General features: G+C 69.6%; 48 protein-coding genes and 1 pseudogene (2 of these 49 only partly in view). 21 read left to right on the top strand and 28 right to left on the bottom strand.

The window, feature by feature from the left end; translation table 11 throughout:
• The 9 genes from J2Y70_RS02780 to prmB form a co-directional block, all read right to left on the bottom strand.
• Window positions 1–1,207, bottom strand: partial view of a hypothetical protein gene (locus J2Y70_RS02780; RefSeq protein WP_309912959.1) — the 5' portion only. The gene continues 794 nt to the left of window position 1, outside the view; 1,207 of the gene's 2,001 nt are visible here — the first part of the coding sequence; its start codon is at window positions 1,205–1,207; its stop codon lies off the left edge, out of view.
• Complete coding sequence (locus J2Y70_RS02775) at window positions 1,204–1,893, bottom strand: hypothetical protein (RefSeq protein WP_309912957.1); 690 nt, start codon at window positions 1,891–1,893, stop codon at window positions 1,204–1,206. Before J2Y70_RS02775 ends, J2Y70_RS02780 begins: the two co-directional genes overlap by 4 nt.
• 280 nt (window positions 1,894–2,173) lie before the next feature.
• On the bottom strand, window positions 2,174–2,836 hold the full coding sequence (locus J2Y70_RS02770) for a phosphoribosylanthranilate isomerase (protein ID WP_263397857.1): 663 nt from the start codon (window positions 2,834–2,836) through the stop codon (window positions 2,174–2,176).
• On the bottom strand, window positions 2,833–3,606 hold the full coding sequence (gene truA, locus J2Y70_RS02765; protein WP_263397856.1) for a tRNA pseudouridine(38-40) synthase TruA: 774 nt from the start codon (window positions 3,604–3,606) through the stop codon (window positions 2,833–2,835). Before truA ends, J2Y70_RS02770 begins: the two co-directional genes overlap by 4 nt.
• Window positions 3,607–3,935: 329 nt before the next feature.
• Window positions 3,936–5,954 (bottom strand): FimV/HubP family polar landmark protein, encoded by a 2,019-nt coding sequence (locus J2Y70_RS02760; RefSeq protein ID WP_309912952.1) that lies wholly within the window; start codon window positions 5,952–5,954, stop codon window positions 3,936–3,938.
• Between the two features lie 436 nt (window positions 5,955–6,390).
• Window positions 6,391–7,416 (bottom strand): aspartate-semialdehyde dehydrogenase, encoded by a 1,026-nt coding sequence (locus J2Y70_RS02755; RefSeq protein WP_309912949.1) that lies wholly within the window; start codon window positions 7,414–7,416, stop codon window positions 6,391–6,393.
• Window positions 7,417–7,516: 100 nt separating this feature from the next.
• On the bottom strand, window positions 7,517–8,554 hold the full coding sequence (locus tag J2Y70_RS02750) for a D-glycerate dehydrogenase (protein ID WP_309912946.1): 1,038 nt from the start codon (window positions 8,552–8,554) through the stop codon (window positions 7,517–7,519).
• Entirely contained in the window at window positions 8,547–9,650 is a 1,104-nt protein-coding gene (gene aroC / locus J2Y70_RS02745; RefSeq protein WP_309912944.1) for a chorismate synthase, read from the bottom strand. Before aroC ends, J2Y70_RS02750 begins: the two co-directional genes overlap by 8 nt.
• A 10-nt stretch (window positions 9,651–9,660) precedes the next feature.
• Entirely contained in the window at window positions 9,661–10,587 is a 927-nt protein-coding gene (prmB, locus tag J2Y70_RS02740; RefSeq protein WP_309912941.1) for a 50S ribosomal protein L3 N(5)-glutamine methyltransferase, read from the bottom strand.
• Between the two features lie 79 nt (window positions 10,588–10,666).
• Between prmB and J2Y70_RS02735 the strand changes: the two genes are divergently transcribed.
• From J2Y70_RS02735 to J2Y70_RS02725, 3 genes and pseudogenes are all read left to right on the top strand, one after another.
• Window positions 10,667–11,320: an SCO family protein gene (locus tag J2Y70_RS02735; RefSeq protein WP_309912938.1), complete on the top strand. Its 654-nt coding sequence runs from the start codon at window positions 10,667–10,669 to the stop codon at window positions 11,318–11,320.
• Window positions 11,317–12,165 (top strand): archaetidylserine decarboxylase, encoded by an 849-nt coding sequence (gene asd / locus J2Y70_RS02730; RefSeq protein ID WP_309912935.1) that lies wholly within the window; start codon window positions 11,317–11,319, stop codon window positions 12,163–12,165. The genes J2Y70_RS02735 and asd overlap by 4 nt, the downstream gene beginning before the upstream one ends.
• 43 nt (window positions 12,166–12,208) lie before the next feature.
• Window positions 12,209–12,316 (top strand): annotated as a pseudogene (locus J2Y70_RS02725) (phosphatidylserine decarboxylase); the annotation flags it as partial.
• 366 nt (window positions 12,317–12,682) lie between these two features.
• On the opposite strand, the gene J2Y70_RS02720 reads toward J2Y70_RS02725, so the two are convergent.
• Window positions 12,683–14,281, bottom strand: coding sequence for a transglycosylase SLT domain-containing protein (locus tag J2Y70_RS02720; protein WP_309912932.1), 1,599 nt, complete (start codon window positions 14,279–14,281; stop codon window positions 12,683–12,685).
• Window positions 14,282–14,346: 65 nt separating this feature from the next.
• On the opposite strand from J2Y70_RS02720, the gene J2Y70_RS02715 reads away from it, so the two are divergent.
• Both J2Y70_RS02715 and J2Y70_RS02710 read left to right on the top strand, forming a co-directional pair.
• Window positions 14,347–15,984, top strand: coding sequence for a helicase HerA-like domain-containing protein (locus J2Y70_RS02715; RefSeq protein ID WP_309912929.1), 1,638 nt, complete (start codon window positions 14,347–14,349; stop codon window positions 15,982–15,984).
• 30 nt (window positions 15,985–16,014) lie between these two features.
• The gene (locus tag J2Y70_RS02710; protein WP_263397846.1) at window positions 16,015–16,533 is read left to right on the top strand and encodes a hypothetical protein; all 519 of its coding nucleotides are present in this window, start codon (window positions 16,015–16,017) and stop codon (window positions 16,531–16,533) included.
• A gap of 150 nt (window positions 16,534–16,683) precedes the next feature.
• Here J2Y70_RS02710 and nudK read toward each other — a convergent pair whose 3' ends face one another.
• Complete coding sequence (gene nudK, locus J2Y70_RS02705; RefSeq protein ID WP_263397845.1) at window positions 16,684–17,283, bottom strand: GDP-mannose pyrophosphatase NudK; 600 nt, start codon at window positions 17,281–17,283, stop codon at window positions 16,684–16,686.
• A gap of 352 nt (window positions 17,284–17,635) precedes the next feature.
• Between nudK and J2Y70_RS02700 the strand changes: the two genes are divergently transcribed.
• A complete protein-coding gene (locus J2Y70_RS02700; RefSeq protein WP_263397844.1) occupies window positions 17,636–18,913 on the top strand; it encodes a hypothetical protein in 1,278 nt (425 codons plus the stop codon).
• A 45-nt stretch (window positions 18,914–18,958) separates the two neighbouring features.
• Here J2Y70_RS02700 and J2Y70_RS02695 read toward each other — a convergent pair whose 3' ends face one another.
• On the bottom strand, window positions 18,959–20,413 hold the full coding sequence (locus tag J2Y70_RS02695) for a rhomboid family intramembrane serine protease (RefSeq protein ID WP_309912923.1): 1,455 nt from the start codon (window positions 20,411–20,413) through the stop codon (window positions 18,959–18,961).
• Window positions 20,414–20,539: 126 nt separating this feature from the next.
• On the opposite strand from J2Y70_RS02695, the gene greB reads away from it, so the two are divergent.
• The 4 genes from greB to J2Y70_RS02675 all read left to right on the top strand — a co-directional run bounded on the left by greB (window position 20,540) and on the right by J2Y70_RS02675 (window position 22,680).
• Entirely contained in the window at window positions 20,540–21,046 is a 507-nt protein-coding gene (greB, locus tag J2Y70_RS02690) for a transcription elongation factor GreB (protein WP_263397842.1), read from the top strand.
• Between the two features lie 358 nt (window positions 21,047–21,404).
• On the top strand, window positions 21,405–22,067 hold the full coding sequence (locus tag J2Y70_RS02685; RefSeq protein ID WP_309912920.1) for a dienelactone hydrolase family protein: 663 nt from the start codon (window positions 21,405–21,407) through the stop codon (window positions 22,065–22,067).
• A gap of 9 nt (window positions 22,068–22,076) precedes the next feature.
• Window positions 22,077–22,484 carry an HIT domain-containing protein gene (locus tag J2Y70_RS02680; RefSeq protein WP_263397840.1) on the top strand — a complete coding sequence of 136 codons (408 nt, stop codon included), beginning with the start codon at window positions 22,077–22,079 and terminating at the stop codon, window positions 22,482–22,484.
• A 28-nt stretch (window positions 22,485–22,512) separates the two neighbouring features.
• The gene (locus J2Y70_RS02675) at window positions 22,513–22,680 is read left to right on the top strand and encodes a DUF5668 domain-containing protein (protein ID WP_003467495.1); all 168 of its coding nucleotides are present in this window, start codon (window positions 22,513–22,515) and stop codon (window positions 22,678–22,680) included.
• Between the two features lie 99 nt (window positions 22,681–22,779).
• On the opposite strand, the gene J2Y70_RS02670 is transcribed toward J2Y70_RS02675, so the two are convergent.
• The 3 genes from J2Y70_RS02670 to apbC form a co-directional block, all read right to left on the bottom strand.
• Window positions 22,780–23,307, bottom strand: a complete 528-nt coding sequence (locus J2Y70_RS02670; protein ID WP_309912916.1) for an RDD family protein — start codon at window positions 23,305–23,307, stop codon at window positions 22,780–22,782.
• A 28-nt stretch (window positions 23,308–23,335) separates the two neighbouring features.
• Window positions 23,336–23,908, bottom strand: coding sequence for a dCTP deaminase (gene dcd / locus J2Y70_RS02665; protein WP_053834874.1), 573 nt, complete (start codon window positions 23,906–23,908; stop codon window positions 23,336–23,338).
• Window positions 23,909–24,038: 130 nt separating this feature from the next.
• Window positions 24,039–24,890 (bottom strand): iron-sulfur cluster carrier protein ApbC, encoded by an 852-nt coding sequence (apbC, locus tag J2Y70_RS02660; protein WP_263397838.1) that lies wholly within the window; start codon window positions 24,888–24,890, stop codon window positions 24,039–24,041.
• Between the two features lie 782 nt (window positions 24,891–25,672).
• Here apbC and J2Y70_RS02655 point away from each other — a divergent pair.
• Complete coding sequence (locus J2Y70_RS02655; protein ID WP_309913264.1) at window positions 25,673–28,420, top strand: TonB-dependent receptor; 2,748 nt, start codon at window positions 25,673–25,675, stop codon at window positions 28,418–28,420.
• A 187-nt stretch (window positions 28,421–28,607) separates the two neighbouring features.
• Here J2Y70_RS02655 and J2Y70_RS02650 read toward each other — a convergent pair whose 3' ends face one another.
• Both J2Y70_RS02650 and J2Y70_RS02645 read right to left on the bottom strand, forming a co-directional pair.
• Window positions 28,608–30,197 carry a sulfotransferase gene (locus J2Y70_RS02650; RefSeq protein WP_309912911.1) on the bottom strand — a complete coding sequence of 530 codons (1,590 nt, stop codon included), beginning with the start codon at window positions 30,195–30,197 and terminating at the stop codon, window positions 28,608–28,610.
• 228 nt (window positions 30,198–30,425) lie between these two features.
• Entirely contained in the window at window positions 30,426–32,018 is a 1,593-nt protein-coding gene (locus tag J2Y70_RS02645; protein ID WP_309912908.1) for an NAD(P)/FAD-dependent oxidoreductase, read from the bottom strand.
• A gap of 211 nt (window positions 32,019–32,229) precedes the next feature.
• On the opposite strand from J2Y70_RS02645, the gene J2Y70_RS02640 reads away from it, so the two are divergent.
• Both J2Y70_RS02640 and J2Y70_RS02635 read left to right on the top strand, forming a co-directional pair.
• Window positions 32,230–34,371 (top strand): M13-type metalloendopeptidase, encoded by a 2,142-nt coding sequence (locus J2Y70_RS02640; RefSeq protein ID WP_309913262.1) that lies wholly within the window; start codon window positions 32,230–32,232, stop codon window positions 34,369–34,371.
• A gap of 305 nt (window positions 34,372–34,676) precedes the next feature.
• A complete protein-coding gene (locus J2Y70_RS02635) occupies window positions 34,677–36,686 on the top strand; it encodes a M13 family metallopeptidase (protein WP_309912905.1) in 2,010 nt (669 codons plus the stop codon).
• 378 nt (window positions 36,687–37,064) lie between these two features.
• Here J2Y70_RS02635 and J2Y70_RS02630 read toward each other — a convergent pair whose 3' ends face one another.
• The 6 genes from J2Y70_RS02630 to J2Y70_RS02605 form a co-directional block, all read right to left on the bottom strand.
• Entirely contained in the window at window positions 37,065–37,721 is a 657-nt protein-coding gene (locus tag J2Y70_RS02630; RefSeq protein WP_263397834.1) for a rhomboid family intramembrane serine protease, read from the bottom strand.
• A gap of 40 nt (window positions 37,722–37,761) precedes the next feature.
• Window positions 37,762–38,127: an MGMT family protein gene (locus J2Y70_RS02625; RefSeq protein ID WP_309912900.1), complete on the bottom strand. Its 366-nt coding sequence runs from the start codon at window positions 38,125–38,127 to the stop codon at window positions 37,762–37,764.
• Window positions 38,124–39,059: a DMT family transporter gene (locus J2Y70_RS02620; RefSeq protein WP_309912898.1), complete on the bottom strand. Its 936-nt coding sequence runs from the start codon at window positions 39,057–39,059 to the stop codon at window positions 38,124–38,126. Before J2Y70_RS02620 ends, J2Y70_RS02625 begins: the two co-directional genes overlap by 4 nt.
• 341 nt (window positions 39,060–39,400) lie before the next feature.
• Window positions 39,401–40,759, bottom strand: a complete 1,359-nt coding sequence (gorA, locus tag J2Y70_RS02615) for a glutathione-disulfide reductase (RefSeq protein WP_309912895.1) — start codon at window positions 40,757–40,759, stop codon at window positions 39,401–39,403.
• A gap of 261 nt (window positions 40,760–41,020) precedes the next feature.
• Complete coding sequence (locus tag J2Y70_RS02610; RefSeq protein WP_309913260.1) at window positions 41,021–42,244, bottom strand: DUF418 domain-containing protein; 1,224 nt, start codon at window positions 42,242–42,244, stop codon at window positions 41,021–41,023.
• 220 nt (window positions 42,245–42,464) lie between these two features.
• On the bottom strand, window positions 42,465–42,944 hold the full coding sequence (locus J2Y70_RS02605; protein ID WP_263397829.1) for a peptidylprolyl isomerase: 480 nt from the start codon (window positions 42,942–42,944) through the stop codon (window positions 42,465–42,467).
• 110 nt (window positions 42,945–43,054) lie between these two features.
• Here J2Y70_RS02605 and J2Y70_RS02600 point away from each other — a divergent pair, with 110 nt between their 5' ends.
• Window positions 43,055–43,597 (top strand): C40 family peptidase, encoded by a 543-nt coding sequence (locus tag J2Y70_RS02600; protein WP_309912890.1) that lies wholly within the window; start codon window positions 43,055–43,057, stop codon window positions 43,595–43,597.
• A gap of 107 nt (window positions 43,598–43,704) precedes the next feature.
• Window positions 43,705–44,529: a C40 family peptidase gene (locus tag J2Y70_RS02595; protein ID WP_263397827.1), complete on the top strand. Its 825-nt coding sequence runs from the start codon at window positions 43,705–43,707 to the stop codon at window positions 44,527–44,529.
• 120 nt (window positions 44,530–44,649) lie between these two features.
• Here J2Y70_RS02595 and J2Y70_RS02590 read toward each other — a convergent pair whose 3' ends face one another.
• The 3 genes from J2Y70_RS02590 to J2Y70_RS02580 form a co-directional block, all read right to left on the bottom strand.
• Window positions 44,650–45,129, bottom strand: a complete 480-nt coding sequence (locus J2Y70_RS02590; protein ID WP_309912887.1) for an acyl-CoA thioesterase — start codon at window positions 45,127–45,129, stop codon at window positions 44,650–44,652.
• Between the two features lie 173 nt (window positions 45,130–45,302).
• The gene (locus J2Y70_RS02585) at window positions 45,303–46,139 is read right to left on the bottom strand and encodes a class I SAM-dependent methyltransferase (protein WP_309912884.1); all 837 of its coding nucleotides are present in this window, start codon (window positions 46,137–46,139) and stop codon (window positions 45,303–45,305) included.
• A 7-nt stretch (window positions 46,140–46,146) separates the two neighbouring features.
• Window positions 46,147–47,487, bottom strand: coding sequence for a dicarboxylate/amino acid:cation symporter (locus J2Y70_RS02580; protein WP_263397825.1), 1,341 nt, complete (start codon window positions 47,485–47,487; stop codon window positions 46,147–46,149).
• Between the two features lie 151 nt (window positions 47,488–47,638).
• Between J2Y70_RS02580 and J2Y70_RS02575 the strand changes: the two genes are divergently transcribed.
• The 5 genes from J2Y70_RS02575 to J2Y70_RS02555 all read left to right on the top strand — a co-directional run bounded on the left by J2Y70_RS02575 (window position 47,639) and on the right by J2Y70_RS02555 (window position 52,995).
• Window positions 47,639–49,342: an alkaline phosphatase gene (locus J2Y70_RS02575; RefSeq protein ID WP_263397824.1), complete on the top strand. Its 1,704-nt coding sequence runs from the start codon at window positions 47,639–47,641 to the stop codon at window positions 49,340–49,342.
• Complete coding sequence (locus J2Y70_RS02570) at window positions 49,339–49,902, top strand: WG repeat-containing protein (protein ID WP_309912880.1); 564 nt, start codon at window positions 49,339–49,341, stop codon at window positions 49,900–49,902. Before J2Y70_RS02575 ends, J2Y70_RS02570 begins: the two co-directional genes overlap by 4 nt.
• 616 nt (window positions 49,903–50,518) lie before the next feature.
• A complete protein-coding gene (gene tilS, locus J2Y70_RS02565; protein WP_309912875.1) occupies window positions 50,519–51,829 on the top strand; it encodes a tRNA lysidine(34) synthetase TilS in 1,311 nt (436 codons plus the stop codon).
• Between the two features lie 31 nt (window positions 51,830–51,860).
• Window positions 51,861–52,124 (top strand): exodeoxyribonuclease VII small subunit, encoded by a 264-nt coding sequence (locus J2Y70_RS02560; RefSeq protein WP_263397821.1) that lies wholly within the window; start codon window positions 51,861–51,863, stop codon window positions 52,122–52,124.
• Entirely contained in the window at window positions 52,114–52,995 is an 882-nt protein-coding gene (locus J2Y70_RS02555; protein WP_309912870.1) for a farnesyl diphosphate synthase, read from the top strand. Before J2Y70_RS02560 ends, J2Y70_RS02555 begins: the two co-directional genes overlap by 11 nt.
• 131 nt (window positions 52,996–53,126) lie before the next feature.
• Here the strand turns inward: J2Y70_RS02555 and J2Y70_RS02550 are convergent, their stop codons facing one another.
• Window positions 53,127–54,680 (bottom strand): beta-xylosidase, encoded by a 1,554-nt coding sequence (locus J2Y70_RS02550; RefSeq protein WP_309912867.1) that lies wholly within the window; start codon window positions 54,678–54,680, stop codon window positions 53,127–53,129.
• A 287-nt stretch (window positions 54,681–54,967) separates the two neighbouring features.
• On the opposite strand from J2Y70_RS02550, the gene J2Y70_RS02545 reads away from it, so the two are divergent.
• A complete protein-coding gene (locus J2Y70_RS02545) occupies window positions 54,968–56,059 on the top strand; it encodes a M35 family metallo-endopeptidase (protein WP_309912864.1) in 1,092 nt (363 codons plus the stop codon).
• A gap of 142 nt (window positions 56,060–56,201) precedes the next feature.
• Here J2Y70_RS02545 and J2Y70_RS02540 read toward each other — a convergent pair whose 3' ends face one another.
• Window positions 56,202–56,648, bottom strand: the 3' portion of a protein-coding gene (locus tag J2Y70_RS02540) for a DUF1501 domain-containing protein (RefSeq protein ID WP_309912861.1). 693 nt of this gene lie beyond the right edge of the window; 447 of the gene's 1,140 nt are visible here — the last part of the coding sequence; the start codon falls outside the window, past its right edge; the stop codon is at window positions 56,202–56,204.

Raw genomic sequence — 56,648 nt, 5'->3', positions numbered from 1 at the left:
GCACCAGCTGTTCCTGCGCCTTGGCCTCCGCGTCCAGGATCGTCACCTGCTTGTGCCGGTCGGCCTCGGCGACCTGGCGCACTTCCTTGATCCGCTCTTCTTCCTGCGCCACGGTCTTGTCGATGGCGATGCGTTCGCGGGTGATGTTGGCCACGTCCATCTTGCCGTTCTCGACCACCTTGTCACGCTCCACGCCCTGCAGCTGGACCTCGCGATCGGTGGTGACCTGCTCCAGTTGGCGCGCGCGCGCCACGCGCTCGACCTCGATGGCCACCGCGCGCTGGCGGTTCTGTTCGGCCACTTCGACCTCGCGCAAGCGGTTCTGCTCGCGGATGTCGATCAGCTGCTGCGCCTCGATGCGCGCGTTCTCCGACAGCTGGCGCTGCTCTTCCTGCACTTTCAGCGTCTCGGCCTGTTCGCGTGCGCGGATCGTGTCGACCTCGCGCTTCTGCCGCGCTTCCGCCTCGGCCTGCTGCCGCTCCAGCGCCAGCAGCGCCTCGCGCGCCTCCACGTTCTTCTTGGTGATCGCCAGCTTCTCGTTCTGCTCCAGCTCGTTGGTCACCACGTTCTGGGTGGCGGTGAGCTCGGTGATCTTGCGGATGCCCTCGGCGTCGAGGATGTTGTGCGGGTCCAGCAGCGACTTCGGGGTCTGCTCCAGATAGTCGATCGCCACGTCTTCAAGCACGTAGCCGTTGAGGTCGTTGCCGATCACCGCGATGATCTCGTCGCGGAATTCCTGGCGCTTCTCGAACAGCTCGGTGAAATGGAACTTCTTGCCGACCGTCTTCAGCGCCTCGGAGAACTTGGCATTGAACAGTTCGTCGACCGCATGCTTGTCCGACGCCCGGTCGGCGCCGATCGCCTTGGCCACGCGCAGCACGTCGGCCTGGGTCTCGTTGACGCGCAGGTAGAACGCCACGGCGATGTCGGCGCGCATGTTGTCTCGGCAGATCAGGCCTTCCTTGCCGCGGCGATCGACCTGCAGGGTGATCAGGCTAATCCGCATCAGCTCGGCGCGGTACAGCACCGGCACGATCAGCGCGCCGGTGAAATGCACCTTCGGCGTGGAACTCATGTCGTTGACGATCAACGCCACGCCCTGGTCCACCTTGCGGTAGAACGCCTTGAACAGGCCGGCCAACCCCAGCAGCAGCACCAGCAGGATGCCGACGCCGATCAGAAATGGCGCCATCGTCGCAAAACTCATCGGTGGATCTCCTTATCGCCCGCAATCAGGCTATGGGGTAACGGCAAACCCGGCTGGTCCAGCTCGCGGGCTATCAGGTAATGGTTGTGCTCGTGCACGTAGTCGACCAGCACGATGCGCTCGCCGCGCAGGTACTCGCTGCCGGCCGGCGCGCGCACCTGCAGGACCAGTCCCGCGCCACCGTCGTCGACGTTGGCAAAGCCGCTGCCGGCATCGGCGCGAGGCGAAGCGATCACCCCGACCTTGCCGAGCAGCGAGCGTTGCGCGACCGGTCGCAGCTTCAGCAACAGGCGGCGCAGCGGCCGCAGCATCCACGAGGTCAGCGGCACCGCCGGCACCAGCGCCAACAGCACGACGACGCTGCCCAGCCCCCAGCGCAAGCCGTCCGGCAACGCCTGCAGCAGGAACAGATGCACGAAATAGGTCGTCGTCCATGCCCAGAACGACAGCAAGGCCACGACCAGCATCAGCGGCGCGCCGCCCAGGCCGAGCCGCGCGAAGATGCCGGAAATGCCATGCAGGCCGTGGTCCGCGCCATGCGCGCCATCCAGATGCAGGTGCCCGTCGGTGGCGTGATGATCCGCAACGCCGGTCGCGGCCAGCACCCAATAGATCGCCGAGAACCCCAGCAGGATGCTGTACGGCAACGTGGGAAACCCCAGTGCGACGCTCAAGAACTCGGCCATCCCCTATCCATCCCTGTACGACAACGACGCACTGCAATGACGCGCGTGCGCATGTCGCTCCCTCATTCCTGTCGTTGGCGGCGCGCGCGATACGCGGCGCGGCATCGTCGACCCCTGGCCCGGATCATACGATAAAGAGATGACGGCACCCAGCGCAGTGCCAGCGCGCACCAGGGCGGCAACCGCACTCAGGCCACCCGGCGCTCCATCGAGCCGGCGGCCACCCGTCCATACCGCGGCGTACGCAGCTCGGACCACCCCTTTCCCTGCCGCAGTGCCTCTAGCAGTTGGTGTTCAACTCATGGCAGTCGGCGCGGCGCACTTCCTCGACGAACTTGCGCATCTTGTGGCCGTCCTTGATGCCTGGCTGGCTCTCGATGCCGCTGGAGACGTCGATGCCCCATGGCAGCGTCGCCACGATCGCGTCGAACACGTTGTCGGCGGTGATGCCGCCGGCAAGCAGGAACGGCCGGTGCAGGCCGGTCGGCAGGCGCGTCCAGTCGAAGGTCTTGCCGGAGCCGCCGCCCTCGCCCGGGGCATGGCTGTCGAACAGGAAGCCGGCCGCGTTCGGGTACTGCAGCTGCAGGGTGCGTGCATTGACGTCGCTGCCGCCCATCGGCACCGCCTTCAGGTACGGCAGGTTGAAGCCGCGGCAGAAGCCGTCGTCCTCGTCGCCATGGAACTGCAGCAGGGTCGGCCGCACCGTGCGCAGCACTTCGCGCACTTCGTCCTTGGGGTTGTCGCGAAACAGCGCGACCACGTCCACCATCGGCGAGGCGGCCTGGCGCATCGCGCGGGCTTCGGCCGGGGCGACCCGCCGCGGGCTGCCGTGCGCGAATATGAATCCCACCGAATCCACCCCAAGTTCGCCCGCCAGGCGGATGTCGCCGGCGCGGGTCATGCCGCAGAACTTGATGCGGGTGCGATACAGGGTTCGATTCATAGGGTGACCTCGGCCGGTAGCTTCCAGATGTCGGGGTAGAGGGGACCGACGAACACCAATCCCTGGGGCGGCGCGGTCGGGCCGGCGACGCTGCGGTCGCGCCCGGCAAGCAGTTCGCCGATCCAGGAAACCGGCTTGTCGCCTGTTCCTACCAAGATTAAGGACCCCACGATATTGCGCACCATGTGATGAAGGAATGCATTGGCCTGGACCTGGACCTCGACGACCTCGCCGATCCGGGTCACCGCGATCGACTGCAGCTCGCGGCGCGCATGCAGCGCCTGGCACTGGATGCTGCGGAATGCGCTGAAGTCCTGCTCGCCCAGCAGCGCCTGCGCCGCGGCGTGCATCGCCTCGGCCTGCAGCGGCCGCCGTTCCCAGCTCAGCGTCTGCCGGTACAGCGCCGGGCGCACCTGGCGGTTGAGCAGGCGGTAGCGGTAGCGCCGCGCGCGTGCGGAGAAGCGCGCATGGAAATCGTCCGCCGCCGGCACGCACCAGCGCACGCACACCGAGGCCGGCAGCCGTGCGGTGGCGCCGAGCATCCAGCCGCGCGGCGCGCGCGGCGCATCGCAATCGAAATGCACGACCTGGCATTCGCCGTGCACGCCGGCGTCGGTGCGTCCGGCGCAGACCACGCTCACCGGCGTATCGGCCACCGAAGACAACGCCGCCTGCAGCGCCGCCTGCACGCTCGGCCCACCCGATTCGCCGAGCTGCTGCCAGCCCTGGAACTCGCTGCCATCGTATTCCACGCCCAACGCATAGCGCATGGCGACCTACTCCGACACTACGTGCAGCGCGGATGCGAACGGCCAGGGCGCTGCGCTGTGGCGTGCGCGATGCCGCTGCGGCGCGCGCTGCCGAGCCGCGGGAGCGCTGGCCGGTCGCAGGTTCGACAGCGGCATGGAGATGCCAGCCGGTCGGCCGGCAGCGCCGACATCGCGCATGCGGCCGGCCTTGGCCAGGCAACGCGCCGCCGGCCGGGATCTTGCGCTGCGTGCCACCGGCAGCGTCCTGTCGAGGAGGTGTTCGCGCATCGTCGCATTCCCTGTCGAAGCAGGACGGCGGCGGCGCAGCCGCCGCACGCCGTCCGCGGGTCTCAGCCCAGGCGACCCAGCAGTTGCAGGGCCTCGGCACGTGCCGCCGGATCGCCGCCGGCCGCCACTTCGGTCAGCAGGGTGCGCGCGGTCTCGTTGTCGCCCAGGTCCATGTAGGCCACCGCCAGCTCCAGGCGTTCGCGGCCGATCGGCGGATAGGCCGGCGCCGGTTCGGCGACCGGTTCGGCGGTCGCCGGCAACTCCTCTTGGTGCCAGGTCGGTTCGTGGCGTGCCGCGGCGGCGGCGACCGGCGTCGGCGCCAGCACCGGCGGCGGCTGCCGCCATGGCTCGTCGGCGTCGGGCGATGCCTGCGGCGCAGGCGCGGCCTCGAGGTCGGAATGCGGCGCGACGTAAGGACGCTGCGCTGCCGGCATGTCGTCCGCGTCGTCGTGGCGCGGCGCATGGCCGGCCAGTTCGCGTTCGAACGCCTGGTCCTGATAGGCCGGATCCTGGTAGGTCCGGTCCGCGTCCGCGTCGTCTTCGGCCGCGTCGCGCGCATGTTCGTCCAGCGGCGGCAGGTCCGGCGCGTCCACCTCGCGATGCGCGACCACCGGCACCGCCGCGGCCAGTTCCGCCGTGTCGTAGCCATGCCGCGGCAGTGGCGGCAACGGCGAGGGCTTGCGCCGGCGCGACAGCAGCAGCGCACCGATGCCCAGCACCAGCAGCGCCAGCCCGCCCCACAGCCACAGCGGCCAGCCGTTGGACGCCGGCGTCGGCGCGGGTTGCGCCTGGGCCTGGGTCTGCCCGGCCTGGCCCAGGCGCTTCTGCGCCGCGGCCAGGTCGCTGTCCTTCAGCGCGATCAGTTGCTGCTGCTGGGCCTTGAGCTTTTCCAGCTGCTCGACCCGCGAGCGCAGTTCCTGGACCTCGGCATCGCGTGCCGCGAGGTCTTCGCGCGCCTGCTGCAATTGTTGAGTCGCCACCATGTCTCCCTCGTCGCCGGCACCGGTGCCGGACTTGGTTCCCGCGTTGTCGCGTTGCGCCGGCACCGCCGGCGCGATTTCCAGGCGTGCGCCCGATGCCCCAGTGGCGGTCGCGGCGGCCACCGGCTTGGCGGCGGCCGGCGCAGCGGCATCGGCCTGCTGCGCCTGTGCCGGTTGCGGCACCGGCGCGCGCGCCTGGCGCCACTGCGCGGCCTGCTCGCGGACGATGGCCGTGGCGGCGGCGGCATCGAGGCCGGCCAGTTCCTCCTGGCGCGGTGTGCGCAGCACCGCGCCCTGCTTGAGCAGGTTGACGTTGCCGCGGATGAACGCATCCGGATTGGCGCGCAGCAGCGCGACCATGGTCTGGTCCAGCGAATGGCCGCTGCCGCGCGCCAACTGCCCGGCGATCTGCGACAAGGTCTGTCCGCGCTGCACCGGGGCCAGCGCATCGCCGGGCGCGGCGACCGGGGCCGGCGCGCTGCGCACCGGCGCGGCGGGTGCGGCCGGCAGCGCCGGTGGCGGCGCCGGCGTACTGGCGGCCGGCGTCGGCGCCGGCAACGGTTCGCTGCGGACGATGCGGTCGGACGGCGCCGCGGCCGCCGGCGCGTCGATCGCCGGCGCATCGATCGCCGCGGCGGTGTTGGGCGCGTCGACCAGCGCCGAATATTCGCGGATCAACCGGCCCTGGCCCCAATCCACTTCGATCAGGAAGCTCAGCGACGGCACCTCGACCGGCATCCGGCTGCTGACGCGGATCACCGCGCGGCCCTGGTTGGTCTGGGCGAAGCGGAACTGCAGGTCGCCGACCAGGCCGTCCGGCCGCTGCAGCCCGACCCGGGCGAAGGTCGCCGGCGAGGCCAGCGCCACGCGCGCGTTCTCCAGTTCGCCGGGCTCGTTGGAAATCACCGGGATCTCGGCCAGGAACGGCTCGCCCGGCTTGGACAGCACGCGGATGTCGCCGAGCCCCAGGGCCAGCGCGGCCTGGCTGCAGGCCAGCAACAGCAGCGCGCACGCTGCGCGCCAGCCACGGCGCGGTCCGAATGCAATGGAAGTGCCGTCGCCGCCATGGCGGCGGCGGAAGAAGCGTGGTTGTAGGCGCATCACGCCCCTGCCCTTGGTGTCATGGCGTGCAATATAGCCGTTGCCCTTTGGATTGTGGCGTTCGTCTACGCGGCTGTGCGACGGAACCCGTGCAGTGACGCGCCGCCTTACTCCCTTCTCCCATCGGGAGAAGGTGCCCCGAAGGGGCGGATGAGGGTGAGGGTACGGGCGAAGCCTCATGGAATCGAAACAGTGCGAGGGCTTCGCCCCGTACCCTCACCCCCGACCCCTCTCCCGAAGGGAGAGGGGAGTCTGGGCTTCGCTTGTTGTGCTGCGCGCTCGGGCACCCTTCCCTTCTCCCACCGGGAGAAGGTGCCCCGAAGGGGCGGATGAGGGTACGGGCGAAGCCTCATGAGACCGAAACAGTGCGAGGGCTTCGCCCCGTACCCCATACCCTGCCCCCTGCCCCTCTCCCGATGGGAGAGGGGGGCATCGCTTAGCTTTCCTGCGCCACCAGCTCGGCCAGCTGCACCGCGTTGAGCGCGGCGCCCTTGCGGATGTTGTCGGAGACGATCCACAGGTTGAGGCCGCGCGGATGCGAGATGTCCTCGCGGATGCGGCCGACGTAGACCGCGTCGTTGCCGGACGCGTGGGTGACCGGGGTCGGATAACCGCCGGGCTTGCGCTCGTCGACCACTTCCACGCCCGGCGCTGCTTCCAGCAGCGCACGCGCCTGCTCCGCCGTCACCTTCCTGGTGGTCTCGATCGCCACCGCTTCGGAGTGGCCGTAGAACACCGGCACGCGCACCGCGGTCGGGTTCACCTGGATGGTGTCGTCGCCGAGGATCTTGCGCGTCTCCCAGACCAGCTTCATCTCTTCCTTGGTGAAGCCGTTTTCGAGGAAATCGTCGATGTGCGGGATCAGGTTGAACGCGATCTGCACCGGGAAGCGCTGCGGGTCGATGGCCTGGAAGTTGAGCAGTTGGCCGGTCTGCTTGCCCAGTTCCTCCAGCGCCGAACGGCCGCCGCCGGACACCGACTGGTAGGTCGCCACGTTGATGCGCTCGATGTTGTATTCGCGGTGCAGCGGCGCCAGCGCCACCAGCATCTGCATGGTCGAGCAGTTGGGATTGGCGACGATGCCGCGCGGACGCTGCTTCAGCGCCTCCGGGTTCACTTCCGACACCACCAGCGGCACGTCGTCGTCGTAGCGGAACGCCGACGAGTTGTCGATCACCACCGCGCCGGCGGCGGCGAACTTCGGCGCGTATTCCTTGGAGATGCCGCCGCCGGCGGAGAACAGCGCGATGTCCACGCCGGTCGGGTCGAAGGTCGCCAGGTCGAGCACGGTGACCTTCTGGCCCTTGAACTCGACCTGGCCGCCGGCCGAGCGCTCGGAGGCCAGCGGGTACAGGGTGGCGATGGGGAAATCGCGCTCGGCGAGGATGTTCAGCATGGTTTCGCCGACGGCGCCGGTGGCGCCGACGACGGCGACGTTGAAACGACGGGATTCGTTGCTCATGGGAGATTGTTCGATCGAGTAGGAGAAAGGGGGAACAGCCGCAGTGCCAGCTGGATTCGGGGAACCTCCCGAGCGCGCCGCTCAGGTCGCCGGAGGTTCCCTATCGTTTTTTGCTCGCGATCTCGCCGTCGCCAGTGCCGGCGCCAGCGATCGCCTCCAGGTTCAACGCATTCGGCGGACGCCCGGCGTCGGCGCCGAAGCCCAGCGCGGCCAGCAGGTTGTCCACCGCCAGCGCCACCATCGCGCGACGGGTGGCCGCGCTGGCGCTGCCGATGTGCGGGGTCAGCACCACGTTGCGCAGCGCCAGCAGCTCCGGGCGTACGGCCGGCTCGCCTTCGTACACGTCCAGCCCGGCCGCGGCCAGGCGCCCGTGCGCGAGCGCGTCGGCCAGCGCCAGTTCGTCGATCAGGCCGCCGCGGGCGATGTTGACCAGCGTCGCGGTCGGCTTCATCTGCGCCAGCGCGGCGGCGTCGAGGAGGTGGTGCGACTGCGGGGAATACGGCAACACCAGCAGCAGGTGATCGGCGCGCGCCAGCAGTTCGTCGAAGCCGACGTACTCGGCGGCGTGCGCGCGCTCCACCTTGGCCGGCAGGCGGCTGCGGTTGTGGTACAGCACGCGCATCGAGAAGCCTGCGGCGCGGCGCGCGATGGCCTGGCCGATGCGGCCCATGCCGAGGATGCCCAGGGTGCTGCCGTGCACGTCGGCGCCGAGCATGGTCTGGAACGACCACTGCTGCCACTGCCCGTCGCGCAGCCAGCGCTCGGACTCGGTGATGCGCCGCGCCGCGGCCATCAACAGGGCGAAGCCGAGATCGGCGGTAGTCTCGGTGAGCACGTCGGGGGTGTTGCTGGCGACGATGCCGGCCGCGCTGAGCGCGTCCAGGTCGAGGTTGTTGTAGCCGACGCCGACGTTGGCGATCGCGCGCAAGCGCGGCGCACCGGCAATTTCGGCCGCGCCGATACGCTCGTTGAGCGTCACCAGCGCGCCGTCCAGCGGCGCCAGCGCCGCGGCCAGGTCCTGCTGCGAATACTTGGTCACGTCCGCGGTGGTGGTCAGCGCGCAATGTTCGCCGAGCCGTGCGACGACATCGTCGAACAGCGGCTGGCTGACCCACACCCGCGGCCGCGACTCAGCCATCGCCACCGCCCGGTATCCGCGGGGTGACGCTGCCGACATCGCCGCACTGCGCGCGATGGCGCAGCGCCTGGTCCATCAGCACCAGCGCCACCATCGCCTCGGCGATCGGGGTGGCGCGGATGCCGACGCAGGGATCGTGGCGGCCGGTGGTGATGACGTCCACCGCCTGCCCGTCCACGTCCACCGTGGCGCCGGGCAGGCGCAGGCTGGAGGTGGGCTTGAACGCCAGCGAGGCGACGATCGGCTGGCCGGTGGCGATGCCGCCGAGCACGCCGCCGGCGTGGTTGGACTGGAAGCCGTCCGGCGCGATCAGGTCGCGGTGCTCGGTGCCCTTCTGGGTCACCGCGGCGAAGCCGTCGCCGATCTCCACGCCCTTGACCGCGTTGATGCTCATCAGCGCCGCAGCCAGTTCGCCGTCGAGCTTGCCGTAGATCGGCTCGCCCCAGCCCGGCGGCACGCCGTCGGCAACCACGGTGACCTTGGCGCCGATCGAATCGCCGGACTTGCGCAGCGCGTCCATGTAACTTTCCAGCTCCGGCACCTGCGCCGCATGCGGCCAGAAGAACGCGTTGTCCTCCACCGCGTCCCAGGCGAAGCCCTGCGGCAGCAGCGGCCCGAGCTGCGACAGGTAGCCGCGCACGCGCACGCCGTAGCGCTGCGCCAGCCACTTCTTGGCGATCACCCCGGCGGCCACGCGCATCGTGGTTTCACGCGCCGAGGAGCGGCCGCCGCCGCGCGGATCGCGGATGCCGTACTTCTGCCAGTAGCTGTAGTCGGCATGGCCCGGACGGAACTGGCGGGCGATGTCGGTGTAGTCCTTGCTGCGCTGGTCGGTGTTGCGGATCAGCAGGCCGATCGGGGTGCCGGTGGTGCGGCCTTCGTAGACCCCGGACAGGATCTCGATCTCGTCGGCCTCGCGCCGCGCCGAGGTGTGGCGGCTCTTGCCGGTGGCGCGGCGTTGCAGGTCGTGGGCGAACTCGCTCGCGTCGATCTCCAGCCCCGGCGGGCAGCCGTCGACCACGCAGCCGATCGCCGGCCCGTGCGATTCGCCGAAGGTGGTGACGGTCAGCAGGGTGCCGAAGCTGTTCGCGCTCATGGCCGCCGGCTCACCGGCCAGCGGCCAGTTCGGCGATGCGCGCGTGGTGCGCGACCAGTTCGCTGGCTTCCACCGCGAAGATGCCCATCTGCCCGACCTTGAACTCGACCCAGGCGAAATCCACTTCCGGCAGCAGCTGCACCAGCGCGCGCTCGGATTCGCCGACTTCGCAGATCAGCAGGCCGTCCTCGCTCAGGTGCACCGGCGCGTCGCGCAGGATCTTCAGCGCCAGGTCCAGGCCGTCGTCGCCGGCGCGCAGGCCCAGTTCCGGCTCGTGCGCGTATTCGGGCGGCAGCGCGTCGGTCTCGGCATGGGTGACGTAGGGCGGATTGGTGACGATCAGCTCGTAGCGGCGCCCGCCCAGCCCGGCGAACAGGTCGGACTTGACCAGCTCGACGTTGTCGGCCAGCAGCCGCGCCTTGTTCTCGGCGGCCAGGGCCAGCGCGTCGTCGCTGATGTCGACCGCGTCCACCTGCCAGTTCGGATTGTAGTGGCCCATCGCGATGGCGATGCAGCCGGAACCGGTGCACAGGTCCAGCGCGCGAGTCACCTCACGCCCGGCCAGCCACGGCTCGAAGCCGGCTTCGATCAGTTCGGCGATCGGCGAGCGCGGCACAAGCGCACGCGCGTCGCTCTTGAAGCTGAGCCCGGCGAACCAGGCCTCGCCGGTCAGGTAGGCGGCGGGGATGCGCTCGGCGATGCGGCGCTCGAACAGCGCCAACACCTGCGCCTTCTCCGGCGTGGTCACCCGCGCGCCGCCATAGGCCGGGCCCAGGTCGTGCGGAAGATGCAACGCGTGCAACACCAGCTGCGTGGCCTCGTCCAGGGCGTTGTCGTAGCTGTGGCCGAAGCTCAGCCCGGCGGCGTTGAAACGGCTGGTGCCGTAGCGGATCAGGTCGATGATCGTGTGGAGTTCGGCGGCCGCGTCGGCAGTCATGGCAACAGGCAAGGCAATTCGGCCCCCGATTATAGAGGCCCGACCGCTATCATGAGCGTTCGTTGCATGGGAAATCAGTATGTTCAACCGCAACTTCGGCATTGTTCTGGTGGTCGCGCTGGCCGCCGGCCTGGGCCTGCTGCTGGCCCAGAAGTATTTCGGCGGCAGCGCCGCCGCCCCGGCCTGGCCGGAGACGCGCGCGGTGCGCCTGTACCCGCAGCCGCGCACCCTGCCCGACTTCCACCTGCGCCAGTCCGACGGCACGCCGCTGGTCCCGGGCGAGCTGAAAGGCCACTGGACACTGGTGTTCCTGGGCTTCACCGCCTGCCCGGACGTGTGCCCGACCACCCTGGCCGACCTGGCCCGGGCGCAGAAACAGTGGGAAGCGATTCCGGAGACGCTGCGCCCGCGGGTGCTGTTCGTCTCGGTCGATCCGCAGCGCGACACCCCGGCGCGGCTGGGCGACTACGCGCATGGCTTCCACAAGGACACCCTCGCCGCCACCGCCGACGTGCCGGAGCTGGAGCGCTTTGCCACCGCGCTGGGCTTCGTGTTCCAAAAGGTGCCCGGCACGCGTTTCCAGGAGAACCCCAACGACTACAGCATGGACCACTCCGCCGCGATCGCCGTGCTCGACCCGCAGGGCCGCCAGACCGGGCTGATCCGTCCGCCGTTCGAGCCGGCGGCGATCGCCGCCGACCTGCAGGCGCTGACCGAGGCGACCGCGCCGTGAGCCTGGTGACCTCGCTGACCTATGTGCTGCCGCACCGGCTGCTGTCCTCGCTGGCGCGGCGCCTGGCGTATTCGTCGCGGCCGGGCCTGAAGCAATGGCTGATCGACACCGTGGTGCGCCGCTTCGGGGTGAACCTGGCCGAAGCCGCCGAACCCGACCCGCGCGCCTATCCGACCTTCAATGCGTTCTTCACCCGCGCGCTGAAGCCCGGCGCACGCGTCGCCGATCCCGACCCGCAGGCGCTGCTGATGCCGGCCGACGGGCGTATCAGCCAGCTCGGCCCGATCCAGGACGGACGCATCTTCCAGGCCAAGGGCCAGTCGTTCACCGCCGCCGAGCTGCTCGGCGACGAGGCCGCGGCGGCGCCGTTCGCCAATGGCGCGTACGCCACCGTGTACCTGTCGCCACGCGACTACCACCGCGTGCACATGCCCTGGACCGGCACCTTGCGCGAGACCGTGCATGTGCCGGGACGCCTGTTCAGCGTGGGCCCGGACGCGGTGCGCGCCGTGCCGCGGCTGTTCGCGCGCAACGAGCGCCTGGTCTGCCATTTCGACACCGAGTTCGGCCCGATGGCCTCGGTGATGGTCGGCGCGCTGCTGGTCTCCGGCGTGGAAACGGTGTGGAACGGCGTGGAGATCCCGCGCTACGGCGACCGCATCACCCGCAAGGACTGGCGCGGCAAGGGCATCGTGCTGGAGCGGTTCGCGGAGATGGCGCGCTTCAACTACGGTTCCACCGTGATCGTGCTGTTGCCACCGGGCGTGGCGACGCTCGATCCGACGCTGGCGGCGGAAACCGCGGTCCGGCTCGGCCAGGCGCTGGCGCGGCGGCAGCAAGGCTGACGCACGGCGACGCGACGGACGCAGGGCGCCGTCCTTGTCCTGCGATGCGGCGCGCTTCAACTACGGCACCACCGCGATCGTGCTGCGGCGGCCGGGCGTGGCGACGCTGGATCCGGCGCTGGCAGCGGAAGCACCGGTACAGCTCAGCTAAACGCTGGGCACACAGGCGCTCCCTGCAACGTCGCGCGGGTATCGGGGCGGCAACAGCGCGCCCTGGCGGCCTTGCATTCCCGGCGCTGCCGTACCCTCACCCCTACCCCTCTCCCGACGGGAGAGGGGCATCATGGCTTCGCGTTTGATGTGAGGCACAACTGGACCATCACCGCGCGTTGCATGCGCCGCACGCCCCTTCTCCCCTCGGGAGAAGGTGGCGCGCAGCGCCGGATGAGGGTGCGTCCGCAAGCAGGGCTTGCGAGAGACTTTCTTACCCTGCTATCGGAAGCGTCGCCCGCCTGGCTGCTGCGCCGTACCCTCATCCGCCCTTCGGGTACCTTCTCCCGATGGGAGAAGGCAACGCCTACTTGTCACAGCCAGTCATTTTCAGCGACTGCCCCGGCTTCAATGCATACCCCGGCGCGCGCAGGCCGTTGGCCTTGGCCAACTGCTTGATGTCGCAGCTGTAGCGGTCGGCGATGCGACCCAGCGTATCGCCCTTGGCCACGCGGTAGCTGCGCACCTGCTTGGGCTTGGGCTTGACCGGCGCCGGACGCCCCGTGGCGACCGTGGTCGGCACGCCGGCCACCGGGGTCACGTCGCCCACCGCCACGTTGCCGGTGGGATCGGCCAGCACCGGCGTGCTGCTGCGGATCGCGGCGTTGACGTCGGCGGTGATCAGCGCACGCGCCAGGTCGGCGCGCGGGCCGCTGACGCAGTAGCGGTTGTACAGGCCGACGATCTTGGTGGTGGCGTTGAGGGTGACCCCGGCCGGGATCCAGCCGTCCGGCTCGTAGCGCGGGTTGAGGTTGCGCAGCGCGCGCATGTAGCCGTCGCGGGTGCCGTCGCTGCCCAGGCAGATGGTCAGTTCGTAGATCGTGGTCGACTTGGCCAGGCGCAGTGTCGCCGGCTGCGCGTTGATCTTCGGGAACGCCACGCCGTACTGCTGCGGGTGCAGGAAGATCCACGCCGCGGCGATCACCATCGGTACGTAGTCCTTGGTCTCGGCCGGGAACTGGTTGTACACCGAGGCATCCCAGAAACCGCGCCCCTGCATCTGGTTGTACACGCGCGCGGCGCGGCCCTCGCCGCCGTTGTAGCCGGCCAGCGACAGCTCGATGCTGCGATTGAGCCCGGCCATGCGCTCGTTGATGTACACCGCGCTGGCCTCGGCGGCGCTGCGCGCGTCGTAGCGGGTATCGAAGCCGGTGCCGTCCGGGCCCAGCCCGAAGCGGCGCCCGGTGGCCGGCATGAACTGCATCAGCCCGGCGGCGCCGACCCGCGAATTGGCGTGCACGCGGCCGTTGGATTCCTTGGCCATGATGCCGAACAGCAGCGCCTCCGGCAGCCCGCGCTTTTCCCATTCCGGCCACATCACCGCACGCAGGTTCTGGTAGTTCTCGTAGCTGTTCATCAGCGACGGGCGCATGTCGGTGAGCCAGCGGCGGATGCCGGCCTGCACCGCCGGGTTGTATTCGACCATCGCGTCGAAGGCATGGCGCTGGTCGTTGAGCAGGCTGGCCGCGCGCGCGGCTTCCGGCACGTTGGCCGCCAGCGGGCTGATGTGGTCGGGGTCGGCCTGCAGCGGCGCGGCGCCATCGTCGACCGCATCGGCGTCGGTGGCCGCGCCCTGCGCGTCGGCCTTGGCCTTGAGCAGGCGCTTGTACGCGCTCAGGTAGGTGCCGACCTGGCAGCCGCGCTGCTTGATGCAGGCATCGACCACGTCCTCGATGTCCTCCAGCGCCGCGTCGCTTTCCTGGGTGCCCTTGGGGTCGCTGTTGCCGACCAGCACCATCGCGTCGTTGTAGCGCTTCTCGGCCGCCGCCAGGCGCTGGTCGAGGACGGCGATGGCGGCCTTGTCGCGCGTGGAGACGCGTTCGGCGTGGGCGGCGGGCGCGGCGCAGGCCAGCGCCAGGGCAGCCACGGCGGGCCATCCATGGGTGATACGGAACGAAAGGGGCATGATGGGACGCGACGACGGAAAGGCCGCAGGGTAGCCGCCGCTGTCACATCGCGGCAAGGTCGGGCATGCGTGGGCACCGCGCCGGCGGGGCATCCGTTCATCGCTGCGGCCCGGCAAACCCGGCCATTGACGCCCGCGCGGCAAGCGGGCGCCGGCGCGAACGCCTAGAATCCGCCCACCTCACCGCGGAGTTGTTCATGGACCCGATCCTGCTGGGCAAAGGCGTGACCGACGACATCGCGGTGCTGCTGCAGCCGCGCCTGGGCAATCGCCACGGGCTGGTCGCCGGGGCCACCGGCACCGGCAAGACTGTGACCCTGATGACCCTGGCCGAAGGCTTCTCGCGGATCGGCGTGCCGGTGTTCATGGCCGACGTGAAGGGCGACGTGGCCGGGCTGGCGGTGGCCGGCGATGGCAGCGAGAAAGTGCTGCAGCGCGCCAAGGACATCGGCGTGACCGACTACGTCCCGGCGGCCAACCCGGTGGTGTTCTGGGACCTGTACGGCCAGCTCGGGCACCCGGTGCGCACCACCGTCAGCGAAATGGGGCCAACCCTGCTGGCGCGGATCCTGGAACTCAACGACACCCAGGCTGGGGTGCTCGACATCGTGTTCAAGCTGGCCGACGACCGCGGCCTGCTGCTGCTCGACCTGGACGACCTGCGCGCGCTGCTTGCGCTGGTGGTGGAGCAGCGCAAGGACATCTCCACCGAATACGGCCTGGTCAGCGCGCCATCGGTGGCGGCGATCCAGCGCGCGCTGCTGCGCCTGGCGCAGGACGGCGGCGAAGGCTTCTTCGGCGAACCGGCGCTGGACCTGGCCGAGCTGATGCGGGTCGGCAGCGACGGCCGCGGCGTGATCGGCATCCTCGCCGCCGCGCAGCTGGTGCTCAAGCCGCGCCTGTACTCGACCTTCCTGCTGTGGCTGCTGTCGGAGCTGTTCGAACGGCTGCCGGAAGTGGGCGACCTGGACAAGCCCAAGCTGGTGTTCGTGTTCGACGAGGCGCATTTGTTGTTCGACGACGCGCCGCCGGCGCTGGTGCAGCGCATCGAGCAGGTGGTGCGGCTGATCCGCTCCAAGGGCGTGGGCGTGTACTTCTGTTCGCAGTTCCCCGACGACGTGCCGGACAACATCCTCGGCCAGCTCGGCAACCGCGTGCAGCACGCGCTGCGCGCCTATACCCCGCGCGACCAGAAGGCGGTGCGCACCGCCGCCGAGACCTTCGTCGCCAATCCCAAGCTGGACGTGGCCAAGACCATCTCCCAGCTCGGCACCGGCGAAGCCCTGGTGTCGACCCTGCAGGACAAGGGCGTGCCGATGCCGGTGCAGCAGACCCTGATCGCGCCGCCGCGCTGCCGGATGGGCGCGATCTCCGACGCCGAGCGCGCGCAGGTGCGCGCCGGCAGCATGGTCGGCAGCCGCTACGACACCGCGGTCAACCGCGACTCGGCGGCGGAGATGCTGGCGCGCCGGGTCGAGCAGGTGGCCGAGAAGACGGCGGCGCCGGCGGCGCGCACGCGCGAGCAGGACGACGCGCAGGACAGCGGCTTCGGCCAGGCGGTCAAGGACGCGGTGTTCGGCACCAAGCGCCGCCAGGGCATGCTGGAAACGATGGCCAAGCAGACCTCGCGCACCGTCGGCAACCGCATCGGCCAGCAGATCGTGCGCGGCATCTTCGGCAGCATCTTCGGCGGCAAGCGCTGAGCGCAGCCGACCACCACAAGGAGCTCCACCATGAACAAGGAAGCGATGAGCGCCCTGCTGCTAGGCTTGGCGGCCGCCACAGCCGCAATGGCCGCCGATTCCCCGCAACCGGCGTCGGGCGATGACTGGCCGCCGCAACGGCAGAAACTGCTGGCCGGCCGCTACGTCGGCAAACTCCAGGGATACACGCGGGATTGCGAGACCGTTCGCGCCGATCTCAGGCTCGAGGTGGGAGCGGCGAGCGAGACGGTCCATCGCTATACGCTGACGACCACCTGCATCACCGGAGCCGGGCGGCAGGTCGCGCCCAGGACCATCACCGGCGTGTGGGGAATCGACCAGATGGCCAGCAGTTGCCTGACGCTCGGCTTCGAGGACCCCGACGATCCGCAGGTGGGGCCCAACATCTACGGGTTCCGTGTCGAAGAGGCCCAGGCGCGCGGCCGCCGCGCCGCTGCCGCCGACTACGATCTGGCCCAGGACGGCATCAATTGCCATAGCGGCATGCCGCCGGAGCATGCCGACAAGCGCCTGCGGCGCGTGCGCTGACCCGATCGGCGCAGCGCGCCCAAAACCAGGGCCACGCGGCGCGGGTCACGCTGCGGCGCAGGTGCGTGTACAGCTCGCGCCGACAGGCACGGCAGGCCACCTTCGATCCAGGCGTTGCCACGCGCAGATACAAAAACCGACAGCACTCCGCTAGGCCAGCAACCCCTTCAGCTTTGCGTATTGGAGCAACATGATCGTCTTGCCGTCGGCGATCTCGCCCGTCTCGATCATCGCCAGCGCCGCGTCGAGCGCCAGCTCCAGCACCTCGATCTCTTCGCCTTCGGCCGCCACGCCGCCGCCGGCGCCCACCTTGTCGCGATCGGAATACTCGCCCACGAAGAAGTACAGCCGTTCGGTGACCGAACCCGGGCTCATGAACGCCTCGAACACCTTGCGCACGTTATCGACCCGGTAGCCGGTCTCCTCTTCGGTCTCCTTGCGGATGCAGGTCTGCGGATCGTGCTGGTCCAGCAGCCCGGCGCAGGCTTCGATCAGCATGCCGTCGGGGTTGCCGTTGAGCAGGGTCGGCAGCCTGAACTGCCGGGTCAGCAGCACCGTCTGCTTGGCGCGGCTGTAGAGCAGGATGGTGGCGCCGTTGCCGCGGTCGTAGGCCTCGCGCGACAGCGTCTGCCAGCTGCCGTCGTTGCGCTGGAAATCGAAGGTGACCTTGCGCAGCACATACCAGTTGTCGGACAGCACCTCGACCTTGCCGAGACGCACCCGCGGATTGCCTGTGGCGGATGGATTCAAGCGACACTCCATGCGATGAAAGGACAGCGGCGGCGGCAACAGCAGCCAAGCGCAGAATTCGCCGCCGACCAGACATTCTAGAGGCCCGTGCTGCGTGCCCCGCCAGAACCGCGCGCAATGCGCAGTACCGCACGCAGCCCATCCGGTCGCAACCCCAGCCGCCGTTGCGCCGGCGCCGCGTCTTGTACACGCCGGCCACGCCGGCACCAGCACGACAGCCGCCAATAACCGGAAGAACGCCGCAGGAGGCCTCCCCGCACGGCCGCGCCTGCCAGTGCATGCGCTTTCGCGCCCGATTGCGCGCACGCCTGCCCCGCCGCACAATCGGCGCACATTGAACGCAGGGGGCGTCATGGAAGACCGTCATCGCGCCGGCGCAAGCCGCGCGCGCCGCAACACACCCGAACCTTTCTGGGCGCGCACCCGCGCCATCGCGCTGTACCCGCTGCGCGGCGGCGCGCTGTTCGCGCTGATCGCGCTGACCCTGTGCCGCCTGCTGGGAATGCTGCCCGGCATCGGCTGGATCCTCGGCATCGTCACCACGCTGGCGATCTACAAATACGCCTTCGAGATCCTGCGGCATACCGCCGACGGACACATGGATGCGCCCGAGCGCGGCTTCGACATCGGCGATGGGGTGGTGCTGCGGCTGCTGGCGCTGATGATCGTGCTCGGCATGGTGGTCGCCGCCGCGGCGCTGCTCGCCGGCCCGGTCGCCGGTTTGCTGATGTTGCTGGCAGTGGTGCTGCTGCAGCCCGGCTTCCTGATCTCGCTGGCCATCGACGGCAGCCTGCGCCGCGCCCTGAATCCGGCCGTGTCGATCGGCCTGGCACTGCGCATCGGCTGGCCGTACCTGGCCGCGTTCGGCCTGCTGTTCGTGATCCAGGCCAGCGCGCTGACCGCGGCCCGTTGGCTGCAGCACTACCTGCCGCCGTTGGCCAGCGATCTGGCGGTCGGCGTGGTGACGATCTGGGGCCTGTTCGCCACCTTCCACCTGATGGGCTATCTGGTCTACCAGTACCACGAAGTGCTGGGCTACGAACCGGCCAGCATCGACGACGGCGCGCGCCGCCACGATCCGGACCAGCGCGTGCTCGACGAGGCCGAGCAGTTCGTGCGCGATGGGCATACCGCCGAAGCGCTGCAGCTGCTGCGCGGCGAAGTGCGCACGCGCGCGGTGAGCCTGGCGGTGCACGAGCTGTACCAGCGCCTGCTGCGCACCGGCGGCCGCGCCGACGACCTGCGCGAGCACACCCGCCAGTACATCAACCGCCTGCTGCAGGAGAAGCAGGAACGGCGCGCGCTGGCGCTGCTGCGCGAGGCGCTGGACGCCGATCCCGACTTCGTCCCGTCGCTGCCGGAGCAAGCCACCTTGATGACCGAGCGCGCGCAACTGGCGGGGCAGTCCAAGCTCGCGCTCGACGGCTTGCTGGCCGCACTGCGCGCCTGGCCGAAGGCGGCCGAATTCGGCGCCTGGTCGCTGAGCGCGGCGTTGCTGCTCGCCGAGCGCTACGGCGACGACGCGCAGGCGCGCGCGTTGCTGCAGGACGCGCTCGCGCATTGCCAGGACGACGCGCAGCGCAGCAAGCTGGAGGCGGCGCTGAAGGCAGTGACGATCGCGCCGGCCTAGCGGCTGGCGTCGCGATCGGGCCGACCGCACCGCCGCGTCCGCCGCTCAGGCGTTGGCGAGCAGGAATCGCGCCTTGTCCGCCTGCGGCAGGTCCGGGTAGCGCTCGATCACCGCGAGCAGCAGGCGCCGCCATTCGGACGCGGCCTGCCGCTCGCCGTGGCCCAGCGCCAGCCGGAACCAGTGCTGCGCCTGTTCGCTGCGCGGCAGCGCGGCGGCATCCTGCGCCAGCAGCGCTTCGGCATCGCGCAGCCGTCCCAGCGCCAGCCAGCGGTCGAACAACAGCGCACGCGTCGCCGCGTCCACGGCGATGGCGCCGGCAGCGCAGTCGCCAAGCAACGCCGCCTGCGCTCGCGTCTCCTGCTCCGTGGCCGCCGGCAGGCGCAGCAGTTCGATCGCGCGCGCCTGCGCGGCACGCGCGTCGCCGGCATTGCGCGCGACCCGGTAGCGCGCCTGCGCCACGTCGAAGCGGCGCGGCTGCTCGGCGGCGAGTTCGTCGAGCAGCCGCGCCGCCTCCCGGTTCTCCAGCCGCCCCAGGTGCCGCTGCGCGCGCTCCCAGCGATCGTCGGCGGCGACCGTGGCCTCGTCGCACATGAACGCCTCGCGGGTCTGCCGCGCCGCCACCAGCGCCGCGCCGAGCAGCGCACCGACCACGATGCCGCCGGCATGCGCATCGAAACCGACCCCGGCATCGCCGTTGGCCAGCAGGTTGTACAGCTCCCAGCCCAGCCACACCGGCAACAAGGCGATCGCCGGACCGCGCACGTAGTCGAACACCACAGCGAACCAGTAGAAGAAGCGCACCGGCCGCCGTCCCCAGACCACGCAGAACGCCCCCATCAGCGCGGCGATGGCACCGGACGCGCCCAGCCCGCCGCCGGCCTCGCCCCAGCGCCACCACAGGCTGACGGCGCTCGCCCCGAACCCGCCGAGCAGGTAGACCAGCAGGAACCGCCAGCGGCCGATCGCGCCTTCCAGCAAGGTGCCGAGCACGACCAGGAACAGCATGTTGCCGAACAGGTGCAGCGCATCGCCGTGCAGGAACGTCGCCGACAGCATCCGCACCGGCGACCACTCCGAGCTGCGCTGCACATGGCGCAGAGTGAACACGCGGTCCAGCAGCGCGTCATAGCGGGCGCGCAGCGGCGCCCAGGCCTGCTGCGCGTCCGAGTCCGCGAACGCCTCGCCGCTGCGCAGCGCCTGCACGAAGCGCACGTCGTTCAAGCTGGCGGTGCCGACGAACTGCGCCCGCTGCGCCGCCGGCACGCGCTCGAACTGGACCAGCGCGTCCTTGCGTCCGCCGCGCTGCAGGTAGCGCGCATAGGCCGGCGTTTCGTAGTCAGCGAGTCCGGAATCGAGGTAGTAGCGTTGCGCCTGTTGCAGCGGCGCCACGTCCTGGCGCTGCCAACCGAAATAGACCGCCGCATTGAGCAGCACCAGCAGCAGCGTGACCAGCGGAAAATTCTCCCGCGACAGCGGCTTGTGCAACGGCAGGATCAGCATCGAACAACGTCCGTGTGGATGGCCGCGCCAGCTTCGGCGATCGCCCGCGGGTGCGCAAGCCGGGCGCACGCGCTAGCATCGCCACCCCGCTCCACCGCAGTGCCCCAATCCGATGAACAGCTCCCGATGAGCCGCTGGCGTCCCCCTGCCGAGAAAAGCACCGCCCTGATCACCGCCGAAGGCCACGCCCGGCTCAAGGCCGAGCTGGAGGAGCTGTGGCGCGTGCGCCGCCCGGAGGTGGTCAAGGCGCTGGCCGCCGCGGCGGCCGAGGGCGACCGTTCGGAAAACGCCGAGTACACCTACCGCAAGAAGCAGCTGGGCGAGATCGACCGCCGCGTGCGCTACCTGAGCAAGCGCCTGGAAGCGCTGCGCGTGGTCGACACCGCGCCATCCGATCCGCAGGCGGTGTTCTTCGGCGCCGTGGTCGAACTGGAGGACGCCGACAGCGGCGAACTGGTGCGCTACCGCATCGTCGGCCCGGACGAGACCGATGCCGGCCGCGGCTGGATCAGCATCGATTCGCCGCTGGCGCGGGCGCTGCTGAAGAAGCGCATCGACGACGACGTCGAGGCGCAGCTGCCCGGCGGCCGCCACAGCTTCGTGGTGGTGTCGGTGGACTACACGGCGCGCTGAGCGCCTCCATCGCGTCGACCACTGCCGATCGATGCAGCCCCGGCCGCAGCGCGGCTGGGCACGATCGCATGGCGCTCTACGCGCAGTTGGTGAGGGGACGTTCGGACCTGGCCGCGCAGTGGACGCAGCCAGCTGGCGAAGCCGGGACCTTGAGGTTCGCCAGTGGCATGCAGTACCTGGATCGAAGGGCCCTGGAGAAACTCCGCGGATCATGGGCCAACCTGGCCGATAAGTTCAGCCTGCAATGCGACCGGCGAGCGGCCTGCCCCAGCACGGAGTGGACCGCCGGATCTGTTAACCGGCCTTCGCAGCCAGCGTGGATAATCGGCGCCTCTCTCTTCCGCTGCAGGAACCCCCCATGGGCCATTGGACTACCCTCGATACCGCTCACGGCCAAGTCTCCGCCTGGCATGCCCTGCCGGAGGGCGTCCCGCGCGGCGGCCTGGTGATCATCCAGGAGATCTTCGGCGTCAACGCCTACATCCAGCAGGTCGCCGACGGCTACGCGGCGCAAGGCTATGAAGTGCTGGCCCCGGGCCTGTTCGACCTGGTGGAGAAGGACGTGCAACTGGAGTACGGCCAGGACGGCGTGCGCAAGGGCCTGGAACTGGTCGGCGCGCTCGGCTTCGACAAGGCGCTGGACGTCGTGCAGGCCGCGGCGCAGGCGCTGGCGCCGGCCGGCAAGGTCGGCACCGTCGGCTATTGCTGGGGCGGCAGCGTCGCATTGCTGGCGGCGCTGCGGCTGGGCCTGCCGTCGGTGAGCTACTACGGCGGGCGCAACACCCAGTTCCTCGACGAGACGCCGAAGGCGCCGGTGCTGTTCCACTTCGGCGCGCAGGACAGCAGCATCCCGCCGGAGGCGGTGCAGCAGCATCGCGAGAAGCTGCCGCAGATGCAGACCTACGTGTATCCGGCCGGACACGGTTTCGACCGCCATATCGATCCGAACCACCACGACGCCGACAGCGCCGACAGCGCGCGCCAGCGCAGCCTCGCCTTCCTCGCCGAACACCTGCGCTGAGCCGCGGCGATGGCCGACTTCGTACTCGACCCGCGGCTGCAGGCCGATAGCGCGTTCGTCGCCGACGGTCCGCTGTCGCAGGTGCGGCTGATGGACGACGCGCGTTTCCCCTGGCTGCTGCTGGTGCCGCGCGTCGCCGACGCCAGCGAATGGATCGACCTGGACGGGGGCCAGCAGCGCCTGCTGCTGGCCGAGATCAACCAGCTCTCGCAGTTGCTGCGCAACGAGCCGGGCGTGCGCAAACTCAATCTCGGCGCGCTGGGCAACATCGTGCGGCAACTGCACGTGCATGTGATCGGGCGCCACGAAGGCGATGCGGCCTGGCCCGGGCCGGTATGGGGCAGCGGCCCGGCGCAGCGGCTGGACGCCGATGTCCTGCAGACCCGTGTTGCGGCGTGGCGGCAACGGCTACGATAGGCGCCCTTTTAGCGGAACCCGCGTGCCCATGAAATCCAATGTGATCGCCGCCATCGTGCTGATCGTGATCGGTCTGGTGTTCCTGGCCAACAACCTGGGCTGGACCAACCTCAGCCTGGGCCGGCTGATCGCCACCTGGTGGCCGGCGATCCTGGTCGCGGTCGGCGTGGGCATGCTGTTCGGCCGCGGCAAGTAGTAACTGCCGGGATTCGGGATTCGGGATTGGGGATTGGATCCGGCGATCTCCACCCGCCTGGCTGCCGGCCGCCGATGTGCGGCGGCCGGCACGTCCGCATCAACGGCGGACGTTGACCACCTGGGTGCCGGCGATCAGGTCGTGCAGGCAGCGCTTGTCCTGGCGGAAGATGAACAGCGCATCGATCAGCGCATAGAAGTTGCCTACGACCGGCACCAGCGACAGCAATTGGGTCGGCAGGTAACGCAGCGCGATCAGCCGCCACAGCGGCGGCTGCGCGCCGTCCAGATCGACGATACGGATCCACAGCAGTTTCTTGCCCCAGGTCTGCCCGGTCTTGGCCAGCGGATAGCCCTGCACCACCACGAACGTCGCGAACGCCAGCGCCACGTAGCCGGCCATGGTCAGGAACGACATCGCCTCGCCGCCGCGCGCCGCATCCATGACCTTGCCGAAATAGCCGGTGACCGCAGCCAGCGGCAGGAAGGTCGCCAGCGCGATCACGCCGTCGATCAGCGATGCGCCCAGGCGCTCGCCGCGGCCGGCCAGCACGTCGGCGCCGTCCAGCGCCAGCGGCGCCGACGGCAGCGGCGCGTCGGGCGCCTGGTAGGGATTGGGATCGTTCATTGCGCGCTCCGTGTGCTGTAGGGAAAAGTCAGGTTCTGGGCAGGGTCACGCCGGTCTGGCCCTGGTACTTGCCGCCGCGGTCCTTGTAGCTGGTCTCGCAAACGTCGTCGGCATCGGACTGGAAGAACAGCATCTGCGCCACGCCTTCGTTGGCGTAGATGCGCGCCGGCAGCGGCGTGGTATTGCTGAATTCCAGGGTGACGTGCCCTTCCCACTCCGGCTCCAGCGGCGTGACATTGACGATGATGCCGCAGCGCGCGTAAGTGCTCTTGCCCAGGCAGACCACCAGCGTGTCGCGCGGGATGCGGAAGAATTCCACCGTGCGCGCCAGGGCGAAGCTGTTGGGCGGGATGATGCATTCGTCGGCCTCGATGTCCACGAAGCTCTTCGGATCGAAGCGCTTGGGATCGACGATGGTCGAGTTGATGTTGGTGAACACCTTGAACTCGCGCGAGCAGCGCACGTCGTAGCCGTAGCTGGAGGTGCCGTAGCTGACGATGCGCTCGCCGTTGACCTGCTTCACCTGGCCCGGCTCGTAGGGCGCGATCATGCCGTGCTGCTCGGACATGCGGCGGATCCAGCGGTCGCTCTTGATGCTCATGCGTATTCCTGATGCCTGTGGCGGCAGGCCGAAAAACCCGCCTGCCGGGAGCGCGGCCGACGCCGGAGCGGGCCGCAGTGACCGGCGATTCTAGCCGGTCGCGGAGCGTTCGCGGCAGCCGCGGCCCCGCTCACAGCAGCGAGGCGGAAATCGGGATCGATGCCCGCGGGCGCTTGCGCAGCTCCTCGGTCAGGCGCTGGGCGGTCGCCAGATAGGCCTGCGCGGCGGCCGAATCCGGGGCCGCGGCCACGATCGGGGTGCCGGCGTCGCCCTGCTCGCGGATCGCGATCGCCAGCGGCAGCGAGCCCAGCAGCGGCACGCCGTACTGCTGCGCCATGCGCTGGCCGCCGCCTTCGCCGAACAGGTGCTCGACATGGCCGCACTGCGTGCAGGTATGCACCGCCATGTTCTCGACGATGCCCAGCACCGGCACCTCGACCTTCTCGAACATTTTCAGCGCCTTTTTCGCATCCAGCGTGGCGATGTCCTGCGGCGTGGTGACGATCACCGCGCCGGCCACCGGGATCTTCTGCGCCAGGGTCAGCTGGATGTCGCCGGTGCCCGGCGGCAGGTCGATCAGCAGGTAGTCCAGGTCGTCCCACAGCGTATCGGTGAACAGCTGGGTCAGCGCCGAGGTCGCCATCGGCCCGCGCCAGATCATCGGCGTGTCCTGGTCCACCAGCAGCCCGATCGACATCGCCTCGATGCCGAACGCGCGCATCGGCTCGATCGACTTGTTGTCGGGGCTGTCCGGGCGTCCGCTCAGGCCGAGCATGGCCGGCACGCTGGGGCCATAGACATCGGCGTCCAGCACCCCGACCCGCGCGCCCTGGCGCTGCAGCGCCAGCGCCAGGTTCACCGCGGTGGTGGACTTGCCCACCCCGCCCTTGCCGGAACCGATGGCGATGACATTGCGGATCCGCGGCAACGGCGAAAGGTTGGGCTGGACGGCGTGGGCGGGAATGCGGGGGCGGTCGGTCATCGGAAAACTCGCAGAGGAAACGCCACAGCGCGCCGGGCGCGCGGCAGGAACAGGGATGGCAGCGGCGAGCGCCGCCTGTCGGGAGGGCGTCGCAGCGGATCGAATTGGGGCATGACTATACAAGTGCGGCGTGCCGTCCATGTCGGTGGAGCCGCCAGGCAGGCGCGCGAAGTCGGGCCAGCGCAGTCCTGTCCCGGCAGCGCGCAATCGCGGCCTCGGCCAGCGAGCCGGCAACCCAGGCATGGCCATCGGTCTTCTGCCAGGACGGTAGCGTCGGTCGGCAAGCGCGCCGCGATATGACCATTCGTTACCGATCAGGCGCCCCATTATGGCGAAGCGTACTCACCGAATTGGTGCGGGAGACCACCATCACTTGCAAGCCGTGCTCGGTCGCCGGATGCCCGGCTTGTCGCCCTTTCGGCCAATTGCCGCGCTATCACAAATGCCTATTCAGTTATAGGGCCGATGCCACGCCCCCGAATGGTGCAAAGCAGCGTGGAAGCTGTCGCGCCGGGCACGCAACGCCACATTTGGCGGGCGTTTACTGCCAGATCGCCGCAGATCCACCCTGTAGACGAAAAAGGTGACACGGCTGTACAAATGGCGTTAAGTTCATGTTACGTTTGGGTTGCTCGCATGGATGCGGAACCGATTTCAAGGCATATGTCGTGGCACGACGCCCCTCGCCTTTTCTTTATTGTTTTATGGGGATAGAGAGAATGACTGCTCGTCAGACACGTAGTTTCAAGCACAGCCGCCTGAGCGCGGCGCTGGTGACCGCCATGGTCGTGCCGGCCGCGTTCAGCGCCTTCGCGCAGGACAGCACCGACAGCAAGGCGACCGACCTGGAAAAGATCACCGTCACCGGCTCGCTGATCCCGCAGACCGAGATCGAGACCGCCACGCCGGTCACCACGATCACCGCTGAGGACATCAAGGCCCGCGGCTTCAATTCGGTGGCCGATGTGTTGCAGAAGAGTTCGTTCGCGACCGGCGCGGTCCAGGGCGGCCAGACCTCCGGCTCCTTCACCCAGGGCGCGAAGACGGTCAGCCTGTTCGGCCTGTCGCCGGGCTACGTGAAGTACCTGATCGACGGCCGGCCGATGTCGAACTACCCGGCGCTGTACAACGGCAGCGACACCTTCAACAACATCAGCGGCATTCCGATCGACCTGGTCGACCGCATCGAGATCCTGCCGGGCGGCCAGTCGTCGCTGTACGGCTCCGACGCGATCGCCGGCGTGATCAACGTCATCCTCAAGAAGAAGATGGACGGCGCGGTGTTCAGCATCCGCGGCGGCGGCTTCTCCGAAGGCGGCGGCAGCAACTTCCGCGCCACCTTCGCCGATGGCTGGACCTCCGCCGACGGCCGCACCTCCGTGCTCGGCGGCGTGCAGTACGAAGAGAAGGACCCGATCTGGGCCTACGACCGCGGCCTGACCAGGCAATACAACACGCAGGGCTATAGCGCGCCGCTGATCAGCCGCGACTTCCTGGTGTACAGCCCGTTCACCAGCTACAAGTTCCTCGACCCGGCCAACTGCGGCAACGTCTCCGGCCTGTTCGGCGGCACCATGGCCCTGCAGCAGCGCCCGGGCTTCGGCGACGAGTACTACTGCGGCTCCAAGTACACCCCGGGCTACCGCACCCTGGACAACGGCCAGAAGTCGCTGCAGGCGTACGTGCACGGCACCTTCGACCTCAACGACAACGTGCAGTTGTACGGCGACGTGCTCTACAGCAAGGACCAGGTCAAGTACAACTCCGGCGGCAATTATCTGTGGTGGGGCACCGCTTCCGACTTCGGCTACTACTACGACCCGAACCTGGACGACCTGGTCAACCTGCAGCGCTCGTTCGCGCCTGAGGAAGTCGGCCCGAACGGCTTCAACGACACGATGAGCCGCGACACCAGCGAATCGGTGCGCGTGACCTTCGGCGCGCAGGGTACGCTCGGCCAGTCCAACTGGGACTACGACGCCGGCGTCACCTACACCCAGTACGAACTGGAAGAGCGCAACTTCGTCCGCCTCAAGGACCCGATCGACCAGTTCTTCATCAACAAGGTGCTCGGACCGCAGCAGGGCCTGGATCCGTACTACGACGCCTATCCGGTCTATACCCCCAACTACGCGGCGTTCTATTCGCCGATCACGCCGGAAGAATTCGCCAGCTTCACCGGCCACGCCACCAACAAGAGCAAGACCTCCGACGGCATGCTGCGCCTGCAGGCCACCAACGCCAAGCTGTTCTCCCTGCCCGGCGGCGACGCGGGCCTGGCGGTGGTCGCCGAGTACGGCAAGCAGAAGTGGAGCTACGATCCGGCGCCGGAAATCCTCAACGGCGAGGTCTGGGGCCTGACCTCGGTGGCCGGCGGCGGCGACCGCGACCGCTATGCGGTGACGTCGGAACTGCGCATGCCGGTGTTCGATCCGCTGACCATCACCCTGGCCGGCCGCTACGACGCGTTCAAGGCCAGCGGCACCACCGTCGACAAGCCGACCTACAGCGTCGCGCTGGAATACCGTCCGTTCCAGTCGCTGCTGCTGCGCGGCAAGTACGGTACCGCGTTCCGCGCACCGACCCTGTCCGACCAGTACCAGGGCGAGAGCGGCTACTACAACTCGGTGGTCGACTACTACCAGTGCGCGCAGCGCGGCTACCTGCCCGGCAACACCGACAACTGCCCGGCCGCCTACTCCAGCCGCCAGTTCTTCGGTACGCAGTCCGGCAACCTCGGCCTGAAGCCGATCAACGCCGATGTGTGGAGCGCAGGCTTCGTGTGGTCGCCGGTCGACCGCATGGCGCTGACCGTCGACTACCTCAACTGGGACATCAGCGATGAAGTCACCCAGCAGAGCGCCGACGCGCTGAGCCTGCAGGACTACCGTTGCCGCGCCGGCATCGACGACATCAGCTCGGCACTGTGCACCAGCGCGATGGCGCAGGTCACCCGCAACGCAGCGGGTCAGATCACGGAGATCTATACGCCGAAGATCAACGTCTCCAACCAGAAGCTGGAAATGGCCGTGGCCTCGTTCCGCTATGGCTACGACTTCGGACGTTGGGGCGACCTCAGCATGATCGCCAGCTACACGCAGAAGATCAGCCACGAGTACACGCAGTATGCCGGTGACGAACCGGTCGACCTGCTCAACAATCCGTACTGGAGCGTGGACCCGAAGCGCAAGGCCGACGCCTCGCTGACCTGGGAGATCGGCGACTTCTCGACCACCTGGTACGCCAGCTGGTTCGACAAGACCCCGAACTATGCGGCGAATCTCGCCGTCGCCGGCTACGATGCGCCGCGCGCCGGCAAGCTGCCGTCGCACATCACCCACAACGCCAGCATCACCTACACGGCGTTCGAGGGCATGGAGCTGTCGCTGATGGTCAACAACGTGTTCAACAAGATGCCGCCCTTCGACGCGTCCTACCCGGGCAGCGCGAGCTCGCCGTACAACTCGTACAACTTCGACGTGTACGGCCGCGCGTACTACCTGGAAATGCGTTACGCGTTCGGCAAGTAATCGAGCCTCAAGCGACACCAAAGCCCACCCGCGAGGGTGGGCTTTTTTTATGCGTGGCGCGTGCTGGCGGGATCTATGCGACAGCGGCTGCAAGCGCCCGTTTGGCGTCCGCAATGAACCACGGCCGCACGCGCAATGGTGCGGCCTTTGCGTTCGGTCGGTTTGCTATCCGAAGGTGCGTGCCGCCTCAGCGGCTGCCTTGCCCCGTCGCTTCGAGCGATTGCGTATCGAGCAACCGTTTCAGCTCGGCGAGATCCTCGCCGTAGCGCTGCCAACGCCCCATGTAGGCGCGGGTCATCGAGGTGCGCACCTGGACCACGCTGGCGGTGGCCACCGGCGCCTGATTCTGCTCGAAGCGCAGGCAGGCCTCGTCCCACGGCAAGCCGCAGAACTCCAGCAAGCGGCGCGTGGTCGGCTCCTGCTCCAGCACCAGGTCTGCGTAGTCGATTTCCAGCAGACGCTGCGGGAACAGCGCGCGCCAATGCGCCATCAAACGCTCGAACATCAGGTAGTAGCGGCCGACGTCCATCAGGTCGAAGGAATAGTCGTAGTACGGCGAGGACAGCGCGAACAGCTGGCGGAAGTTGCTCAGGCAGGTGTCCATTGGGTCGCGCCGCAGGCAGACGATGCGCGCGTTCGGCAGCGCGCGCGCAATATGCCCCACGTACAGAAAATTGTGCGGCAGCTTGTCCACGAAACGCGGCTTGGCTGCGGTGCCGGGACGGGTGGACTCGACGTAGGCGCGGCCGAGTTCGCGCCAGTCCAGCCCCTGCAACCGGGTCAGCGTGGCCACGTCCAGGATCGCCGGCGATGGCGTGCGCACCAGGCGCTTGAGCGCCACCGAGAAATTCTGCAGCTCGCCCGCCGAATGCACCTGCGGATGGCTGGACAGGATTCGGTCCACCAGGGTGGTGCCGCTGCGCGGCATGCCGACCACGAAGATCGGCTCCTGGCTGTCGAAGCCGGACGCAGGCGCAGCGTCGGCGCGGAAGGCCTGCTGCAATGCCTCGAACAGCACCGCATCGCGTTCGGACGTATAGCCGCGCGCGCGCTTCTGCACCGCCTTGCCCTGCACGTAGCCACGGAACGCGGCATGGTAGTCGCCGAGATCCTCGTGCTCCTTGGCCAGTGCCAGGTTGAGATACAGCACCGCTTCCGGCGCGTCGCCGGCCGAAGCCAGCGCCTGCTCCAGCAAGGCCAGGTTGTTCTCGTCCGCGCTCCACTTGCGCAACTGCGACAGCGACAGATAGACCTTCCAGTAGCGCGGCTCCAGGGCCAGACAAGCCCGGTATTCCTGCTCGGCTTCCTGCAGCCGCCCGGAGAACAGCAGCGAGGTGCCTAGGTTGTAATGGAAGCTGGCGTGCTGCGGCGCGAGTTGCACCGCCTGGGTGAACGCCTCCAGCGCCGCGGCATGCTCGTTGACCTGGGTATAGACCACCCCCAGCGTATCCAGCGTATGCGCGTCGGTCGGCCTCAGCGCCATCGCCTTGTCGGCGAAGTGCTGCGCCTCCTGCATGAACCGCCCCATCGCCAGCACCTTGGCCAGTTGCGTGGCGTAGTCCGCGCGTTGCGGATTCAACGTCGTCGCCTGGTACAGATGCGCCGCGGCGGGCTGCATCTGCTTCAACTCCAGCGCCGCCACGCCGGCCACGAAATGCACGCCCGGATGCTGCGGCAACGACTGCAGCAGGTGCTGTGCGAGTCGCTGCGCCTGGCCCCAGTCGCGCTGGTTGAGCGCGGCGACGGCCTGGTTGTAGAGCTGAACCTGTTCGGTCATGGATGCGCCTGATGTCCGGAGTCGCCGGTCGTGAGCAGCCTCGCATTATGCCCGGCACGGACTTACCCGTAGGCGCGCCCGCCGTACATATCGCACCTGTAGCTCGACAGTGCGAACGCCAAGGGTTGGGCTAGTGGTCTCGTCCCGATGTCCGTCCGCGTGCGCTCCAAACACCTCAAGGCCATTGCGACGCCGCGTCGCGCTGCGCGACGCGGCGCGCGCTCGACCTCACTTCCCCAGCAACGCCATCGCCGCATTGTGCCCGGGCGCACCGGTCACGCCGCCGCCCGGATGGGTGCCGGAACCGCACAGGTACAGTCCGGGAATCGCGCCGCGGTAGTTGGCCTGGCCGAGCATCGGGCGTGCGCTGAACAGTTGGTTGAGGCTCAACGCGCCATGGAAGATGTCGCCGCCGACCAGGCCGAAGGTGCGTTCCAGGTCCAGCGGGGTCAACACCTGCCGGCCCAGCACCGAGGCCGCGAAGCCCGGCGCGTAGCGCTCGACGGTGGCGATCATCAGGTCGGCGACCTCGTCGCGATGCGCGTCCCAGCTGCGCCCATCCGGCAGCTGCGGCGCCACGTGCTGGCAGAACAGGCTGGCCACGTGCTGGCCGGGCGGCGCCAGCGAGTCGTCCAGCGTGCTGGGGATCAGCAGTTCGACGATGGGTTCGCGCGACCAGCCGTGGTCGCGCGCATCGCGGTAGGCGCGGTCCATGTAGTCCAGGCTCGGCGCCAGGATGATGCCGGCGGTGAGATGGTCGCCCTGCCCCGGCAGCGCGCGGAACTGCGGCAACCGCGACAGCGCCACGTTCATCCGGAACGTGCCCGAGCCGCAGCGCCAGTGCGCCATGCGCTCGCGGGTGGCGGCCGGCACGTGCGCCGGGTCGAGCAGGCGTTCGTACAGCAGCTTGGGATTGACGTTGGCGACGACGCGGCGCGCGTAGAGCCGCTCGCCATGTTCGGTGACCACGCCGACCGCGCGCCCGTCCTCGACCAGGATCTCGCGCACGCCGGCGTCGGTGCGGATCTGCGCGCCGGCCGCGATCGCCGCCTTGGCCATCGCCTGGGTGATCGCGCCCATGCCGCCGAGCGCGTGACCCCAGGCGCCCTTGACCCCGTCGCTCTCGCCGAACACGTGGTGCAGCAGCACGTACGCCGAGCCCGGCGTGTACGGACTGGCGTAGTTGCCGACGATGCCGTCGAAGCCGAACAAGGCCTTGACCGGGTCGCTCTCGAACCAGCGTTCCAGGTACTCGGCGGCGGAGATCGTGAACAGGTCCAGCAGCTCCTGGCGCAGGCCGGGACCCAGCGCATGCAGGCGGCGGCCGAGGCGGCCGGCGCGCAGCAGTTCCGGCAGCGCCTGGCGCCAACCGCCATCGGTGACGTTCGGCGGCGGCTGCAACGCCAGCGCGCGCAGCACGTCGGCGATGCGTTCCAATTGCGCTTCGTAGGCCGGCAGGCGTTCGGCGTCGCGGGCGGAGAATTTCGCCACCTGCGCCTGGGTGATGCCGGCGCCGGCCAGCAGGTAGCGGTCGTCGGGCAGCGGCACGAAGTTGTTGCAGCGGCGCGGCACGATGCGCAGGCCGTGCGCGGCCAGGTCTAGGTCGGCGATCACCTTCGGCTGCAGCAGCGACACCGTGTAGGACGCCACCGAATTGCGGAAGCCGGGGTGGAACTCCTCGGTGACCGCGGCGCCGCCGACCACGCCGCGCCGCTCCAGCACAGTGACCTTCCAGCCGGCGCGCGCCAGGTAGGCGGCGCAGACCAGGCCGTTGTGGCCGGCGCCGACGATCAGGGCATCGCAGGACGATTCGCGCTTCATGCCGGCAATACTATGCGAGTTATATGCGAGTGCCTCGCAACAACCGGCCAGCGCAGCGCGGATTCAACGACGTGGTGCATGCGACCTGGCGACGGCGACGGTGCGTCCAGCCCTGCGCTGGCTGACCGTTGCGCCCGGCCCATGACCTTCGACACCCCTGAAACCCGGGACAGCGGCGTACAGTCTCGCCACGGCCTGCGGGCCATCCCATATCACGGCTTGGAGCTTCCTTGTGACCTTTCGCAATCCCCAACTGCTGCTGTTGACCCTGGCCGTAAGCGCCGCGCTGAGCGGCTGCAACAAGCCCGACACGGCAGCGCCCGCCGCCGACGCCGCCAAGACCGAAGCCGCCGCATCGGCGCCCGCCGCGGCGCCGGCCGAGCTGAAGCTCGACGCCAGCAAGCTGCCGGCCTACAACGCGTTCAACGCCAACGACCTGGATCCGGCCAAGGACGCCTGCGGCGATTTCGCCGGCTACGTCAACGGCAAGTGGCTGGCCGCCAACGAGATCCCCAAGGACCGCAGCAGCTGGGGCGCGTTCTCGATCCTGGACGAGCGCTCGGTCGCCGTGCAGCACCAGCTGGCCGAGCAGGCCGCCGCCGCCAACGCGCAGGGCGTGGACAAGATCGTCGGCGACTTCTGGGCCTCGGGCATGGACGAAGCCAAGGTCAACGCGCAGGGCATCGAGCCGCTGAAGGCCGACCTGGCCGCGATCGACGGGCTCAAAGACGGCCCGGCGGTGGCCGAATACCTGCGTCAGAGCGCGGCCAAGGGCGAGAACGGCCTGTTCGGCTTCGGCGCCGAGGCCGACTTCAAGAACTCGTCGATGAACATCGCCTACGCGATGCAGGCCGGCCTGGGCCTGCCGGACCGCGGCTACTATTTCGACGCCGACAAGAAGGACAAGCTCAAGGCCTACCAGGCGCACGTGGCCAAGGTGCTGGAGCTGTCCGGCGTGACGGCGGCCGATGCGGCCAAGCAAGCGCAGGACGTGATCGCGCTGGAAACGCGCCTGGCCAAGGTCTCCAAGTCCAGCGAAGAGATGTCGCGCGACGCCGAGCTGGCCTACAACCCGATCACCCCGGCCGAGGCCGACAAGCTGGCCCCGAACTTCCCGTGGACCAAGTTCTTCGAGTCGCAGGGCGTGGCGGTGCCGGAGAAGTTCTCGCTGGCGATCCCGGCGTTCCACCAGGAAGTGAGCAAGGCGCTGGGCGACGCCGATCCGTCGGTGTGGCGCGCCTACCTGCGCTTCCACACCGTCGATAGCGCCTCGCCGTACCTGAGCGATGCGTTCGCGCAGGAGAATTTCGCGTTCTACGGCAAGGAACTCAACGGCCAGGCCGAGATGAAGCCGCGTTGGAAGCGCGTGCTCGGCAGCATCGAGGACGGCGCCGGCGAGGCGATGGGCCAGATGTACGTCAAGGTCGCCTTCTCGCCCGACGCCAAGGCCAAGATGCAGCAGCTGGTCGACAACCTGCGCCAGGCGCTGAAGGGGCGCATCGAGCACCTGAGCTGGATGAGCGACGAGACCAAGGCCAAGGCGATCGCCAAGTGGGAGACCTTCACCCCGAAGATCGGCTACCCGGACAAGTGGCGCGACTACAGCGGCCTGAGCACGCAGCGCGACAGCTACCTGGACAACGTGCGCGCCGCCACCGCGTTCAACTACAAGTACAATCTGGGCAAGATCGGCAAGCCGGTGGACAAGACCGAATGGGGCATGACCCCGCAGACGGTCAACGCCTACTACAACCCGCTGCAGAACGAGATCGTGTTCCCGGCCGCGATCCTGCAGCCGCCGTTCTTCGATCCCAACGCCGACGACGCGTTCAACTACGGCGGCATCGGCGCGGTGATCGGCCACGAGATGACCCACGGCTACGACGACCAGGGCGCGCGCTTCGGGCCCAGCGGCAACTTCGAGAACTGGTGGACGCCGGCCGATGCCAAGAACTTCGCCGCGCTCACCGGCAAGCTGGTCAAGCAGTTCGACGAGTACAAGGTCGACGGCAAGCCGGTCAACGGCAAGCTGACCCTGGGCGAGAACATCGCCGACCTGGGCGGCCTGTCCACCGCCTACGACGCGTTGAAGAAGGCCACCGAGGGCAAGGACGACCCGAAGGTCGGCGGCATGACCCGCGACCAGAACTTCTTCCTCAACTGGGCCACCGTGTGGCGCACCAAGTACACCCCGCAGAACGCGATGGTGCGCCTGACCACCGACCCGCACGCCCCGGCGCAGTTCCGCGCGATGGGCGCGCCGTCGAACCTGCCGGCCTTCGCCGCCGCGTTCCAGTGCAAGGCCGGCTCGCCGATGGTCCGCGCCGGCGATCGGCAGGTGGTGATCTGGTAAGCACGTCGTAGCGACGCAACACGGAAAGGCCCGGCATGTCCGGGCCTTTTCTTTGGCGATGCGCGCGGCCGGCTGCGCGGCCGGCATCCGGCCCGATGCCGGGCCTCCGCTGCACAGTCGCCACTGCCGCACGGGGGGCGGCGGCCGCAGCGGCACAGCCGATCGGCGATCCGGACGGCCGCCGGTCTTCCCCCCTGCCCGCCCATCTGAACAGATCAGGGATCAGGCGCGCCGCACGCGGACACAGCTGCGTGCCGCAGCTTGTTAAACTCCGCCGACTTTAATCCTGACCGGATTCGCTCCCGATGCTCAACGCCCGTCCGCTTGCCCTCGCTGTCGCCCTCGGCCTGATCGCCCTGGCGTCCACCGCCGATGCCGCGCCCAAGAAGAAGCGCGCCGCCGCCAAGGCGCCCGTCGTCAGCGCCGCCTGCACCGATTTCTACGACTACGCCAATGCCGACTGGCTGAAGAGCAATCCGCTGCCGCAGACCGGCGCGGTGACCGCGCTGGGCCAGTTGTCCGCGCGCGCGCAGCAACAGCAGCGCGACCTGCTCGACGCATCGATGCGCGCGCCGCAGAACGACGTGCAGAAGGCGCTGGGCGATTTCTGGGCCAGCGGCCTGGACGAAGCGGCGATGGAGAAGGACGGCTCCAACCCGATCGCGCCGCTGCTCAGCCGCATCGATGCGATCAAGAAGGCCAAGGACGTGCCGGCCTCGATCGCCGCGCTGCACCAGATCGGTATCCCGGTGGCGTTCAACTTCGGCGCCGACGTCGACCTGAAGGCGCTGGACCGCCACATCGGCTACTTCATGCAGGGCGGCATGGGCCTGCCCGACCCGGCCTTCTACACCCGCACTGATGCCGACACCGTGGCGCTGATGGGCCGCTACCGCGCCTACGTCAAGCAGATCCTGACCCTGACCGGCACCCCGGCCGCCAAGCTCGAGGCCGACGCCCAGTCGGTGCTGCAGATCGAGACCGCGCTGGCGCGCAGCGCCAAGTCGCTGGCCGGCATCAACAACCCGTTCAACAACTACGCGCCGATTTCCACCAAGGAGTTGAACAAGCAATACCGCAACCTGAAGCTGGACGCGTTCCTGAAGGCGCAGGGCGTCAACGACGACCTGGTGTCGCTGGCCGATCCGGAGATGTTCAAGCAGTTGGACGGCATGATCGCCAGCATCAAGCCCGAGCAGTGGAAGGCCTACCTGCGCTGGCGCGTGGGCGATGCGATGGCGCCGTACCTGTCCAAGAGCTTCCGCGACGCAAGCTTCGAGTTCCGCGGCCGCGTGCTGGAAGGCCAGACCCTGCCGCCGCAGCGCTGGACGCAGGTGCTGGACGCGATCAACGTCGCCGCCGGCCCGATGCTGGGCCGCGAGTACGTCGGCCGCTATCTCACCGCCGACGCCCGCCGCCAGGCCGAGAGCATCGCCGACCAGGTGCGCGAGACGCAGATCGCCGCGATCAAGCGCAACACCTGGCTGAGCGAGCCGGCCCGCGCCGAAGCGCAAGCCAAGCTGGCCGCGCTGAAGATCGAGATCGGCGCGCCGCGCCGCGACCTGGACTACAGCGTGCAGCCGATGGGCCGCGGCAGCTTCGGCGGCAACATGCTGATCGCCTCCACCTGGCGCCACCGCGAGGAAATGAAGCGCATCGGCAAGGGCAACGCCGATCGCCGCTGGGACGTGCTGCCGCAACAGCCGGCGCTGACCTACGACCTGGCCCAGAACCGCCTGATCGTCACCGCCGCGGTGCTGCAGCCGCCGGTGTTCGTCGCCGGCGGCGATGCCGCCGCGCTGTACGGCGGCTACGGCGCGCTGGTCGCGCACGAGCTGATCGGCGCGATCGACAGCAAGGGCAGCCAGGTCGACGCCAAGGGCGAACTGCGCAACTGGTGGACGCCGGAAGACAAGAGCGCGTGGAACGCGCTGGGCGCGCGCGCCGCGGCGCAGTACGGCGCCTACGACTTCCCCGGGGTGAAGGGCGCCAAGGTCAACGGCCCGCTGACCCAGGAACAGGATCTGACCGACATCGGCAGCGTCGAACTGGCCTGGCAGGCCTACGCCGCCGCCCAGCCCGCCGCCGCCGACGCCGGCAAGCAGGCGTTCTACAAGGCCTGGGCCGGCCTGTGGGCGCAGCAGCTGTCGCCGAACGAAGCGGTGCAACGCGTCACCGCCGACGTGCACGCGCCGGGCCGCTGGCGCGCCAACGGCCCACTGGCCAACCTGCCGTCCTTCGCCGCCACCTTCACCTGCAAGGCCGGCCAGCCGATGGTGCGCAGCGACGCCGAGCAGATCCGTCTCTGGCCGTAATCGGGGTTCGATAGGCAATGCATGCACGACGGCGCGGGCAACCGCGCCGTCGTGCGTTTGGCGACGATCGACAGAGGCCGCCAGCATCGCCGCGGTTGCCGACGGCCGACGGCTCATCCAAGGCATCGCGCCGAGCGATACGCCGAAAACGTCCTGCAACGACGCCGCTTCCTGCGGCAACGCGTTACCCGGAGATGCGCGAGCAGGGCGTGGCGGTGGCGCGGATACGCCAATTCTAGAAATGCGTGCACACAGGAGGTCGTCGCCGACGCAGACTGCCGGCCACGCCATGGGCTATTCGGATCGCCTTCCACGATCGCGTGCGGCACACACCGGTTCAGGCTCGCTACGACGCTCGTCGATGCACGCAGGCGCCGCTCAGCGCACGATCCGCGGCCGCGGCGGCTTGCGCTTGCCGAACGGCGGTTGCCCGCGCCAGTAGCGGATCAGCAGCCAGCCGAACAGCATGCCGCCCAGGTGCGCGAAATGCGCCACCCCCGGCTGCCAGCCGGTGAAGCCCATGATCAGCTCCAGCGCGCCGAACACGATCACGAAGGTGCGCGCCTTCATCGGGATCGGCGGGAACAGCAGCATCACCCGCTGGTTCGGGAACAGCATGCCGAAGGCCAGCAACAGGCCGAACACGCCGCCGGACGCGCCCAGGGTCGGGTACGGCTCGCCGCCGTTGCTGACCGTCCACCAGCCCACCAGCACCTGGCACAGGCCGGCGCCGGCCACGCACACCAGGTAGTAGGTCAGGAAGCGCTTGTTGCCCCAGGTCTGCTCCAGCGGGCCGCCGAACATGTACAGCGCGAGCATGTTGAACAGCAGGTGCGAGAAGCCGCCGTGCAGGAAGCCGTAGGTCAGCAGCTGCCAGATCTGGAAGTTCTGCCCCGGCGAGAACGCATCGAAGGCGCCGATCGGCCACAGCATGAACGGTGCGAACGTGTCGTTGCCCAGCAGCATCTGCAGCAGGAACAACACCACATTGCCGATCAGCAAGGCTTGGGTAACGGGCGGAAGTCTGGGGAACATGGTCGTGTCCGTGGCAACTGCCGACCATCATAGCCGCTCGCTATTGCGGCCCCCATAACGCGGCGTCGAGGTCGCGCGCCGGCGTTGGGGCGCGCTTCACCCGCCCGCCCTGCACCGCCACGCCCTCGGCACGCAGCCGCTGGCACTGCTCGCGAAAGCCGCGCGAGCCTTCCGGGAAGGCGATGCGTCCGTCGCTGCGCAGCACCCGGTGCCAGGGCAGCGCCGGGTCGTCGTTGCCGCCGAGCACGCGCGCGACCAGCCGCGCGCGGCCGGGCAACCCGGCCAGCATCGCGACTTCGCCGTAGCCGCGCACCTGACCGGACGGGATCGCACGGATCGTCGCCAGGATCTTCGCCTGGGCCGCGGACGACGCCTCGGCGCCTGGCGCGGGACGGCCCCCGCTCATGCCGCCACCGTGCGTGCCGGCCGCGACACCATCAGCACCCCGCCCAGCACCAGCACCGTGCCGGCGATCTGCCACGGCCCCATCGCCTCGCCCAGCAGCAGCACGCTGAGCACGATGGTCGAGACCGGGCCGAGCATGCCGATCTGCGACGCCAGCCCCGAGCCGATCCGCCGCACCGCCAGCATCGTCGCCAGCACCGGCACCGCGGTGCACGCGGTGCCGTTGAGCAGCGACAGCCAGTACACCTGGTGCGGCAGCACCAATGCCTGCAGCGGCCGCAGCAGCAGGAACTGGGCGATGCACAGCACGCAGGCGACGAGGCTGGCGTAGGCGGTCAGCCGCACCGCGCCGATCCGCGCCACCATCTGCCCGCTGCCAACCAGGTACAGCGCATAGGCCAGCGCGCTGCCGAACACCAGCAGGCTGCCCCAGGCGGTGCGCGCGCCGCCGACCTGCAGGTCGTGGCCGAAGGCGAGCAGCACGCCGACATAGCTCAGCGCCAACGCCCACAACTGGCGGCGTTGCGGCCGGCGACGGAACGCCAGCACGCCGATCAGCAGCACCAGGGTCGGGGTCAGATACAGGATCAGCCGCTCCAGCGTGGCGGTGATGTAGGCCAGGCCGAGGAAATCCAGGTAGCTGGCCAGGTAGTAGCCGAGCACGCCGAGCGCGCCGATGCGCCAACGATCGCCGCGCTGCAACGGCGGCACGCGGCGCGCCGCCCACAGCGCCATCGCCGCGAAACACGGCAACGCCACCAGCATGCGCAGCGCCAGCAGGGTCACCGCGTCCACGCCGTAGCGATAGCCGAGCTTGACGATGATCGCCTTGCCGGAAAACGCGATCGCGCCGCCGGCGGCGAGCAGCACGCCGCCCAGGTCGGCATGCGCCGTCGGCAACGCAGCGGAAGTCGGGCGTCCGGACGCGTTCATCGCGGACCGGCGCCGAGGCGGAAACGGACATCGGGCATGCGCCCATTCTACGGCCGCGGCACGCCATGCCCAGCGTTGCAGCGCTGCAGCACGCCGCATCGGGTGCGAACGACAGCAACCATCTCAAGCACACAGGACGCCTTCGCGGCGTACGGAACACCACGCGAACACGAAGGAATTGGCATCGGCGCACCCAGCCAGCTCGCCGCAAGCCCCCTGTGGGAGCGACTTCAGTCGCGACGAGCGAATCCGTGGGGCGAATGGCTTCGGACAATGTACTGCCTCGCCGCCTCCCCGCGGCGCCGCATCCAGCAGCGCCAGCGCCGCGCTGCCGTTGCGCCTCAGCGCATCAGCACCACTTCCTCGGCCGAGGTCGGATGGATCGCCACCGTGTCTTCCAGCTGGCGCTTGGTCACGCCCAGCTTCAGCGCCACCGCGAAACCCTGCAGGATCTCGTCGGCGCCGTCGCCGAGCAGGTGGAACCCGACTACCCGTTCGTCCTCGCCGACGCAGACCAGCTTGAACAGGCTGCGCTGCGGCGAGTCGGCCAGCGCATGCAGCATCGGCCGGAAGTTGCTGCGGTACACGGTCACCGCCTCGCCGTAGCGTTCCCGCGCCTGCTCCTCGCCGAGCCCGACCTGGCCCAGCGGCGGATGCGAGAACACCACGCTAGGCACGTTCTCGTAGTCCAGCCGCGCCTGCGGCCGGTCGCCGAACAGCCGCTCCATCAGCTTGCGTCCGGCGGCGATCGCCACCGGGGTCAGGCCGATCTTGCCGGCCACGTCGCCGATCGCGTACAGCCCCGGCACGTCGGTGTTCTGGTAGTCGTCCACCAGCACTTCGCACTTGTCGCCCAAGCGCACGCCCAGCTCCTCCAGGCCGATGCCCTTGCTGTTCGGACGCCGCCCGATCGCGAAGAACACCTGGTCGACCGCCTCGCCCGGCTGCCCTTCCGCGTCGTACAGCTGCAAGCCCTGGTCGCCGCGGCGCAAGGCGCTGGCGCGGTAGCCAAAATGCAGGCGCACGCCCTGATGGCGCAGGTTCTCGCCGAGCTGCCGCGCCAGCTCCGCATCGAAGCGCTCCAGCAGGCGTTCGCCTTGCACATACAGCTCGACGCGGCTGCCCAGCGCCTGCAGCAGGCCGGCCAGCTCCACCGCGATATAGCCGCCGCCGACGATCGCCACCCGCGCCGGCGCCTCGCACAGGTTGAAGAAATCGTCCGACACCAGGCCCAGTTCCGCGCCCTCGATCGGCGGCCGCAGCGCGTGCGCGCCGGTGGCGATCACCACGTGGCGGGCACTGACCCGCACGCCGTCGCCGCACTCGACCGTGTGCGCGTCCAGCAGCCGGCCACGCTGCGGGATCAGCACCACCCCGTCGGCGTCCAGGCGCCGCCGATAGCTGCCGTGGATGTTGCCGATATAGCCCTGGCGATGCGCGACCAGTTCCGGCCACGACAGCGTGGAATCGGCAATGGAGAAGCCGATACCGCGCGCCAGGTCGATGCGCCCGACCAGATCGGCTGCCAGCCACATCACCTTCTTCGGCACGCAGCCGACGTTGACGCAGGTCCCGCCGAGCGCGTTCGGCTCCAGGATCGCCACGCGCGCGCCGAGACCGGCGGCGCGGAACGCGGCGGCCAGGCCGCCGGAACCGCCGCCGAGCACCAGCAGGTCGTAGTCGTAGAGCGCTGCGCTCACTGGAAACGCTCCACGCGGTACGGCATGGGATCGATCGCGGGCATGCGCCCGCCTCTCAGGTCGGCCATCGGGTGTGTCCTGTCGCGCTGTCGATGCGGATTCCGAGCATGCCATGGGCCACGGCACGCCACATGTGAGGAGGTCGCGGCGACGCCGCGCATTCGCAGGCCATCGCGGGCGATCGGCCGCCGCCCCGCCAGCGCCCGCACCGCTACCGGCGCTGCGCAGCGCGTCGTGGCAAACCGCGTTCATTGCGCTGCTTCAGAGTGCATCGCGACGCCGCAGCGGCTGCCAGCGCAGGTAGCTCGCCGAGCGCCACAGCCATTCCACCGGACCGAAGCGGAAGTGCCGCAGCCACAGCTGCGACAGCGCCACCTGCAGCGCGAACAGCGCGAACGCGAACGGGATCTGCCAGAGCCGCGGCAGGCGCTCGAAATAGTCCAGGCCGTAGCCGTAGAACAGCGTGGTGCACAGCAGCGACTGCAGCAGGTAGTTGCTCAGCGCCATGCGCCCGGCCGGCGCCAGCCAGCGCAGCGCCGGGGTGAAACGCACGATCCAGGCCGCGTAGCCCAGCGCCATCATGCCGCTGGCCACCGTGGCCAGCGCGAACGCGCTGGCCAGGCGCAGATCCAGGCGCGCCGGATCCATCCACGGCTCCAGCCGGAAGCTCAGCAGCATCAGCGCCAGGCCCAGCGGCAGCACGCCCCAGCGCAGCGCCGCCAGCAACCGCGGACGCCGCTGCGGCTGCAGCGCCAGGCCGCTGCGCACGCACCACGCGCCGAGCAGGAACATGCCGAAGATGGTCGGCGCGTTGAACACCAGCACGCCGAGCGTCTCGACCAGGTCGCGCAGGCGCTGCGCGGTGGCTGCGGCGTAGCTGCCATGGCCGAACACCTGGCGCTGCTCGGCCAGTGCCGCCGCCGCGCGTTGCGCCTGCTCGGCCATGCCCTGCCGCCATTGCACGGCGGCGTGCGGATCGGCCTGCGCCGCCGAGCCCACCGCGCCGGTCAACAGCGACAGCAGCGGCGAACACAGGTACACCGCCAGCGCCATCCACGGCAGCCAGCGCATCGGCGCCTCGCGGAAGGCAAGCAGCATGAACGCCAGCAACGCATAGCTGACCAGGATGTCGCCAGACCACAGCAACACCGCATGCAGCGCGCCGATCAGCAGCAGCACCGCGCTGCGGCGCACGAAGAAGCCGCCGAATTCGCGCCGCGCCGCGTCGGCGCGCTGCGCCATCACCGCAAAGCCCATGCCGAACAGCAACGCGAACAAGGTGTAGAACTTGCCCTGCACCAGCAGGTAGACCGCCGCGTCGGCGATGCGGTCGGCGCCGCGCAACGAAGGATCCAGGCCGGTCAGCGCTTCGTCGAGCGGACCGACGAAGCCCTCGATGTTCATCAGCAGGATGCCGAGCAACGCGAAGCCGCGCAGCACGTCCAGCGTGGCGATGCGCTCGGCGGGCGCGACGGGCTGCAGCACGGGAGCGGAGGAGGCCAAGGCGGGCACCGGACGAAGGACCGGCGATTATCCATCGCCGCGGCGCGCATGCGCCGAGGCGCACTGCGCGAAGGACAGGGGCGGGCGCGAACGGCGACCGCCGCGGCGCCGCCCGGCGACGCCGATCAGGCAGCGGTCGCGACGCAGCGCGCCGCCGCGCGGCAGGCACGGCTCCCGAGGACGGGAGCCGCGCCGCGCTCACTCAATGGTGGTGGCCGCCATCGCCGTGCACGTGGCCGTGCTCGATTTCTTCGGCGCTGGCCTCGCGCACGTCGATGATCTCCACGTCGAAATGCAGGTCCTTGCCGGCCATCGGGTGGTTGAGGTCGACGTCGACCACGCTCATGCCGACCTTCTGCACGGTCACCGCGCGCGGGCCGAAGTTGGTCTGCAACACCACCTGGCTGCCCGGCTGCAGCTTGGTCGCACCGAAATGCTTCTTCGGCACCCGCTGGGTCAGGCCTTCGCGGTATTCACCGTAGGCATCGGTGGCGGCCACGTCGACGCCGAAGCTCGCACCGGCTTCCTTGTCCAGCATCGCGTTCTCCAGGCCCGGGATGATGTTGCCGTGGCCGACCAGGATCACCAGCGGATCGCGGTCCTTGGAGGTTTCGATCGGCGCCTGGCCGGCTTCCGAGACGGTGTAGTGGAAACGGACGACGCGGTCTTTTTCGATCTTCATGTGCAACTCTGCGCTGTGGCTGCCGAAGGCAGACGGTGTGGACGGCTTGTCGGCCGCCGGGAGCGCCGCCATGATGGCGGCCATCTGAGGTCGCGCATTATCCGGGCTCCATGCACAACAAGCCAGTTTCACCCGCCGCGCGCCGCCGTCTTGCGTCCTGGACCGCCCTGCTGTGCATCACCGTGCTGGCCGCCTGCGGCCGCCAGGAGGTGCGTCCGTCGCGGCCGCCGCCGGCGGCGATGCGTAACTGGCCGCAGGTGGTGCCGGCCGATCCGGCCGCGGCCAACGCGGTGCTGATGCGCGCGCTGGGCCTGGTCGGCACGCCCTACCGTTACGGCGGCAACACCCCCGAATCCGGTTTCGACTGCAGCGGCCTGGTCGCCTACGTCTATCGCGACACGCTCGACCTGCAACTGCCGCGGACCTCGCGCGAGCTGGCCGCGGTGCAGGGTCCGCGGATCGATCCGCAGCGCCTGAGCACCGGCGACCTGGTGTTCTTCGGCAGCGCCGGCAGCGTCAGCCATGTCGGCATCTATGTCGGCGAGGGCCGCTTCGTGCATGCCCCGAGCAGCGGCGGAACGGTGCGCCTGGACTTCCTGGATGGAGCCTACTGGCGCGACCACTACACCGGCGCCAAGCGGGTCCTGCACTGAATTGTGGTTGCGCTCACATTCATAATTACGAAATATTAACGCTATTTGAACTTCGTCTTGCCGTCTACAGGGCATGATCGCCCATCGTTTGAATTTGTGATCAACGCGTGACGACTGAAGCCAAGACCTCTCCAGGCAAGACCACCGTCCCCCGCCGGGCCGCCTTCCGCCTCATCTGCACCGCCTCGCTCTGCCTGTCGGCCGTTCCGGCCCTGGCCCAGTCGGCTCCCGCCGACATCGTGATTCCCGAAGCCATCGCTGCCGCCGCGCCGGCGCAAGCGACCACCAGCACCATCAGCACCAATCCCAACGCCGCACAGCCCGCGACCGCCAAGCCGGTCGCCGCCTCCGCCCAGGCGCAGGCCCCGGCCCGCAGCAAGGCCGATGCCGCCGCGACCGCCACCCTGGCCGCCCTGCTCCCGCATCTGGCCGCCAACGACACCATTCCGTTGATGGACCGCTCGGCGATGTTCGCTGGCGACATCAGCCGCCTGCTGGCCAACTACGACGTGTCCCAGGCGCCGCTGCGCGAAGGCGTGGTGCCGGGCGGCGACAAGGTCCAGTCGGTGCTCAAGCGCGCCATGGCGCTGCTCGGCACGCCCTACCGCTGGGGCGGCGAGGACACCGAAGGCTTCGATTGCAGCGGCCTGGTCGGCTACGTGTTCCGCACCGCGCTGGGTATCGAGCTGCCGCGCGTGTCGCGCGAGATGGCGCGCGAGGCCAACGCCGAGCTGATCAAGGACCGCGCCGCGCTGGCGCCGGGCGACCTGGTGTTCTTCGGCCGCAAGGGCCGGGTCGACCATGTCGGCCTGTACGTCGGCGAAGGCCGCTTCCTGCACGCGCCGAGCCGCGGCAAGGACGTGCGCGTGGACACGCTGGCGACCGGCTACTGGAGCGCCAAGTTCCTGCAGGCGCGGCGCGTGGCGATGTAAGCACGCCGCGGGCACACGCCAGGCAAGCGAAAGGCCGCTGGGGACAGCGGCCTTTTTCGTTGCGGCGTGCCGGCCCGCGTCCGCGGTCGTGCCGGTGGGCCGTCCGCGGCCAGTGCCAGCTCAGGCCTGGTAGTGCGAGATGGTGTCCTCGATCCCCTTGCTCAGTTCCATCACCTTCAGCGCGTACTCGGCCAGGCGGTGGTCCTCCGGCGTGTCCGGCTGCCACGACGGCACCGGCGTCGGCTTGCCTTCCACCCCGTCCAGGGCCACGAACACGATGATGCAATGGGTGCACAGCCGCGAGTCGCCGCCCATCGGGTCGCGCGCGCGCACGTCGATCGCGAAATGCATGCTGGTGCTGCCGGTATAGACCAGCTTGGCGCTGACCGTGACCATGTCGCTGATCCGGATCGGCGAGACGAAGCGGATCCCGCCCACCGCCACGGTCACGCTGTAGCGCCCGCTCCAGCCCACCGCCGCGGCGTAGCCGACCTGGTCGATCCACTTCATCACCACGCCGCCGTGGACCTTGCCGCCGTAGTTGACGTCGATCGGCTCGGCCAGGAAGCGGAAGGTCAGTTCGCGTTGCGTGCCGCTCATCGGGGCTCCAGGGAGAGAAAGAAGCTGAAGTCTGCCACGTACCGGCGCTGCAGGCGCCGCAGCGCCGCAACGCACGGATCGGCGGTTCAGGGCCAGCGACGGCGCCGCGCAGGAGCAGTCAGTGGCGAGCGCCCTCGCCTCGCCGGGCAGCCCCGCCGCGCGATCGCGACGGCCTAGGCAGCCGCCAGTCCCGGGTTGTCGCGCTTGCGGATGCACAGCCACGGAAAGTGCGGCTGCGGCCGACGCAGCGCGCGCAGGCAACGGGCGCGCAGGCTGCGCGGATCGAACAACATGCGCAGCGCGATGCCGTCGAGCGCGGCCCAGGTGTGCTGGTGGTACTGGCTGGCCAGCTCCGCACAGCCCAAGCCGCTGAAGTAGCGCAGGCTGCGCGCGGCACTGGCCTGGGCCAGCGCGGCGTCGGCATAGAACGGACTGTCGATCACGTGCAGTTCGCCATCGTGCTGCAGCAGGCCGAGCAGGCGCACGATCAGCGCGCGCGGGTCGGCGAAATACTGGATGCAGGCCGGCAGCACGACCACATCGAAGCGCTGCGGCGGCAGCGGCAGCGTATGGATGTCGCCGGCGACGAAGCTCAGGCGCGGACTGGCCGCGAACACGCGCGCGGCCTGCGCCAGTTCGGTGCGATTGACGTCGACGCCGCAGACCTCGCGCTGCAAGCCGTCGGCCAGCCGCTGCGACAGCCAGCCGTTGCCGCAGCCCAGTTCGAGCAGCGGCCCGCCGCCGCCGCGCGCCTGCAGGTGGCGCAGCAGGCGCCGGCACGACTCGGCGCGCACCCGCCACTCGTGGCTCGCGGCCAGCGCCCCGCCGGGATGCGGCAGCGTGCGTACCTGCGCGTCGCTGTAGACGCGGCCTTCCTGCTGCCGGACCGCGAGGTACTGGCGCTCGAACGGATCGGCGGCGAGCGCCTGCTGCACCAGCACGCCATCGATCGGCGTCAGCCCGGGAAGCTGTTGCAGCTGTTCGCGCAAGCTGGTCGCGGACGTGCTCACCGGAACATCAACGCATCTGGCCGGATCCGTCGGCAGGCGGATCTTCCAGGCCGACGTTGCTCGACGCCGCCTCGTACACGCTACGGTCGAGCAGGCCGGTCTCCTTGGCTACCAGCACCGGCACCAGCATCTGCCCGGTGACGTTGGTCATGGTGCGCATCATGTCCAGGATGCGGTCGATCGCGTACAGGTAGCCGATCACTTCCAGCGGCAGGTTGGCCGCGCTCAGCACCACCGTGGCCATCACCACCGCGGTGCCGGGCACGCCGGCGGTGCCGAAACTGCCCAGCACCGAGGCGATCAGCACCACGAAATACTGGTTGCCGGTCAGCGGCACCCCGGTGTACTGGGCGATGAACACCGCGCACAGCGCCGGGAAGATCGCGCCGCAGCCGTCCATCTTGATGCTGGCGCCCAGCGGCACCGCGAACGCGGCGTAGTCCTTGTTGACGCCCAGGTTGTGGGTGATCGAGCGCATCGCCACCGGCATCGCGGCGAAGCTGGAGGAACTGACGAAGGCCACCTGCATGCCCGGCGCGGCGCCGCGGAAGAACTTCCACGGGTTCAGCCCGTGCGCCAGCAGCAGGCCGCCGTACACCACCACAATGTGGATCGCGCAGGCCAGGTACAGCGCCAGCACGAAGTTGCCGAACGGCAGCAGTTTCTCGAAGCCGTAGGTACCGACCAGGCCGGCGATCAGGCCGAAGGTGCCGAGCGGGGTCATCTCCAGCACGAAGCGGGTGACCTGGATCATGATGTCGCTCATCTGCGCGGTCAGCTGCCGCGCCTGCGCCACGCGCTCGCCGAGCTTGACCATCGCAAAGCCGAGCAGCGCGGCGAAGAAGATCACCGGCAGGATCGAGCCGCGTCCGGCGGCCAGCACCGTCTCGCCAGCGGCATTGGTTTTGGTGCCGATGCCGGTCAGCGCGTAGAACGGGTTGGACGGCACCACGTCCAGCAGCACCTGGATCGGGCTGGGCACGTCGCGCGGCTTCCATGCGCTGTCCACGCTCAGGCCGAAGTGGCCGGCGCCGGGCTGCAGCAACGTGCCCACTGCCAGACCGACGCCGACCGCCAGCGCCGCGGTGAGCACGAACCACAGGAAGGTGCGCCCACCCAGCTTGGCCACCGACTGCTGGCCGTGCAGCGAGGAGATCGCATTGATCACCGCAAAGAACACCAGCGGCACCGCGATCATCTTGATCAGGGTCACGTACAGGTCGCCCAGCGGCCCGAACCAGGTCTCCGCGGCCGGCCCCATCGCCCAGCCGGCCAGCGCACCGAGCACGAAGCCGGCCACCACACGCTGCCAGAACGGAATGCGCAACCAGGCGGTCACCAGTTTCATCGAGACTGTCCACAAAAAATCCAAGATCCCGCACCATAGCGCAAGGCGACGCGGGCGACGACGCCATGGCTGGAAAGGCGCGATGTCATCGGCGTGCCTTGTCGCAGCCGGCATAATGCGTGGGACTTCGTGCCCAGGGCCCGCTTTTCGTATGCGCTACCTCGTTCCCGCCTTCGCCGCCGCCTCCACCCTGCTGCTGGCGGCCTGCGCCAGCGCGCCGCGCGCTCCCTCCGCTGCCGCCATCGCCCCGATCCAGGTGCCCGCCGTCGCCCATCCCAGTGGCGAGACCCCGGACTGGTGGTACCGCAGCGGCGCGGCCAAGGCTGCCAACAACGGCGCGATGCGCGGCAAGGCCAAGAACGTGATCCTGTTCCTCGGCGACGGCATGAGCCTGACCACGGTCGCCGCCGCGCGCATCCTCGACGGCCAGCGCAAGGGCGCCTCCGGCGAGGAGAACCAGTTGTCGTGGGAAGCGTTCCCGGCCACCGCGCTGAGCAAGACCTACAACACCGATTCGCAGACCCCGGACTCGGCCGGCACCATGACCTCGATCACCACCGGGGTGAAGACCCACATGGGCGCGATCGGCGTGTCCGCCGGCAAGCGCGACGCCTGCGCCGACAGCCTCGGCAAGCAGTTGCTGACCTGGCTGGAACTGGCCGACAGCGCCGGCCTGAACACCGGCATCGTCACCACCACCCGACTGACCCACGCCACGCCCGCCGCGACCTACACGCACGTGCCCGAACGCAACTGGGAAAGCGATACCGACCTGCCGGAGAAAGCGGTGGCCGAAGGCTGCCGCGACATCGCCCAGCAGATGATGGGCGCGCGCTTCGGCCGCGGCCCGCAGGTGATGCTGGCCGGCGGCCGCAGCCAGTTCACCACCGTCGAGCAGCGCGACCCGGAATACGACGACAAGGTCGGCCTGCGCCTGGACGGCCGCGACCTGGTCGGCGAATGGCGCCAGCGCCACCCGCAGGGCGCCTACGCCTGGAACCGCGGCCAGCTGGAAGCGGCGCAGAACGCGCCGGCGCTGCTCGGCCTGTTCGAGCCGGACCACATGCAGTTCGACCACGACCGCGACCAGGGCGCCGGCGGCGACCCGAGCCTGGCCGAGATGACCCGCGCCGCGATCCGCACCCTGTCGCGCGGCAACGACGGCTACGTGCTGATGGTCGAAGGCGGCCGCATCGACCACGCCCACCACGCCGGCAATGCCTACCGCGCGCTGGACGAGACCATCGCCCTGTCGCAGGCGGTGCAGGCCGCGGTGGACGCGACCTCGGCCGAGGACACGCTGATCGTGGTCACCGCCGACCACTCGCACACGCTGAACTTCGTCGGCTACCCGCAGCGCGGCAACCCGATCCTGGGCAAGGTGCGCGGCACCAGCGGCGAAGACGCCAACACCGGCGAACTGGCGCTGGACGGCAACGGCCAGCCGTACGCCACGCTCAGCTACGCCAACGGCCCCGGCCACACCGGCGCCAGCAACCAGCAGCCGGCCGGGATCAAGCAGTTCCCGCATGCGCCGAGCAGCTTCGAGCCGGCCAAGGGCCGCCCCGACCTGACCCATGTCGACACCGAGCAGCCGGATTTCATGCAGGAAGCGCTGGTGCCGACCAAGTCCGAGACCCATGGCGGCGACGACGTCGGCATCTGGGCGCGCGGGCCCGGCAGCGACGCGTTCCGCGGCAGCCTGGAAGAGAACGTGATCTACCACGTGATCGTGCAGGCCACGCCGAAGCTGCGCAGCCGCCTGTGCCAGGCCGGCACCTGCAACGGCGATGGCGTGCCGGTGCAGCTGCCGAAGCCGGCCGCGTTCATGGCCGACGCCGCAACCGCGAAATGACGGCGATACGGCCGCAGCGCACGGTCGTCGGGCGCGGCGCAGCCTGGCTGCTCGCGCTGGCGGCGATCGCCGCGGCGCCGTCCGCCTGGGCGCAGGCCGACGCCGCCTGCCGGCTGGCCGATCCGAACGCCGACAGGGACGTCGTGCCCGGCTGCAGCGTCGGCGCCGACGGGCGCCTGGCGCTGTCGCCACAGGCACTGCGGGGCCTGCAGTTCGATGCCGACGGCCTGTCCGTGCTGACCGTGAACGACCAGTTCTATTACGTGCGCGCCGACGGCAGCAGCCTGCCGGTGATCCTCTGGGACAACGGGCCGGACTATTTCGTCGAAGGCCTGACCCGCGGCATCTTCCATGGCCGCATCGGCTTCTACGACCAGCAGTTGCGCGAAGTGATCGCGCCGGTCCACGACTTCGCCTGGCCGTTCGAGAACGGCGTGGCGCAGGTCTGCGACGGCTGCCATCGCGGCACGCCCGGGCTCGACGGGCACACCCCGATGCTCGGCGGGCGCTGGTACTTCATCGACCGCGGCAACCGCGAAGTGCCCGAACCGGCGCGCTGAGCGACGCGGCGGCATGCGCAGGCTGTGCGCTGTCGCGTCAGCGCATAGCCACGCGTGCGGCGTGGGCGGCAACGGATCTTCGGCGCGCACAGCCGCTTGCTTCCATCCCACTCCTGAACCTGTGGGCCTGCTCGCCGCGGTTCGGTGCGTTGCGCAATGACCGATGGTCGAGATGCGACACGCACGGCGCGGCGATGGATCTTCGGCATGCATAGCCGCTTGCTTCCATCCCACTCCTGAACCTGTGGACCTGCTCGCCGCGGTTCGGTGCGTTGCGCAATGACCGGCGGTCGAGATGCGACACGCACGCAGCGCGGCGATGGATCTTCTACGCACGCGCACCCACGCACCGCCGTGCTCCGCTCCACGCCGTACTCTGGCGGGCCTATGCCAGGTCGCGCGCGCATTGCCGCACCGCCAGATGGGCGACGCGCCCCGCGCGACACGTCGTGCACGGCACAGACACAGCGCGTGGCCCCCGCACGCGATCCGCATGCAGGTCGCGTCGTACCGCACGCGCCGCGGCGCACCCGGCATGCTCCCAATCGCGCCGACCGGCGCCAGCCTCTAAAGTGACGCGATGACCGCCCGTTCCCACAGCGCACCGCCCTGCCCCGTGAGCGCCGCCCTGCCCGATCCGGCGCCGGCGGCGGTGCTGGTGGGTGTCAGCGGCGGGCTGGATTCGAGCGTGCTGCTGCATGCGCTGGCGCAGCAGCCGCACTACCGCCGCGCCGGGCTGCGCGCGGTGCACGTGCACCACGGCCTGCACGCCGACGCCGATGCCTGGGCCGCGCAATGCGCCGCGGTCTGCGCGGCGCTGGCGATCCCGCTGCAGGTGCTGCGCGTACAGGTGCCGCGCGACAGCGGCCACGGCCTGGAAGCGGCGGCGCGGCAGGCGCGGCGCGCGGCCTTCGCCCAGGCGCTGGCCGCCGGCGAGTGGCTGGCGTTGGCGCAGCACCGCGACGACCAGGCCGAGACCTTCCTGTTGCGTGCGCTGCGTGCCTCCGGCCCGGACGGGCTGGCGGCGATGCAGAGCCTGCGCAGTTTCGCCCACGGCATGCTGTGGCGGCCGCTGCTGGCGCTGCCGCGCAGCGATCTGCATGCGTATGCGCAGCGGCATGCGCTGCGCTGGATCGACGACCCGAGCAACGCCGATCCGGGCTTCGACCGCAATTTCCTGCGCCTGCACGTGCTGCCGCTGCTGCGCCAGCGGTGGCCGCATGCCGATGCCGCGCTGGCGCGCAGCGCGCAGCTGTGCGGCGAGGCAGGCGCCCTGCTGGACGACGGCGACCAGGCCGCGCTGGAGGCGCTGCGCGACGACCCTGCGGCGCCGTTGCCGCTGCCCGGTCTGCGCGCGCTGCCGGCGCCGCGCCGCGCGCGCGTGCTGCGCCGCTGGATCGCGCAGGCGGGCCTGCCGCCGCTGCCGGCCGCCGGCCTGGCGGCGGTCGAACGCAGCCTGCTGCACGCACGTGCCGACGCGTCCGCGCAGTTCGCCTGGCACGGCGCGACGCTGCGCAGCTGGCGCGACGCGCTGTACGCAGAACGCGATCCGCTGCCGCTGCCCGCCGACTGGCAGGCGCAGTGGGACGGCCACGCGCCGCTGGCGCTGCCCGACGGCCGCCGCCTGCGCCTGTGCGGCGCCGCGCCGCTGGGCTTCGATGCCCCGCTTTTGGTGCGTCTGCGCCAGGGCGGCGAACGCATCGTGCTGCCCGGCCGCAGCCACTCGCAGGCGCTCAAGCACCTGCTGCAGGAACACGCGGTCCCGCCCTGGCAGCGCGCGCGCCTGCCCTTGCTGTTCGAGGGCGATCGGCTGCTGGCGGCCGGCACCGACCTCGTCGCCGCACCGCTGCACGCCTGGCTGCAGGCGCGGCGTGCGCGGCTGCTGCTCGGCGCCGCCGCGACGCCATCGTCACCTGCCTCGCATTGACCCTGCCGCCGACGCCGCGCACACTTCCGCGATGCCCAAGAAGTCCCTAGACGATGCCTCCCCGGTCGCCCGCTTCGAGCAATCGCTCGAGGAGCTGGAAGTGCTGGTGGAGAAGATGGAAACCGGCGACCTGAGCCTGGAACAGTCGCTGAGCGCCTACGAGCGCGGCGTCGGCCTGTATCGGCAGTGCCAACAGGCGCTGGAACAGGCCGAACTGCGCGTGCGCCTGCTCAGCGACCCGGAGCAGCCGGACGCCGCCGAGCCGTTCGATCCCGCCCCGCTCCATGGCGGCTGATGCCGCCTTCGCGCGCTGGCGCCAGCGCGTGGAAGCCGGCCTGGATGCGCACCTGCCCGCCGCCACGGCCGCGCCGCAGCGCCTGCACGCAGCCATGCGTCACGCCACCCTCGGCGGCGGCAAACGCATGCGCCCGCTGCTGGTCTACGCCAGCGGCGCGTTGTTCGAGGCCGATGCAGCGCAGCTCGATGCGCCGGCGCTGGCGGTGGAACTGATCCACGCCTACTCGCTGGTCCACGACGACCTGCCGGCGATGGACGACGACGCCCTGCGCCGCGGCCGCCCGACCGTGCACATCGCCTTCGACGAAGCCACCGCGATCCTGGCCGGCGATGCGCTGCAGAGCCTGGCCTTCTCGCTGTTGGCCGGCGCCGACGCTGCCGATGCGGCATTGCGCGTGCGCTGGCTGCAGACCCTGGCCGAGGCCGCGGGCGCGGCCGGCATGTGCGGCGGCCAGGCGCTGGACATCGACGCCACCGGCGCGGTGCAGCCGCTGGCCGCGCTGGAGCGCATGCATGCGCTGAAGACCGGCGCGCTGATCCGCGCCAGCGTGCGCCTGGGCGCGCTCGGCGGCGGCGCCGACGACGGCGCGCTCGCGCGGCTGGACGCCTTCGCCACGGCGCTGGGCCTGGCGTTCCAGGTGCGCGACGACATTCTCGATGTCGAGGCCAGTTCCGAACAGCTCGGCAAGACCGCCGGCAAGGATGCGGCGCAGGCCAAGTCCACGTATCCGGCGCTGCTCGGCATGGACGGCGCCAAGGCCAAGCTGGCCGAACTGGCGGCAACGATGCGCGACAGCCTGCACGGCCACGGCCCCCGCGCCGACGCGCTGGCGGCGCTGGCACGGCTGGCGGTGGACCGCTCGCACTGACCGAATCGGGCGAGGCCCCCTCCCCTGTAGGAGCGGCTTCAGCCGCGACAGGCGTTACCGACAATGCCTGTCGCGGCTGAAGCCGCTCCTACAAAAGCGGGCATACCTGCGAACAGTGCAGAGCGATACCGCTAATGCGGACTCAACTCCACCAGCACCACATCGTTGGCGCGCATCGCAACCTTCACCTGCGCATTGCCGTCCTTGCCCACGCGCACGCGGCGCAGCTCTGGCGTATCGGCGGTCATGCCCTGCAGCTTGCGCAGTTGCTCGGCGCTCAACGCCTTCGGCGATCCCATGCGCAGATACGCGCTGTACGCATCGTTGGCATCGAAACCGGTGCGGCGGATCGCCAACGCATAATCGCCCGGCGCCAGTCCGCGCAATTGCAGGCGCAGCGGTGCGGTCGCGGCCGCCGGCAGCACCTGGGTGAAGTACGGGCGGTTGCTCTTGTCCTGCTGCGGGGTGACGAAGTCCCAGGCCAGCACTTTCAGCACGCCGCCGTCGTAGGTGGCGTAGCTCTGCGCATCCGTCGTGCGCAGCTGCCGCTCGCCCAGCGCGTTGAGGTACTTGTAGGCGAAGTACGCCGGCTTGCGGATGCCCTGCGGATTGAGCAGGCCGAAGCCGCCCTGGAACGGCGCGGTCGGCGGGCCCGGCTCCTCGAACAGGTCGCTGTAGGTCCAGTAGCTCATGCCCTGCACCAGCCCTTCGGTCGCCTTGAGCTTGCTCAGGATGTAGGCCGCGCTGAGGTAGGCGTCGTGCACCGGATCGCGCGGCGTGTAACTGCTGCTCCACTCGGTGAAGTACAGCGGCAAGCCCGGCATTGCCGAGGCCTGGATCTGCTCGCGCACGCGGCGCACGTCGCCGACCACCGCATCGGGCGATGGCGACAGCTTGGTGTCGCTCTCGCCCTTTTCGTCCAGGAAGCCGCCGTCCACGCCGTAGGTATGGGTGGTGATGAAATCCAGCGGCGTGCCGGCGGCATGCGCATGGGCGATGAATTCCGGCACCCAGGCCGCACCGGCCGTCGACGGCCCACCGACCTTGAGCTGCGGGTCGATGCGCTTGATCGTCTTCGCCGTGGCGGCATACAGCGCGAAGTACGCCGGCTGGTCGGCGTTCTCCCAGAAACCGGCCAGATTCGGCTCGTTCCAGACCTCGAAATACCAGCGCCGCACTTCCTCTTCGCCGTAGCGTTCGCGCGCATGGCGCACGAAGGCATCGACCAGCGCGCTCCACTTGTCCAGCTGCGGATGCGAGGTGTTGCCCTTCCAGTAGAAGACCCGCTGGTCGGAACGCTTCATCGCCTCCGGGGTGAAGCCCAGTTCGACGAAGGGACGGATGCCCATGCCGAGCATGCGGTCGTAGAGCTGGTCGATCTTGCTCCAGTCGTAGACCGGGCGCCCGTCGACCTCGCGATAGGTGCCGAGCACGTCGTGGAAGATCGCGTGGAAGCGCAGGTAGCGGAAGCCCAGTTCGTCCCGGGCCGTGCGCAGCTGCGCCAGGCTGTCTTCGCGCAGCAGCGTGCCCGGATAGTCCGAGCCCACCGACAGATCGTAGAAGCGGTCGCGCGGCGCCGTCGGCCCCTGCACGTCGAGCGCGATCTCGCGGGCCGCGGGCTGCGCAGCGGCCATCGCGGCCAGCGCAGTCAGTGCAACCGCCACCACCAGGCACAGCAATCGCATGACGTTCCTTCTTCCAGGGCGCAAGCGACAGACTCTAGTGATCGGCATGCGAATCGGCAAACCGGCACCGCACGCGTCGCCGTGCGATGCGGCGCAGCACCCGCCGGATCCGCGGCGGCGGATCGATGCCGTCAGCGCATGCGCGAACGCGCATTGTGGGATTCGGCGCCCGCTTCGCTGGACGAAATCGCAGACAAACGCGCAAATGCCGCTTGCCCGCGGCATGCCGGGCTAGTTTGCATACGCCCTCGCATGGGCGCCCCCTTTTCCGAATGGAGAGAGCCTGCATGAAACGCGCATCCCTGATCTCGGCGGCAATCGGCTTCAGCCTGGTCGGCAGCATCTCGGCGGCCACCGCGCAATCGCAGCTGTCGCGCAACGCCACGCCGTTGCAGGTGGAACTGGCGCCGGTCGCCGACGCCGACGGCCAGCACCGCGGCCAGCTCGCGGTCACCGTGCGCAATACCGGCGAGCGCATCGCGCGCGTGCCCAGGTGGGAATTGCCGCTGGGCGAACTCGACGCCAGCCTGTTCGAGGTGGTGCGCGATGGCAGCGCGGTCGACTACGTCGGGCGCCTGGTCAAGCGCGCCGCACCGCGCGCGGAGGACTTCGTGATCCTGCAGCCGGGCGAAGCGCGGCATGCGCAGATCGACCTGGGCAGCGCCTACGACCTGTCGCGCAGCGGCAACTACAGCATCCACCTCAACGCCTCGCTGCAGTACGCCTCGTTCTCCGACGGCAACAAGATGCTGCGCGCCGACGGCCAGCCGCAGACGGTCTCCAGCGCGCCGCTGACGCTGTGGCTGGGCGGCCGCGGCCGCGCGACGCGCAACGACCTGATGGCCGGCCCGCAGGCGGTGGTCAACGGCATCAACTACGCCTCGTGCAGCAGCAGCCAGATCAGCACCATCGGCAGCGCGGTCAACTCGGCGCGCACCTATTCGCAGAACGCCAAGACCTATCTCAACGGCGGCAGCACCGGCGCGCGCTACACCTCCTGGTTCGGCGCCTACAACGCCAGCCGCTACAGCACCGCCACCTCCAACTTCGTCAACATCGACGCGGCGATCGACCAGAACAACGGCCAGGTCACCATCAACTGCGGCTGCAGCGACAGCGCCTATGCCTATGTCTATGCCAACCAGCCGTACCAGATCTACGTGTGCAACGCGTTCTGGAGCGCGCCGCTCACCGGCACCGACTCCAAGGCCGGCACGCTGATCCACGAAATGAGCCATTTCACCGTGGTCGCCGGCACCCAGGACTACGCCTACGGCCAGAGCGCGGCGCGCAACCTGGCCACCAGCAATCCGGCGCGCGCAGTGAAGAACGCCGACAGCCACGAGTATTTCGCAGAGAACACGCCGGCGCAGAACTGAGTCCGGGCAGCGTCACGACGCTCGCGCGAGCGGTGCCGGCAGGCGATGCCGGCACCGTTGCCGGGCGCAAGCGGCGCGGTGCCCATGTTCGCCGCGCATGCGGCAACGGATCTGACGCGCCAGCGTCCATCGCCACTACGCCTCAGCGCGACGCCACCAGCCCATCCATCGCCCGCACCGCCGCGCTGCCGGGAAACACCTGCGTGTCCAGCGCCGCTTCGGACACGCCCAGGTGCGCGCCCAGCAGATGCTTGAACAGGCCACGCAAGTCGGCCGTGGCGCGCAGATCGCGGCCTTCGTTCAACGCGCGCGGCGACAGCCCCGGCCAGTCGCCGGCAATGCGCCCGCCGCGCACCGCGCCGCCGGCCAGGAACGCGACGCCGCCAGTGCCGTGATCGGTGCCGCCGGTCCCGTTGACCGCCGCGGTGCGGCCGAACTCGGTCACCACCGCGACCACGCTGCGCTGCCAGCTCGCGCCGGCGCCGTCATGGAACGCGCGCAATCCGGCATCAAGCTCGCCCAGCTTGCGCTGCAGCACCGCGGCCTGGTTGCCGTGCGTGTCCCAGCCCGAATCCTCGACGAAGCCAAG

Origin of the sequence: Xanthomonas sp. 1678 (assembly GCF_031455575.1) — a bacterium.
GTDB lineage: Bacteria > Pseudomonadota > Gammaproteobacteria > Xanthomonadales > Xanthomonadaceae > Xanthomonas_A.
The sequence above is the reverse complement of the archived record's forward strand: the minus strand, read 5'-3'. Positions and strand labels throughout refer to the sequence as shown.

What these genes read in the sequence shown, in the direction of transcription:
- J2Y70_RS02580 (WP_263397825.1), bottom strand. Translation starts at nt 47,487, where the DNA reads ATGAAACTGGTGACCGCCTGGTTGCGCATTCCGTTCTGGCAGCGTGTG.
- aroC (WP_309912944.1), bottom strand. Translation starts at nt 9,650, where the DNA reads ATGAGCGCGAACAGCTTCGGCACCCTGCTGACCGTCACCACCTTCGGC.
- J2Y70_RS02575 (WP_263397824.1), top strand. Translation starts at nt 47,639, where the DNA reads ATGCGCTACCTCGTTCCCGCCTTCGCCGCCGCCTCCACCCTGCTGCTG.
- J2Y70_RS02715 (WP_309912929.1), top strand. Translation starts at nt 14,347, where the DNA reads ATGCGTGGGCACCGCGCCGGCGGGGCATCCGTTCATCGCTGCGGCCCG.
- J2Y70_RS02735 (WP_309912938.1), top strand. Translation starts at nt 10,667, where the DNA reads ATGTTCAACCGCAACTTCGGCATTGTTCTGGTGGTCGCGCTGGCCGCC.
- truA (WP_263397856.1), bottom strand. Translation starts at nt 3,606, where the DNA reads ATGCGCTATGCGTTGGGCGTGGAATACGATGGCAGCGAGTTCCAGGGC.
- J2Y70_RS02680 (WP_263397840.1), top strand. Translation starts at nt 22,077, where the DNA reads ATGGCCGACTTCGTACTCGACCCGCGGCTGCAGGCCGATAGCGCGTTC.
- J2Y70_RS02635 (WP_309912905.1), top strand. Translation starts at nt 34,677, where the DNA reads ATGCTCAACGCCCGTCCGCTTGCCCTCGCTGTCGCCCTCGGCCTGATC.
- J2Y70_RS02760 (WP_309912952.1), bottom strand. Translation starts at nt 5,954, where the DNA reads ATGCGCCTACAACCACGCTTCTTCCGCCGCCGCCATGGCGGCGACGGC.
- J2Y70_RS02650 (WP_309912911.1), bottom strand. Translation starts at nt 30,197, where the DNA reads ATGACCGAACAGGTTCAGCTCTACAACCAGGCCGTCGCCGCGCTCAAC.
- J2Y70_RS02545 (WP_309912864.1), top strand. Translation starts at nt 54,968, where the DNA reads ATGAAACGCGCATCCCTGATCTCGGCGGCAATCGGCTTCAGCCTGGTC.
- J2Y70_RS02655 (WP_309913264.1), top strand. Translation starts at nt 25,673, where the DNA reads ATGGTCGTGCCGGCCGCGTTCAGCGCCTTCGCGCAGGACAGCACCGAC.
- J2Y70_RS02560 (WP_263397821.1), top strand. Translation starts at nt 51,861, where the DNA reads ATGCCCAAGAAGTCCCTAGACGATGCCTCCCCGGTCGCCCGCTTCGAG.
- J2Y70_RS02720 (WP_309912932.1), bottom strand. Translation starts at nt 14,281, where the DNA reads ATGCCCCTTTCGTTCCGTATCACCCATGGATGGCCCGCCGTGGCTGCC.
- J2Y70_RS02590 (WP_309912887.1), bottom strand. Translation starts at nt 45,129, where the DNA reads ATGAGCGGCACGCAACGCGAACTGACCTTCCGCTTCCTGGCCGAGCCG.
- J2Y70_RS02570 (WP_309912880.1), top strand. Translation starts at nt 49,339, where the DNA reads ATGACGGCGATACGGCCGCAGCGCACGGTCGTCGGGCGCGGCGCAGCC.
- J2Y70_RS02695 (WP_309912923.1), bottom strand. Translation starts at nt 20,413, where the DNA reads ATGCTGATCCTGCCGTTGCACAAGCCGCTGTCGCGGGAGAATTTTCCG.
- J2Y70_RS02555 (WP_309912870.1), top strand. Translation starts at nt 52,114, where the DNA reads ATGGCGGCTGATGCCGCCTTCGCGCGCTGGCGCCAGCGCGTGGAAGCC.
- J2Y70_RS02605 (WP_263397829.1), bottom strand. Translation starts at nt 42,944, where the DNA reads ATGAAGATCGAAAAAGACCGCGTCGTCCGTTTCCACTACACCGTCTCG.
- J2Y70_RS02620 (WP_309912898.1), bottom strand. Translation starts at nt 39,059, where the DNA reads ATGAACGCGTCCGGACGCCCGACTTCCGCTGCGTTGCCGACGGCGCAT.
- J2Y70_RS02710 (WP_263397846.1), top strand. Translation starts at nt 16,015, where the DNA reads ATGAACAAGGAAGCGATGAGCGCCCTGCTGCTAGGCTTGGCGGCCGCC.
- J2Y70_RS02675 (WP_003467495.1), top strand. Translation starts at nt 22,513, where the DNA reads ATGAAATCCAATGTGATCGCCGCCATCGTGCTGATCGTGATCGGTCTG.
- apbC (WP_263397838.1), bottom strand. Translation starts at nt 24,890, where the DNA reads ATGACCGACCGCCCCCGCATTCCCGCCCACGCCGTCCAGCCCAACCTT.
- greB (WP_263397842.1), top strand. Translation starts at nt 20,540, where the DNA reads ATGAGCCGCTGGCGTCCCCCTGCCGAGAAAAGCACCGCCCTGATCACC.
- J2Y70_RS02600 (WP_309912890.1), top strand. Translation starts at nt 43,055, where the DNA reads ATGCACAACAAGCCAGTTTCACCCGCCGCGCGCCGCCGTCTTGCGTCC.
- J2Y70_RS02700 (WP_263397844.1), top strand. Translation starts at nt 17,636, where the DNA reads ATGGAAGACCGTCATCGCGCCGGCGCAAGCCGCGCGCGCCGCAACACA.
- J2Y70_RS02775 (WP_309912957.1), bottom strand. Translation starts at nt 1,893, where the DNA reads ATGGCCGAGTTCTTGAGCGTCGCACTGGGGTTTCCCACGTTGCCGTAC.
- dcd (WP_053834874.1), bottom strand. Translation starts at nt 23,908, where the DNA reads ATGAGCATCAAGAGCGACCGCTGGATCCGCCGCATGTCCGAGCAGCAC.
- J2Y70_RS02625 (WP_309912900.1), bottom strand. Translation starts at nt 38,127, where the DNA reads ATGAGCGGGGGCCGTCCCGCGCCAGGCGCCGAGGCGTCGTCCGCGGCC.
- J2Y70_RS02750 (WP_309912946.1), bottom strand. Translation starts at nt 8,554, where the DNA reads ATGGCTGAGTCGCGGCCGCGGGTGTGGGTCAGCCAGCCGCTGTTCGAC.
- J2Y70_RS02550 (WP_309912867.1), bottom strand. Translation starts at nt 54,680, where the DNA reads ATGCGATTGCTGTGCCTGGTGGTGGCGGTTGCACTGACTGCGCTGGCC.
- J2Y70_RS02770 (WP_263397857.1), bottom strand. Translation starts at nt 2,836, where the DNA reads ATGAATCGAACCCTGTATCGCACCCGCATCAAGTTCTGCGGCATGACC.
- J2Y70_RS02630 (WP_263397834.1), bottom strand. Translation starts at nt 37,721, where the DNA reads ATGTTCCCCAGACTTCCGCCCGTTACCCAAGCCTTGCTGATCGGCAAT.
- prmB (WP_309912941.1), bottom strand. Translation starts at nt 10,587, where the DNA reads ATGACTGCCGACGCGGCCGCCGAACTCCACACGATCATCGACCTGATC.
- J2Y70_RS02670 (WP_309912916.1), bottom strand. Translation starts at nt 23,307, where the DNA reads ATGAACGATCCCAATCCCTACCAGGCGCCCGACGCGCCGCTGCCGTCG.
- J2Y70_RS02645 (WP_309912908.1), bottom strand. Translation starts at nt 32,018, where the DNA reads ATGAAGCGCGAATCGTCCTGCGATGCCCTGATCGTCGGCGCCGGCCAC.
- J2Y70_RS02685 (WP_309912920.1), top strand. Translation starts at nt 21,405, where the DNA reads ATGGGCCATTGGACTACCCTCGATACCGCTCACGGCCAAGTCTCCGCC.
- J2Y70_RS02755 (WP_309912949.1), bottom strand. Translation starts at nt 7,416, where the DNA reads ATGAGCAACGAATCCCGTCGTTTCAACGTCGCCGTCGTCGGCGCCACC.